At 69.6% G+C, this 55,539-nt stretch carries 52 protein-coding genes and 5 pseudogenes (1 of these 57 only partly in view); 29 read left to right on the forward strand and 28 right to left on the reverse strand.

Annotated elements, in window-relative coordinates; all coding sequences use genetic code 11:
* Positions 1-325 precede the first annotated feature (325 nt).
* Positions 326-742: pseudogene (locus ACFYW8_RS38235) on the reverse strand (Asp23/Gls24 family envelope stress response protein); the annotation flags it as partial.
* A 495-nt stretch (positions 743-1,237) separates the two neighbouring features.
* Between ACFYW8_RS38235 and ACFYW8_RS38240 the strand changes: the two are divergent.
* From ACFYW8_RS38240 to ACFYW8_RS38255, 4 genes are all read left to right on the forward strand, one after another.
* On the forward strand, positions 1,238-1,663 hold the full coding sequence (locus ACFYW8_RS38240; RefSeq protein ID WP_389089780.1) for an STAS domain-containing protein: 426 nt from the start codon (positions 1,238-1,240) through the stop codon (positions 1,661-1,663).
* A gap of 80 nt (positions 1,664-1,743) precedes the next feature.
* Positions 1,744-2,322, forward strand: a complete 579-nt coding sequence (locus ACFYW8_RS38245) for a hypothetical protein (RefSeq protein WP_389089782.1) — start codon at positions 1,744-1,746, stop codon at positions 2,320-2,322.
* Positions 2,319-3,080, forward strand: a complete 762-nt coding sequence (locus ACFYW8_RS38250) for an ANTAR domain-containing protein (protein WP_389089785.1) — start codon at positions 2,319-2,321, stop codon at positions 3,078-3,080. Before ACFYW8_RS38245 ends, ACFYW8_RS38250 begins: the two co-directional genes overlap by 4 nt.
* A gap of 80 nt (positions 3,081-3,160) precedes the next feature.
* Complete coding sequence (locus tag ACFYW8_RS38255; RefSeq protein WP_389089788.1) at positions 3,161-3,877, forward strand: GAF and ANTAR domain-containing protein; 717 nt, start codon at positions 3,161-3,163, stop codon at positions 3,875-3,877.
* A gap of 73 nt (positions 3,878-3,950) precedes the next feature.
* Here the strand turns inward: ACFYW8_RS38255 and ACFYW8_RS38260 are convergent, their stop codons facing one another.
* On the reverse strand, positions 3,951-4,784 hold the full coding sequence (locus tag ACFYW8_RS38260) for a DUF1206 domain-containing protein (protein WP_389089791.1): 834 nt from the start codon (positions 4,782-4,784) through the stop codon (positions 3,951-3,953).
* A gap of 457 nt (positions 4,785-5,241) precedes the next feature.
* Here ACFYW8_RS38260 and ACFYW8_RS38265 point away from each other — a divergent pair, with 457 nt between their 5' ends.
* Positions 5,242-5,754, forward strand: a complete 513-nt coding sequence (locus tag ACFYW8_RS38265; RefSeq protein WP_389089792.1) for a hypothetical protein — start codon at positions 5,242-5,244, stop codon at positions 5,752-5,754.
* Positions 5,755-6,024: 270 nt separating this feature from the next.
* Here the strand turns inward: ACFYW8_RS38265 and ACFYW8_RS38270 are convergent, their stop codons facing one another.
* The 4 genes from ACFYW8_RS38270 to ACFYW8_RS38285 form a co-directional block, all read right to left on the reverse strand.
* Complete coding sequence (locus ACFYW8_RS38270; RefSeq protein ID WP_389089794.1) at positions 6,025-6,312, reverse strand: ANTAR domain-containing protein; 288 nt, start codon at positions 6,310-6,312, stop codon at positions 6,025-6,027.
* Positions 6,313-6,452: 140 nt separating this feature from the next.
* Positions 6,453-6,809: a PRC-barrel domain-containing protein gene (locus ACFYW8_RS38275; RefSeq protein ID WP_389089796.1), complete on the reverse strand. Its 357-nt coding sequence runs from the start codon at positions 6,807-6,809 to the stop codon at positions 6,453-6,455.
* Positions 6,806-7,207, reverse strand: a complete 402-nt coding sequence (locus ACFYW8_RS38280; protein WP_389089799.1) for an ANTAR domain-containing protein — start codon at positions 7,205-7,207, stop codon at positions 6,806-6,808. The genes ACFYW8_RS38275 and ACFYW8_RS38280 overlap by 4 nt, the downstream gene beginning before the upstream one ends.
* A gap of 85 nt (positions 7,208-7,292) precedes the next feature.
* Positions 7,293-7,574 (reverse strand): hypothetical protein, encoded by a 282-nt coding sequence (locus ACFYW8_RS38285; protein WP_389089802.1) that lies wholly within the window; start codon positions 7,572-7,574, stop codon positions 7,293-7,295.
* 379 nt (positions 7,575-7,953) lie between these two features.
* Between ACFYW8_RS38285 and ACFYW8_RS38290 the strand changes: the two genes are divergently transcribed.
* The 5 genes from ACFYW8_RS38290 to ACFYW8_RS38310 all read left to right on the forward strand — a co-directional run bounded on the left by ACFYW8_RS38290 (position 7,954) and on the right by ACFYW8_RS38310 (position 9,870).
* Complete coding sequence (locus tag ACFYW8_RS38290; RefSeq protein WP_389089805.1) at positions 7,954-8,166, forward strand: hypothetical protein; 213 nt, start codon at positions 7,954-7,956, stop codon at positions 8,164-8,166.
* Between the two features lie 116 nt (positions 8,167-8,282).
* Positions 8,283-8,465, forward strand: a complete 183-nt coding sequence (locus tag ACFYW8_RS38295; RefSeq protein WP_389089808.1) for a hydrophobic protein — start codon at positions 8,283-8,285, stop codon at positions 8,463-8,465.
* A gap of 61 nt (positions 8,466-8,526) precedes the next feature.
* The gene (locus ACFYW8_RS38300) at positions 8,527-8,700 is read left to right on the forward strand and encodes a CsbD family protein (protein ID WP_369243669.1); all 174 of its coding nucleotides are present in this window, start codon (positions 8,527-8,529) and stop codon (positions 8,698-8,700) included.
* Between the two features lie 133 nt (positions 8,701-8,833).
* A complete protein-coding gene (locus tag ACFYW8_RS38305; RefSeq protein WP_389089812.1) occupies positions 8,834-9,457 on the forward strand; it encodes a hypothetical protein in 624 nt (207 codons plus the stop codon).
* Positions 9,457-9,870 (forward strand): hypothetical protein, encoded by a 414-nt coding sequence (locus tag ACFYW8_RS38310; protein WP_389089815.1) that lies wholly within the window; start codon positions 9,457-9,459, stop codon positions 9,868-9,870. The genes ACFYW8_RS38305 and ACFYW8_RS38310 overlap by 1 nt, the downstream gene beginning before the upstream one ends.
* A 170-nt stretch (positions 9,871-10,040) precedes the next feature.
* Here the strand turns inward: ACFYW8_RS38310 and ACFYW8_RS38315 are convergent.
* Positions 10,041-10,160, reverse strand: a pseudogene (locus tag ACFYW8_RS38315) (acyl-CoA desaturase); the annotation flags it as partial.
* 64 nt (positions 10,161-10,224) lie between these two features.
* On the opposite strand from ACFYW8_RS38315, the gene ACFYW8_RS38320 reads away from it, so the two are divergent.
* A complete protein-coding gene (locus ACFYW8_RS38320; RefSeq protein WP_389089818.1) occupies positions 10,225-11,088 on the forward strand; it encodes a ribonuclease BN in 864 nt (287 codons plus the stop codon).
* Between the two features lie 343 nt (positions 11,089-11,431).
* On the opposite strand, the gene ACFYW8_RS38325 is transcribed toward ACFYW8_RS38320, so the two are convergent.
* Positions 11,432-12,301 carry a UbiA family prenyltransferase gene (locus ACFYW8_RS38325; RefSeq protein WP_389089821.1) on the reverse strand — a complete coding sequence of 290 codons (870 nt, stop codon included), beginning with the start codon at positions 12,299-12,301 and terminating at the stop codon, positions 11,432-11,434.
* Between the two features lie 371 nt (positions 12,302-12,672).
* Between ACFYW8_RS38325 and ACFYW8_RS38330 the strand changes: the two are divergent.
* Positions 12,673-13,584, forward strand: a pseudogene (locus ACFYW8_RS38330) (NAD(P)/FAD-dependent oxidoreductase); the annotation flags it as partial.
* 819 nt (positions 13,585-14,403) lie between these two features.
* On the opposite strand, the gene ACFYW8_RS38335 reads toward ACFYW8_RS38330, so the two are convergent.
* The 4 genes and pseudogenes from ACFYW8_RS38335 to ACFYW8_RS38350 all read right to left on the reverse strand — a co-directional run.
* A complete protein-coding gene (locus tag ACFYW8_RS38335) occupies positions 14,404-15,756 on the reverse strand; it encodes a tetratricopeptide repeat protein (RefSeq protein WP_389089823.1) in 1,353 nt (450 codons plus the stop codon).
* 2 nt (positions 15,757-15,758) lie between these two features.
* The gene (locus ACFYW8_RS38340) at positions 15,759-16,490 is read right to left on the reverse strand and encodes a class F sortase (RefSeq protein WP_389089825.1); all 732 of its coding nucleotides are present in this window, start codon (positions 16,488-16,490) and stop codon (positions 15,759-15,761) included.
* Positions 16,487-18,166: a DUF4331 domain-containing protein gene (locus ACFYW8_RS38345; RefSeq protein ID WP_389089828.1), complete on the reverse strand. Its 1,680-nt coding sequence runs from the start codon at positions 18,164-18,166 to the stop codon at positions 16,487-16,489. Before ACFYW8_RS38345 ends, ACFYW8_RS38340 begins: the two co-directional genes overlap by 4 nt.
* Before the next feature lie 238 nt (positions 18,167-18,404).
* Positions 18,405-19,106 (reverse strand): annotated as a pseudogene (locus ACFYW8_RS38350) (HoxN/HupN/NixA family nickel/cobalt transporter); the annotation flags it as partial.
* Between the two features lie 208 nt (positions 19,107-19,314).
* On the opposite strand from ACFYW8_RS38350, the gene ACFYW8_RS38355 reads away from it, so the two are divergent.
* Both ACFYW8_RS38355 and ACFYW8_RS38360 read left to right on the forward strand, forming a co-directional pair.
* Complete coding sequence (locus tag ACFYW8_RS38355) at positions 19,315-21,027, forward strand: nickel/cobalt transporter (RefSeq protein ID WP_389089830.1); 1,713 nt, start codon at positions 19,315-19,317, stop codon at positions 21,025-21,027.
* A 15-nt stretch (positions 21,028-21,042) separates the two neighbouring features.
* Positions 21,043-21,366 carry a hypothetical protein gene (locus ACFYW8_RS38360; RefSeq protein WP_389089835.1) on the forward strand — a complete coding sequence of 108 codons (324 nt, stop codon included), beginning with the start codon at positions 21,043-21,045 and terminating at the stop codon, positions 21,364-21,366.
* A gap of 503 nt (positions 21,367-21,869) precedes the next feature.
* On the opposite strand, the gene ACFYW8_RS38365 is transcribed toward ACFYW8_RS38360, so the two are convergent.
* Positions 21,870-22,463 carry a TetR/AcrR family transcriptional regulator gene (locus tag ACFYW8_RS38365; protein ID WP_389089838.1) on the reverse strand — a complete coding sequence of 198 codons (594 nt, stop codon included), beginning with the start codon at positions 22,461-22,463 and terminating at the stop codon, positions 21,870-21,872.
* A gap of 113 nt (positions 22,464-22,576) precedes the next feature.
* On the opposite strand from ACFYW8_RS38365, the gene ACFYW8_RS38370 reads away from it, so the two are divergent.
* Complete coding sequence (locus ACFYW8_RS38370; protein ID WP_389089841.1) at positions 22,577-23,587, forward strand: NADP-dependent oxidoreductase; 1,011 nt, start codon at positions 22,577-22,579, stop codon at positions 23,585-23,587.
* A gap of 207 nt (positions 23,588-23,794) precedes the next feature.
* Positions 23,795-24,829: a helix-turn-helix domain-containing protein gene (locus tag ACFYW8_RS38375; protein WP_389089844.1), complete on the forward strand. Its 1,035-nt coding sequence runs from the start codon at positions 23,795-23,797 to the stop codon at positions 24,827-24,829.
* A 464-nt stretch (positions 24,830-25,293) separates the two neighbouring features.
* Here ACFYW8_RS38375 and ACFYW8_RS38380 read toward each other — a convergent pair whose 3' ends face one another.
* Complete coding sequence (locus ACFYW8_RS38380; RefSeq protein ID WP_389089847.1) at positions 25,294-26,799, reverse strand: GMC family oxidoreductase; 1,506 nt, start codon at positions 26,797-26,799, stop codon at positions 25,294-25,296.
* Between the two features lie 1,224 nt (positions 26,800-28,023).
* Between ACFYW8_RS38380 and ACFYW8_RS38385 the strand changes: the two are divergent.
* A pseudogene (locus ACFYW8_RS38385) lies at positions 28,024-28,161 on the forward strand (IS5/IS1182 family transposase); the annotation flags it as partial.
* Positions 28,162-28,198: 37 nt separating this feature from the next.
* On the opposite strand, the gene ACFYW8_RS38390 reads toward ACFYW8_RS38385, so the two are convergent.
* Positions 28,199-28,786: a TetR/AcrR family transcriptional regulator gene (locus ACFYW8_RS38390; RefSeq protein ID WP_389089850.1), complete on the reverse strand. Its 588-nt coding sequence runs from the start codon at positions 28,784-28,786 to the stop codon at positions 28,199-28,201.
* 103 nt (positions 28,787-28,889) lie between these two features.
* Between ACFYW8_RS38390 and ACFYW8_RS38395 the strand changes: the two genes are divergently transcribed.
* The 6 genes from ACFYW8_RS38395 (at position 28,890) to ACFYW8_RS38420 (ending at position 34,851) form a co-directional block, all read left to right on the forward strand.
* Complete coding sequence (locus ACFYW8_RS38395) at positions 28,890-29,321, forward strand: 4-oxalocrotonate tautomerase family protein (RefSeq protein WP_389089853.1); 432 nt, start codon at positions 28,890-28,892, stop codon at positions 29,319-29,321.
* A complete protein-coding gene (locus tag ACFYW8_RS38400; protein ID WP_389089856.1) occupies positions 29,314-30,342 on the forward strand; it encodes a zinc-binding dehydrogenase in 1,029 nt (342 codons plus the stop codon). The genes ACFYW8_RS38395 and ACFYW8_RS38400 overlap by 8 nt, the downstream gene beginning before the upstream one ends.
* Before the next feature lie 1,013 nt (positions 30,343-31,355).
* Positions 31,356-31,547, forward strand: a complete 192-nt coding sequence (locus tag ACFYW8_RS38405; RefSeq protein ID WP_389089858.1) for a hypothetical protein — start codon at positions 31,356-31,358, stop codon at positions 31,545-31,547.
* A gap of 1,038 nt (positions 31,548-32,585) precedes the next feature.
* On the forward strand, positions 32,586-33,650 hold the full coding sequence (locus ACFYW8_RS38410; RefSeq protein ID WP_389089862.1) for a Rieske 2Fe-2S domain-containing protein: 1,065 nt from the start codon (positions 32,586-32,588) through the stop codon (positions 33,648-33,650).
* Complete coding sequence (locus tag ACFYW8_RS38415; RefSeq protein ID WP_389089987.1) at positions 33,647-33,919, forward strand: hypothetical protein; 273 nt, start codon at positions 33,647-33,649, stop codon at positions 33,917-33,919. The genes ACFYW8_RS38410 and ACFYW8_RS38415 overlap by 4 nt, the downstream gene beginning before the upstream one ends.
* Positions 33,916-34,851 carry a PDR/VanB family oxidoreductase gene (locus ACFYW8_RS38420; protein WP_389089866.1) on the forward strand — a complete coding sequence of 312 codons (936 nt, stop codon included), beginning with the start codon at positions 33,916-33,918 and terminating at the stop codon, positions 34,849-34,851. The genes ACFYW8_RS38415 and ACFYW8_RS38420 overlap by 4 nt, the downstream gene beginning before the upstream one ends.
* Here the strand turns inward: ACFYW8_RS38420 and ACFYW8_RS38425 are convergent.
* Entirely contained in the window at positions 34,802-35,617 is an 816-nt protein-coding gene (locus tag ACFYW8_RS38425; protein WP_389089869.1) for an IclR family transcriptional regulator C-terminal domain-containing protein, read from the reverse strand. The two genes, ACFYW8_RS38420 and ACFYW8_RS38425, sit on opposite strands and share 50 nt — an antisense overlap.
* 186 nt (positions 35,618-35,803) lie before the next feature.
* Here ACFYW8_RS38425 and ACFYW8_RS38430 point away from each other — a divergent pair, with 186 nt between their 5' ends.
* Genes ACFYW8_RS38430 through ACFYW8_RS38445 form a run of 4 tightly spaced genes read left to right on the forward strand, consistent with a single transcriptional unit; the run spans position 35,804 to position 39,229 of the window.
* The gene (locus ACFYW8_RS38430) at positions 35,804-36,775 is read left to right on the forward strand and encodes an ABC transporter substrate-binding protein (protein ID WP_389089872.1); all 972 of its coding nucleotides are present in this window, start codon (positions 35,804-35,806) and stop codon (positions 36,773-36,775) included.
* Entirely contained in the window at positions 36,772-37,581 is an 810-nt protein-coding gene (locus ACFYW8_RS38435; protein ID WP_389089875.1) for an ABC transporter permease, read from the forward strand. The genes ACFYW8_RS38430 and ACFYW8_RS38435 overlap by 4 nt, the downstream gene beginning before the upstream one ends.
* Before the next feature lie 44 nt (positions 37,582-37,625).
* Positions 37,626-38,396, forward strand: a complete 771-nt coding sequence (locus tag ACFYW8_RS38440; protein ID WP_389089983.1) for an ABC transporter permease — start codon at positions 37,626-37,628, stop codon at positions 38,394-38,396.
* Positions 38,397-38,416: 20 nt separating this feature from the next.
* Positions 38,417-39,229 (forward strand): ABC transporter ATP-binding protein, encoded by an 813-nt coding sequence (locus tag ACFYW8_RS38445; protein WP_389089878.1) that lies wholly within the window; start codon positions 38,417-38,419, stop codon positions 39,227-39,229.
* On the opposite strand, the gene ACFYW8_RS38450 is transcribed toward ACFYW8_RS38445, so the two are convergent.
* From ACFYW8_RS38450 to ACFYW8_RS38465, 4 genes are all read right to left on the reverse strand, one after another.
* Complete coding sequence (locus tag ACFYW8_RS38450; RefSeq protein WP_389089881.1) at positions 39,198-41,387, reverse strand: discoidin domain-containing protein; 2,190 nt, start codon at positions 41,385-41,387, stop codon at positions 39,198-39,200. The two genes, ACFYW8_RS38445 and ACFYW8_RS38450, sit on opposite strands and share 32 nt — an antisense overlap.
* Positions 41,388-41,457: 70 nt before the next feature.
* Positions 41,458-43,059: a glycoside hydrolase family 13 protein gene (locus tag ACFYW8_RS38455; protein ID WP_389089884.1), complete on the reverse strand. Its 1,602-nt coding sequence runs from the start codon at positions 43,057-43,059 to the stop codon at positions 41,458-41,460.
* A gap of 39 nt (positions 43,060-43,098) precedes the next feature.
* Positions 43,099-43,974: a carbohydrate ABC transporter permease gene (locus tag ACFYW8_RS38460; RefSeq protein ID WP_389089887.1), complete on the reverse strand. Its 876-nt coding sequence runs from the start codon at positions 43,972-43,974 to the stop codon at positions 43,099-43,101.
* Positions 43,971-44,942 (reverse strand): carbohydrate ABC transporter permease, encoded by a 972-nt coding sequence (locus ACFYW8_RS38465; RefSeq protein ID WP_389089890.1) that lies wholly within the window; start codon positions 44,940-44,942, stop codon positions 43,971-43,973. Before ACFYW8_RS38465 ends, ACFYW8_RS38460 begins: the two co-directional genes overlap by 4 nt.
* Before the next feature lie 179 nt (positions 44,943-45,121).
* Here ACFYW8_RS38465 and ACFYW8_RS38470 point away from each other — a divergent pair, with 179 nt between their 5' ends.
* Positions 45,122-46,333 (forward strand): RNA-guided endonuclease InsQ/TnpB family protein, encoded by a 1,212-nt coding sequence (locus tag ACFYW8_RS38470; RefSeq protein WP_389089894.1) that lies wholly within the window; start codon positions 45,122-45,124, stop codon positions 46,331-46,333.
* A 25-nt stretch (positions 46,334-46,358) separates the two neighbouring features.
* Here ACFYW8_RS38470 and ACFYW8_RS38475 read toward each other — a convergent pair whose 3' ends face one another.
* From ACFYW8_RS38475 to ACFYW8_RS38510, 8 genes are all read right to left on the reverse strand, one after another.
* A complete protein-coding gene (locus tag ACFYW8_RS38475) occupies positions 46,359-47,708 on the reverse strand; it encodes a sugar ABC transporter substrate-binding protein (RefSeq protein ID WP_365881413.1) in 1,350 nt (449 codons plus the stop codon).
* Positions 47,709-47,887: 179 nt separating this feature from the next.
* Complete coding sequence (locus ACFYW8_RS38480) at positions 47,888-48,886, reverse strand: LacI family DNA-binding transcriptional regulator (RefSeq protein WP_389089899.1); 999 nt, start codon at positions 48,884-48,886, stop codon at positions 47,888-47,890.
* Between the two features lie 96 nt (positions 48,887-48,982).
* On the reverse strand, positions 48,983-49,672 hold the full coding sequence (locus ACFYW8_RS38485) for a GntR family transcriptional regulator (protein ID WP_365881409.1): 690 nt from the start codon (positions 49,670-49,672) through the stop codon (positions 48,983-48,985).
* A 107-nt stretch (positions 49,673-49,779) separates the two neighbouring features.
* Positions 49,780-50,781 (reverse strand): proline racemase family protein, encoded by a 1,002-nt coding sequence (locus tag ACFYW8_RS38490; RefSeq protein WP_389089904.1) that lies wholly within the window; start codon positions 50,779-50,781, stop codon positions 49,780-49,782.
* Positions 50,782-50,871: 90 nt separating this feature from the next.
* Positions 50,872-51,771, reverse strand: a complete 900-nt coding sequence (locus tag ACFYW8_RS38495) for a dihydrodipicolinate synthase family protein (protein WP_389089907.1) — start codon at positions 51,769-51,771, stop codon at positions 50,872-50,874.
* Between the two features lie 77 nt (positions 51,772-51,848).
* The gene (locus tag ACFYW8_RS38500) at positions 51,849-53,471 is read right to left on the reverse strand and encodes an FAD-dependent oxidoreductase (protein WP_389089910.1); all 1,623 of its coding nucleotides are present in this window, start codon (positions 53,469-53,471) and stop codon (positions 51,849-51,851) included.
* Entirely contained in the window at positions 53,464-53,763 is a 300-nt protein-coding gene (locus ACFYW8_RS38505; RefSeq protein WP_389089913.1) for a (2Fe-2S)-binding protein, read from the reverse strand. Before ACFYW8_RS38505 ends, ACFYW8_RS38500 begins: the two co-directional genes overlap by 8 nt.
* A complete protein-coding gene (locus ACFYW8_RS38510; RefSeq protein WP_389089916.1) occupies positions 53,760-54,911 on the reverse strand; it encodes an NAD(P)/FAD-dependent oxidoreductase in 1,152 nt (383 codons plus the stop codon). Before ACFYW8_RS38510 ends, ACFYW8_RS38505 begins: the two co-directional genes overlap by 4 nt.
* A gap of 402 nt (positions 54,912-55,313) precedes the next feature.
* Between ACFYW8_RS38510 and ACFYW8_RS38515 the strand changes: the two genes are divergently transcribed.
* Positions 55,314-55,539: the beginning of a hypothetical protein gene (locus ACFYW8_RS38515; RefSeq protein WP_389089919.1), read on the forward strand. 293 nt of this gene lie beyond the right edge of the window; the window shows 226 of its 519 coding nt (coding positions 1-226); it begins with the start codon at positions 55,314-55,316; the stop codon falls past the right edge of the window.

Raw genomic sequence — 55,539 nt, forward strand, 5'->3', positions numbered from 1 at the left:
GGTGGTTGTGCTCGCCGGGCTGGGCATCTGGGCGGCACCCTCACACCGGCTTGCGCTGATGGCCGCAGGCATCGGCATCGGCGCCATGATGTGCGGGCTGCTCATCGCACTCGCCGTGGTCCGCCAGATCTGTCTGGACGCGGTGCCTCCGGCAGCCCAGTCGCAGGACGCCGCCGCAGCCCTCTACGACACCCTGGTGAGGTTCCTCCGGCAGACCATCCTCACCGTGCTCCTCAGCGCCTTGCTGACCGTGATCGCAGGGTATCTGTACGGACACGGCCGCGGTGCCGTCGCCGTGCACGTGGTCCTCGCTGGTCTGCGGCGTGTCCTCGTCCGGCAGGTGCAGGTCGTTGACGGCGATGTCCACCTCGCCGACTTCCGGGCCCGTCTTCCGTTCCACCGCCGCGATCACGTTCTCGCGGGCCTGTGCGGCGACCTCGCGGATGCTGACCCCGTATTCGACGACGATGTGGAGGTGTATTCGACGACGACGTGGAGGTCGATGGCGGTCGGTTTCTCGCCGACCTCGACTTTGACGCCGCGTCCCGCGCTCGCGTGGCCGCCTGGGACCCGGTCGTGTAACCGCGCCCATAGTGCGGGTGACTGGGGACCTCCCCTCACGTGGGGCGATCCCGGCGATCTTCTCCACCACCCCGTCCGCGTGGCCGTCCGGCCCCGGGTCTCCGGCGGCTCCTGAAGCCCGGTCCGTGCGGGCTGAAGCATCGTGCCCACACCAATGCAGGGATCTTCGGGATCGGGCTTCCGCAGGGTTCAACCGTTCGGCTCCGTCATGCGAAGCCGCCTCCTCGGGCAGCCAACGGACTGCCACACCTGAGCGACTGGCGGGGCGCCGCCTTCGCGCCACTCCCCCAACTGCCGCGCAGGGCACCGGATATGCAAGCGCCATTGGCCTTTGACACCGTCCGCATTCTGAGACCGGGCGGCTTCGGACCACCTGGAGCACCCGCGCGAGGTCTATGCTGCCGAACAGGCGTCCTGGACCCCGGCGGCTTGTCGTTTCACGACACAGATGGCTGCGGGGAACGGACCTTGGGACCGGCACCCGACGCATCCCTGGAGAGAACCGGGTGGGTCCTCTGTCCTGTCGCACGGACTGTCGGACCGGCCGTCGCTCCACCTCCGCCGAACGTACGCCCCTGCCGACAACGCGCCAAGAGGGCCGGGAACCCCGGCGTCACCGAGTGTGCTGCCGGATGGTCTTCCGAACCGAGGCGTCATGCACTTCCCACAGCTCACCGTCTACCGTCAAGATCGAAGGCACCGGGCACTGATCAACCTGGCCGGTGAGCTCGACCTGGAATCGGCACCACTGGTGCGCGCGGCACTGGCACGGTGCTTGAGCGACGGTATCCGCATCATCGATGTCGACCTCACCCACGTGACCTTCTGCGACTGCAGCGGCCTCAACTCCTTCCTCTACGCCGCACAGAAGACCACGGAAGCCGGCGGGATCCTGCGACTCCACAACCCGCCATCGGCACTGGGCCGCATCCTCGACCTCACCGGCTCCGGGTTCTGGCTTCTCGGCCTTCCGCTCGGGCATGTGCCACCGTCTCTCGGGGACGCCCCTGCCCCGGCCGCTCCGCCTGCGCCGCACCGGAATGTTCCGCTGGTGGCTGTCCTGTCGGGCGATGTGCGGTGACAGCCCAGCCGGAGCAGGGGCAGCCGCACCGACCCCGTGCAGGCGAGTCGTCCACCCTGGACGCGGTGCGGTTGCGGCGCGTGAACCGCTGGCAGGCGCAGGGCCTGGGCGGGGGGCTGGCAGATCTGTACGTCGACTCGCGCGAGACGTCTGCCGCTGAGGCGTACCGCAGTCGTAGCCGTCAGGACTTCCTGGACCGTCTCACCGGCGACATCCGGCGGCCGGGGTTCGCCATGGTGATCGCGGAGACGGACCACCTGGTCGGATGCGCCTTCGGATTCCCGGTGCGCAGTGACGGGTTCTGGTGGACCGGGTTCGACGGAGCGCTGCCGCAGAGCATTGAGCAACTCACCGCGTCCGGCGGCGTCTTCGCGATCACCAGCGTCCTGGTCCAGCCACACCCGCGGGACCAGGACGTGGCCTGCCGGTTGCAGGAGCGGCTGCTGGGCGACCACCAGGCGTCACTCGGCGCCACCCTCGTGGATCAGGACGACCACCCGGCCCTCACCTCGCTCCGTTCCTGGGGATGGCGGGACGTCGGAAAAGTGTGGCGGCCGGGCCCGACCATGTTCCATGCCCTGGTCTTCCCCCTCGGGGAACGGACCGCGGTGAGACTGGAGAGACTGGCACACGACGCCTGGACCCGGTGGCCCAAGTGAGGTCCGACAGCCGCTCGGCCCGCATCCAGGTACTGGTCGCCGAGCAGGCCGCCCGACGCGGTGCCCGGGTCGGCGTGCTGGACGTGTGCACCGCCGCCGTGGCAGCACTCCCGGTCGGCGGGGCCGGCATATCAGCGATGTCCACGACCACCGCAAGCCATCCCCTCTGCAGCACCGACACCATCAGCGAACAACTGGAAGAACTCCAGCTCACCCTCGGCGAGGGACCCTGCGTGGACGCCTTCACCCACGGCTCGGCCGTCCTGACACCCGATCTGCTGACCGGTCAACTGCAGGACCGCTGGCCCGTGTTCGCGGATGCGGCCCTGGAAGCCGGAGCACGCGCGGTCTTCGCGCTCCCCCTGCAGATGGGGGCGATCAGCCCGGGAGTCCTGGACCTGTACGCCGACGTGCCGACCGTGCTGAGCACGGAGGAACTGGCCGACGCGCTGGCGTTCGCCGATCTCGCCACGCTGCTCCTGCTCGACGCACGGATCGAGGAGACGGGCGCACCGGTCGACGGCGCACTGCCGGATCGCGGCTTCGAGGACCTGGGCGGATACCGGGCGGAGATCGACCAGGCCACCGGCATCCTCACCGTCCAGCTCGGCGTCGGCATCGACGAAGCCTTCGTACGGCTACGTGCCTACGCCTATATACGGGGACGTCGGCTCGCCGATGTCGCCGCCGACGTGGTGGCCCATCGACTCCGGTTCTCTCCGTATGCGGAACCCACGCGGACCGACGAGGAAACCTGACGCACCGGTGCCATCCGACGAACGTGCTGCACTTCCCGCCTCCCTCCCGGCGGGACTGGTCCCAATCGAGGGTGTGCATGATGAATCAACAGCTCCTGTCCAAGACCTTCGTCGAACTGGCGGACAACCTGGTCGCCGACTTCGACCTCATCGATTTCCTGCGTCTGCTCACCGACCGCTGCGTCGGCATGCTCGATGCGAGCGCCGCCGGGGTGCTGCTCGCCGACCGCGACGGCAAGCTCCGCGTGATGGCCGCCTCCGACGAACAGGTCCGCCTGCTGGAACTCTTCCAGCTCCAGAACGACGAAGGCCCCTGCCTGGAGGCCTACCGCGCCGGCACACAGGTGATCGTCCCCGACCTGACCCGGGAGGTCGACCGCTGGCCGCGCTTCGTCACCGCGGCCCACCGCAGTGGGTTCGGAGCCGTCCAGGCCCTGCCGATGCGCCTGCGGGACGAGACCGTCGGCGCCCTGAACCTCTTCCACGCCGCCCCCGGCCCCTTCGACCCGGTCGGCACACTTGTCGCCCAGGCCCTGGCCGACGTCGCCACCATCAGCCTGCTGCAACAACGCTCCACTCATCGCAGCACCGTCCTCAACGAGCAGCTGCAAACGGCGCTGAACAGCCGCGTGCTGATCGAACAGGCCAAGGGCAAGCTCGCCGAACGCCAGAACATCGACATGGAACGGGCCTTCACCACGCTGCGCGGCTACGCCCGCGCTCACAACCGGCGGCTGTCCGACGTGGCCCGCGCCTTCATCGACGACTCCGAACCCCTCCCCGGCCTGGTGACCTGACCGTCCTGGCGCTGGCTGTCGCCTCCTCCAACGCTGCCGAAAGGGCTCTCCGGCAGTGGCTTCGGTCACCGTGTTACAGGCGGCGCCAGCGGGCCGAGGCGAAGGAGAAGGCGCCGAAGAGGATCAGCCCGATCGCGACGGCGACCAGGAGCCATGGCCCCACCGGTGTCTGCGCGAAGCTGCGGAGCGTCGCGTCCATGCCTTTGGCCTCGTGCGGGTCGAAGCGGACGGCAGCCACCAAGATGAAGATCCCGGCTGCGGCGAACACCACGCCACGCGCCACGCCTCCGCCCACGCCCAGCGCGGTGACGATCTGCCGCGTACGGTGGCTCATGCTGCCGGTGTCCAGCTGCTTCAGGAAGCGCCGCATGGCCGCCCGGACGGCGAGTACCGCGCCGATGCCGATCAGCAGGCAGCCCGCGGCTCCCACCAGTACCTGGCCGTAGGACAGTTTGAGCGCGGATGCGGTCCAGTCCTGCGACTTCGCGTTGCCACTGGAACCCTGGCCGCCTCCGGCGGCATACGTGGCCGTGCCCCAGCAGACGAAGCCGTAGAAGACCGCCCGGCCGCCGTCCAGCACGCGCGAACTCGCCTTCCGTTGGGGCCCCCTGGTGAGCACGGCGCGGGCAGCTCGCCACAGCGCCATGGCGCCGAAGCCGACCACCAACGCCCACAGCATCACTTTCCCGAAGGGCTGCGCCGCGATCTCGCGCAGCGCACCCTGGCGGTCCGCCTGGCCGCTGCCGCTCCCGACGGCGATGCGGACGGACAGCAGTCCGATCAGTACATACACGATGCCACGGGCGGCAAAGCCCGCTCGCCCCGCAGCGGTCAGCGTCTCGTTCTGCGTGGTACGGGCCGCGGACTTCGCGGCCCGGCCGCGCCCTTGCGTGTTGGACGAGGTCACGATGTCCTCCCCATGGCGTGGGCGCGCGGTACGCGTCCACCGCTCTTGAGTGCCCCGGGCCGGGGAATTGATGCGCGCGGTGACGCGCAGCGGCCGGAGCGGAGCCGGCTGAGTTGTCGGTCATCGTCTTGGGCGTCGCCGACGCAGCACTGACCACTCCCGGCTCGGGCCTGCTGTCGGCGCCTGTGATGCTCCGCGTGGTTGTCGCTGTATCAGGGCCGTTGTCGCCGAGTCCGCTGCCTGGGGCAGGTTCTGCCGGGCTGGCGCGGAGGGATTCCGATGCAGACCTCCAGTGTCTGGACCCGTGAGCCGTTCGGGCCCTTTCCCGGCATTTCGCCCCGTCGATTCCGTTCTCTCGCGGTTTGCTGTCGTGGTGCGGGGAATCCGACGCCGGTGCTCACAGCCCGCCTGTCCGCGGTCGCACCGACGAGGACAGTCGAGAAAGGGGCCGCCCGGGATGCATCGCGACAAGCTCGGGATCTACCTGAATGACCACTTGGCCGGTGCCACCTTCGGCATCGGGCTCGCGCAGCGCATCGCCCACCAGCACCGCCACTCGGCGCGCGGCACCGATCTGAAGCGCATCTCCGACGAGATCGCCCACGACCGGCAGACCCTGCTCGAGCTCATGGACGCACTCGGCGTCCCCGCACGTCGTTACAAGGTCTACGGTGGCTGGGCGGCCGAGCGGCTGGGGCGCCTGAAACCAAACGGAGTCGTGTACCGGCGCTCCGGGCTGAGCACGTTCATCGAGCTCGAGACCCTACGGCTGGGAGTCGAGGGGAAGACTCTCATCTGGCGGACGCTGCTTGTCGTGGCCGCGGGGGAGCCCCGTCTGGACGAATCCCGGCTGCAGGATCTGCTGGACCGGGCGCGGGGCCAGATCGACGTGCTGGAGAAGCTGCGCCTCACGGCAGCGGCGGCGATCTTCTCTCCCGGGGTGCGCGGCGTGACGTCGGACAGTCCGTGAGACCTTCGTTGCCCGTGGTGGTCGACAGGCACGCCGATGCAGCCTTCCGACGCCGCGGGCCGTTCATACCTGCCTCTGGGCACGCCCCGCCCCAGCGGGGAGTGCCCACCGACGCCCAGGGGCTTTGTGTCCTGCCCGTTCCGCTTCTTCCGGCGATGAGGTCGCCGATCCTCTGCCGGAACAGCGGTACGGGCCGCCACGCGATCGCGGGGCGGCACCGGAGGGGTGAGACCACAGCCCCCCGGTGCCGCCCCGTGATCGCGTGAGCCGTCACCGGCGTTCTGTCGCATGCAGGCGCCGCAGCGCTCCGGGCAGTTCCCGCTGTATCTGCTCCGGGAGCGGCTCGTCCTGCGTCGTGGCGACCAGGGCCGCGGCCACGCTCCGGAGTTTGACGTTGCAGTGCTGCGATATGTCCACCATCAGGTCCCAGGCCCGCTCACTGGAACACGGTGCCAGGACCATCACCATGCCGCGCGCTTGGTCGATCACCGCACGACTCTCCAGCGCCCGGCTCAACTGCTCGTTTTCGGCACGCAGTTCGAGAATCTCGACAGCCAACGCTGCGTCCCCCGCCAAAGGCACAACCGTCAACATCGGCTGTTCTTCGCGGGGCGTAGTCACCTGGTGCATGGTGCATACCTCACAACGCGGCCCTTGCAACGCGGTCCTCTCAACGCAGTCTTCGTTTCCATGGGCGTTCAGCGGCGCGCCAGTTGCCTCTCGCCAGCTGCGCCGGACTGGTAGGGAAGGCCGTAGTGCCTGAAGATCGCTTCCTCCTGCCCGGCGGGCAGCACGTCGTCGGTGCCGATCGAAGGAGCTCGCTTCACCAGCGTTCTGACATAGCCGACTTTGAGATAGCCCGGCCCGACGATCGCGTCCTCGATGGGGACGAAGAGCAGACTGTGCCGCGTGGGCAGCCCTGTCCGTACCGTGGCCATGGCCGGCTCGTCGGTGGTGGTGTTCACGTAGACCGCTTCGAGCACACCGATCTTGTGGCCTTCGCTGTCGATGACGTCACAGTCGCGCCACTCACGGACATCGGCTGCATGGATCACGGCCTTCCCCTTCCGGACGGCTCATCTGTCGGTCGCGAGGCGCACCCCCGGTCCTCCGCGTAGAGCCGCCGCAGCGCACGCCGCAGTGCCCGCTGCATCCGCCACGAGAGCGGCTCGCCCTCCCAGGCGGCGACCACGGCCGCTGCCACGTCCGGAAGTTCGGTGTTGCACTGCTGTGCGATGTCCCCCAGCAGGTTCCTGGCCGGTCCCTGGCGGCAGGGGGCCAGGACCATCACCATGCCGCAGGCCTGATCGATGACCGCACGGCCGGCCAGCGCCCGCCGCAGCTGATCGATCTCGGCGCGCAGCGCCACGACATCCTGACCCGTCGGGTTCTCCGCCAAGGTCTCGGCCGTCAGATCCCACCAGTCCTTCGGGAGCATGCTTGTGCGATGCATGGCACGTGCCTCTCTCGACGATTTCGGCGCGTCCGGTGCGGCCGACGCCGTCCCGGAACTTCGGGATGTCGGACGACTTCATTGTTCACCCGCGGTGTTCGTGGTCCCGACGGTCCTCGCGCCTCCAGCGCGCCCGGTGCCGACGGCTGTAGCGGCGGTCCCATCGGTCCTGACGATCCCGGCGGCTCTCGTGGTCCCGGTACTCCCCGAGATCGGAACCGTCGCCACGGATCCAGCCCCCGCCACGGCGATCGCGACCGTAGCGGGTGGCACCGAAGACCAGCACGGCCGCGGCCACCCACCAGAGGGGGTTGAGGAAGCCGAGGCCGAACAGGACCATGATCAGGATGAGAAGCAGAACGAACACGGCGGGCCTCCCGGAGTGGAACAAGGCATCACTGCCGGGGGCTGGGGCGTGTGCGAACAGCTTAACCCTGCCCAGAGGTTGCCGATAGCGCCCCATGTAACGGTCTTCTGCCCGGTACAGATGGCCACTTGCCGTCTGTTCAGGGAGTGCTGCGAGAGCTAGCGTGCGCAGTACGGCCCCGGCCCCCGGCAGCGTCGATCACCTCTCGCGCTCCTTCGGGGGCGCACCTCGCGCATCAGCGCCGGAAGCTGCCCCGCCGCCAACTGGCAGCTCCCGCAATCGCCGTCGCCACGCGATCCCGGCGCGGCCTCGATGCGCTCCAAGCGGGCAACAATCCACTGCCCGCCGCGTCGCACGCATCCCATCGCAGGCGATACACATGTACGTACTGATCGTTCCAGCTTCGGCCCCCTTCGTCCTGCTCGCCACCGTGCTGGGCCTGTCGTGGTGGGAGGACCGCATCCTGCCGTCGCCGCCGACCGAGCCGACCGAAGCCCTCATCGCGAATCCCTTTGCCCCAGCAGCCTCTGCCCAGCTCGTAGAACTCCCCCGTGTCGACACTGCGTTGACACGGGAAGTCGCCAGGCGTTGACTGACAGCACGGCGTAGGGCCATGCCACTCCGGATCACTCGGTCGACGCATCCCACCTTGCCGCTTCGCCCAGCCCCCGCGGACTCAGGAACTTCCCGCGATCTGGAGGCCCGGCAATGATCCTGTGGATTCTTCTCCTTCTGCTGATCCTGGTGGTGTTCGGGTTCGGCTTCACCATGCAGGCCCTCTGGTGGGTCGCCGCCGTCCTCCTGGTCCTCTGGATCGCCGGCTTCGCCATGCGCGGGCGCGGCGGCGGTGTGCACGGCGGCGGCCGCCGATACCGCCGCAGTCGCGGGTAGTCCACACCAGCGCGCTCTCCCACCCGCGGAAGCCCATCCATCGAATGAGCAGAGGACAGCCATGAGCGTCGGACAGACGATCAAGCACAAGACCCAGGCGTTCAAAGGCCGGGTCACCGAACGCATAGGCCGGACCACCCGCAACAGGCGGCTGCAGCGCGAAGGCAGGACCGACCAGATCTCCGGAAACCTGAAACAGTCCGGCGACAAGGCCAAGGACGCTTTCAGGCACTGACCAGCGCAGCCCCGGGTGACGCCCAGATCGCGTGGACACCACCCGGAGGCCAACGCGGAATCAGCCCAAAGGAATTGACGGGAACAGCAATGCAGCAAAGCTGCTTACGAGCCGAGAGCCAGAGAAGGCCGCCATGCTCACCACCGTGATCATCGCCGTGATCGTCATCGCGGCGGTCGCCATCCTCATCGTCGGACGTGGACGCATCCATGCCGACGGTGGGCGCGGGCTGAAGCACCGCTTCGGACCCGAGTACGACCGTGCCGTCGCCGTCCACGACGGCGACACCAAAGCGGCCGAGCAGGAACTCGGCGAGCGCGTCAAGCAGCACGGCTCCCTCGAAGAGCAGCCGCTGTCGCCTGAGGACCTCGCGCGGTACAGGGCCCAGTGGGCCGACATCCAGGAACAGTTCGTCGAATCACCGCAGAAGGCCGTCACCGCGGCCGACGCGCTCCTTGCCGGCCTGGCGAGGGATCGTGGCTTCCCCGACGGCGAGCAGTTCGACGACCAGACCGCCGCCCTCTCCGTCCACCACGCCACCCATGTCCACGGCTACCGCAGCGTGCACACAGCGGCACACGGCCAGGGCGACACCGAGGAAATGCGGGAGGCCATGATCGAGGCCCGAGTCCTCTTCGAGACGCTGGTCACCGAACAGGTCGGCGACGTCGACCAGCACCGTCCGCCGTCCCCCGACGGCAACGGCCACGCCCCGTGGGCACTGAACCGACGCCACCCGAAGGGAAGCAGCACGTGATGTCGCACAACGCCGAACACGCACGGCAACCCCGGCCCGAGGCCGTGGATCCCACGACGCAGCCCGCCCCGCAGCCACTCCGCACCGAACCCGGTCGCACACTGCGTGAGCCCGGCGCCAAGACCGACAGCCCCGATCACAGGCCCGGCCCGGAGCTGTTCCCGCAGGGCGACCGGGACAAACTCACCCTGCGTCTCCAGCAGGCCCTTCACACCTTCGTCGACAGCCCGCGCCAGGCAGTGGAGGAGGCCGACACCGCCTTCGACGAGGCCGCCACCCAGTTCACCAACAGCCTCACAGAACGCCGCCAAGTCCTGCGCGCAGGCTGGCAGGACACTGATGCGCAGACCGAGGGACTACGGCTCGCGCTCAGGCAGTACCGGGAGATCACCGAACGACTGCTGCACATGTAGGCGCCTGCCGGTCAGTGACTCCACTCCGTCCTCCCCGCAGGAAGCACAGCCGCCGCAGAAATCCGGTACGCACATCACACCGGTCGGACCGCGGCGGCTGTGTTCCGCGTTCAGCCGGTCGGTACGGTGAAGCGCAGGATGCGTCGCCGGGTGGAGGCGTACTACCACCACAACGGGCCCGTGACGTACAGGATGGCGTGCTTCTCACAGAGTTCGCGTGCCTGCGGCGCGATCCCGGCGCAGCGGTTGCTGGGCAAGTCCGGGAAGGCATGATGCTCGATCTCCTGAGCCGTTGGGGAGGCTGTGCGTCGCGCCCTCTCGGGGCGCCGGTGCCGACCGTGGTAGTCGAGAGGCATGCCGATGAAGACTTCGGGTGCTGCGGGCCGTTCCTCTCTGTTCGAACGCCTGAGCCGCGTGATCAGCCATTCACCAGTCGGACGCGGATGGCGGCGGAGCAGCGATCTGGAGTTGGTGCAGCGTTCGCTGGGCTTCGCGGCGCTCGGGTTCATCACTCTGGTGCCGCTGCTGATCATTGTCTCCTCGGCCGATCCAGAGCATGGGCGGGGGTTCGCGCAGTGGCTGGGGGAAGGACTCGGCGTGTCGACGGCCTCCAGAGAACGTGTGGAGCAGCTGTTCACCCGCCCCGGTCAGGCTCTGCGGACCACGACCGTGTTCGGAATCGTCGTCCTCGCCGCTTTCGGCCTGGCCTTCGGGGTGGCGGTGCAGTCCGGCTATGAGAAGGTCTGGGATCTGCCCCCGGCCCGCTGGTGGGCCAGGTGGCGCCATGTGGTGTGGCTCGGCGTACTCATCGGCTACCTCTTCGTTTCCGCCACCACCACGCTGCGACCCGAGTCCCTGGCCGGCGCGTTCGCCGCATCGCTGAGCGCCGTCCTGTTCTTCTGGTGGTCGCAGCGCATACTGCTCGGCGGGCGGGTTCGCTGGTACGCCCTGTTGCCCGGAGCGGTGGCCACCATGGTCGGGCTGCTCGGTCTCAGGGTCTTCTCCCTGCTCGTCTACTCGCCGCTGATCGCGTCCAACACCATCACCTACGGCCCCGTCGGAACCGTCCTGGTCATCCAGTCCTGGCTGGTCGGTGTGGGCCTCGTCGTATTCGGCGGTGCCCTGGTCGGCCGGCTGCTGCACGAGGAGCTCCCACGCGTGGCACGTGCACTGAAACGGCGGGGGCACGGTGCTGACGCTCGACCTGAGGACCGATGAAGCACCGTCCCGCCGACCCGTGCTCGCCGCCGCGGAAGCCGGAGCGAGCGCGGTCTTCGCGTCTCCCCTCTGCAGATCGGTGCGGTCAGCGCCGGAATCCCGGACACGCATGCCACGTGGCCGGGCAGGCTGGACCCGGAGGAGCCGGCCGACGCACTGGGCTTCGCCGACATCGCCGCCCTGGTCCTGCTCGCTACGGGCACCGGCGGGTCAGACGAACCGCGGCGTGGTCACGACCGGAAGCGGCACTCGCGAGCTGACGGCAACCGCAGCAGGAATCGGGGAACTCCCGCCTCCGCTCGCGGGTTTCTTCCGGTGTGCGCCGGTCGGCGAGGCGGAACGGTCAGGCGATCCCGGTGCCGCGCAGCAGCAGCAACGCCACGTCCACCACCGCCACGGCAACGGCTGCCGCGAACGCCGCCCGCTGCCGGCGGCGTCCCAGCACCGTCCCCGCCACCGCGACCAGGCCGGCCACCGCCGGCGCCGCCACTCCCCAACTGCCGGGTGGTCCGGCGGGCCCCAGGGCCAGCACCGCGGACGCGGTCACCAGCGGCACCGGCAGCAGCAGTCGCGCGCCGTCCGGGCCCAGCCGGTGCGGCCATCCCCGTACGCCCGTCGCCAGATCCCCGCGGATGTCCGGCAGCACATCGCCCAGATGCGCTCCGACCCCCAGTAGCGCCCCGGCGGTGACGACCCACCAGGCCGGCCACGGCTGTCCCGGCAGCCCCAGCGCCACGAACGCCGGGAGCGCGGCGAATCCCACCGCGTACGGCGCCCAGGACCATGCTGTCGCCTTGAGCCGCAGGTCGTACGCCCACGCCGCCGCCACTCCGGCCAGGTGGACGGCGCCCGCCCACAGACCACAGGCGAACGACAACGGCACGCACAGCGCCAGCGCGGCATACGCGGCCACCCACACCTCCGACACACCGACCGTGCCGTCGACGACGGGTTTGCCCCGGCGGCCGACGGCGATGTCCCGGCGCGCGTCGACCGCGTCGTTGCACCAGCCGACGGACAACTGCCCGGTCAGAACGGCGGCGGCGGTCAGCACACAACGCGCGGCGCTCTGGCCGGCGGTGACGGCGAGAGCGGCCATCAGGGTGGTGACCGCCACGACAGGTCCGGGGTGGCACGACCCGGCGAGTCCACCCACCCGGCCGGCCCAACTCGCCTCGGGGCCGCCGGTCGTCGACTGCTCAGGAGTGCCCACCCGGCCGATCGTAGGCGCCCTGCCCACCCGGCTGAAGCACGCGCACTCCGGGGCGAACGGCTGGACGGGCGATCCATGGTGTCGAAGTCCCGGTCCGGGGAACACGTGCAGAGCAACTCACCCGAGTTGGTAACCGGACGGGAACCACATGACGCGGATCGCCGCAGTTCACGGTGCTCTCGCACCGCACCGTCGCACCCAGTCCGAGATCACCGACATGGTGGCTCGCACCTGCCTGCCCGAGGGTACCGACCGCCGGGTCCTGGACCGGCTGCACCGCAGCGCGAGGGTCAGCTCGCGCCACATGACGCTGCCGCTCGAACGGTACGGGGGAACTGGACGGATTCGGCGCCTCCAACGACGTCTTCATCGCGCCCGTGGACAAGGCCTGCGGAGAAGGCGTCATGCCGGGCGGTGTCGCCGCGCTGCGGGCACTGGGCGTCGAGGTCACCGGCCGCGAACTGCGCGGCATCCGCTACGTGGACGGCGCCACCCGCGCCGAAGCGTCCTTCCGCGACCACAGCGGGCTGGGGATCCGCCGTACGACGCTGCACTCCGCACTGCACCAGCGCGCTCTCGACGTCGGCGTGCGCATGCTGCCGGGCAAGGTCGGCGAGGTACACCAGAACGCGGACACGGTCACCGCCGCCGGAACCACGGCCCGTTGGCTGATTGCCGCGGACGGCCTGCACTCCCCGGTGCGCCGCGGCCTGGGGCTGGAGTTGCCGGGCATCTCCCACGGCCGCTACGGACTGCGCCGGCACTACCGCGTCGAACCCTGGACGGACTTCGTGGAGGTCCACTGGTCCCGGCACGGCGAGGCCTACGTGACACCGGTCGGCGACGACCTGGTGGGCGTCGCGGTCCTCAGCCGCAGCCGCCGCGGGTACGACGAGCACCTGGCCGCCTTCCCGGCCCTCACCGCGTCGCTGCGCGGCCCGGCCGCGACGGAGGTACGGGGCGCCGGACCGCTGCTGCAACGGGTGCGGCGCAGAACCGTCGGCCGGGTCCTGCTCGTCGGCGATGCCGCGGGCTGCCTGGACGCCCTCACCGGCGAGGGCATCGCCCTCGCCCTGACGACCTCCGGGGCCGCCGTCCGCTGCCTGGCCGCCGGGCGACCGGACGAGTACGAGCGCGCCTGGACCCGGCTGACCCGACGCCACCGCCTGCTGACCGGGGCCCTGCTGGCCGCGAGTCGCCGTCCTGGCACCGCCCGCCTCATCGCTCCCGCAGCCTCCCGGATGCCCCTGCTGTTCTCGGCCGCGGTCCACGCACTGCAGTAGCGGCCCGCCCCTCCCCCTGCCGAAAGCACGCGAAACGAACCGTGTGCACCCTCCTCAGCGTCCGAGGTGGGTCACCGCGCCAGAGGATCGAGTGGTTCCTCGGGGCCGTCTCCACTTGGGGCCGTTTCCTTGGTCCCCTCATCAGTACTTCCCGGTCCCCGCGTCCTGACAGCGTCCCGAATCAACCGTTCCGGTCATCGGATCGGTCGCCTGCGGTGGCTCACACCGACAGCGCACCGATAGATCAGGGCAGGTAATCGACACGCCAACCACCACAGACCGCTCAGGCACCGAACTCACCAGCGGCGGATTCCGTCCGTCGTACTGAAGTTGACGCTCCAACACCCCACTCGCAGGTCAGGTCATTGATCGGAGCCGTGCCCGCCATGTAGCCAGCCGCAGCAACCGGCCAAGGCATCGCCATGCGGGCAACCGTCCGGACCTCGTCGAGTGCCTACCAGGACCGCCTGCTCGCGGACTTCGCGATCGCCGATCCCGCCGAGCGAACCCCCCAAAAAAAAGATGCCGACTCCGTGATGCTGGGATGCACGCATTACCCCCTGGTGGCATCGGAGATTTGCAGAGCCTGTTCGCCGGAACCACTCTGTACGACGGCGTGCAGGCAGTCGCCCGCCCAACACTGCGGCGATTGGACCGAACCCGGAACTCGGCACCATGGGCTCTCGCCTCCGCCGCAACTCACTCCCCGACGGCTGCTCCAGCGATCTGACCAAGCCACGGGCCTCTGCACCTTCCTGGCCGTCCCGGCCTGTGCTTGTTCGCGACAGGGTTCCCCTCCATGCCTATCTGCGTGGTCTCCTACGCAGACCTGCTCAGGGCGGTCAGAGCCGTTCGGGCCTTGGGGGCGAGGAGGGGGCTGAAGTGCGGGTTGATGGCCAGCGCCTCGGTGAGGTCGTCGCGTGCGGCGTTCTGGTCGCCGAGTGCTTGCTCGATAACTGCCCGGTGGTAGTGGAAGAGGGCGTTGCGGGTGCCCTGGGCGAGGGCTTGGTCGGATTCGATTAGGGCTTCACGGTCCTGGCCGTTGGCGTGAAGTGCCCAGGCCAGGGCGTCGTGGGTGTCCATGAACGGCCGGGTTTTCAGGCCCTGCCGGGCGATGGCCAGGGCGCGTCCGGGGTCGCCGTGGTCGGCTTCGAACAGGGCCGCGTCGGAGTCGGGGGCGACTCCGTTGCTGGTGAAGAGTTTCTGCTCGGCGCGGAAGACCTGGTACTGCTGGGCGGCTTCCCGGTCGCGGCCGAGGGACTGGTAGAGCTCGCCGAGTTGGAGGACGTATTCGGGCTGGGGCAGCCGTTGTACGGCCCGGGTGAGGTCGGCGAGTGCCGCATCGGTGTTTCCGAGGGCGGCTTCGGCCTGTGCCTTGGCCTGGAGCAGGGGGGTGTAGCCGGGGGCGGTGGTCAGGCCCGCTTCGGCTTCGGTGAGTTCGGTGGCCGGGTCGCCGTTGTTGAAGGCGAGTTCGCCGAGGTAGTAGTGCGCGAAGGCCGCGTCGGCGGGGCCGGCGGCGTCATTGAGGGCCCGGCGCATGTCGGTGCGGGCGGTGGTGATGTCGCCGCTGAGTTCCGCGACGTAGGAGGCCCGGGACAGGGACGGCGATCCGGGGCGGAGGTCGACCATCCGCTGGACGGCGTCGGCCGCCTCGGAGTAGCGGCCGAGCTGGGTGTAGGCGTCGGCAAGGGTTCCGTACAGGGAGGAGTTGTACGGGTTGACGGCGACGGCTTTGCGGGACCAGTCCAGCGCCTGGGTGAAGTGGTGGCGGCCGGCCTCCAGGGCGGCCATGCCGCCCATCGCGGTGAAGTTGTCGCCGGTGCCAAAGGCCAGCGAGCGCTTGAGGACCGCTTCGGCCTTGGGGTAGTACGCCGGGTCGGCGGTGCTCTTGGCCTGCTGGACGTAGTCGAGTCCGAGGGTGGCCAGTGCGACCTCGTCCCGTGGCGTCGCTTGCACCTTGGCCTGGAGCCGGGTGATGTCCGCGGCGAGCGGGTCGCCTCCGGCTCGCGGGCTCCCCGCTTCGACGGGCGCGGCGGCGCTGGTACCGGCGGGCGCCGCGGGCCAGGGAGGCAGGCCCAGCCCTCCGGCAAGGAACATCGCCACACCGAGGACGCCGGCCACAGCGGCGGACAGCAGAAGACGTCGGCGCTTCGGGCGTCGGCGGAAGGCCATGGTCAATTCCCGCTCCGGGATGGGGTACTTGGGGACGTTGCGGACGGGTGCGGTCGGCCGGGGTGGGCCAGTGTGGCGTAGACGACCACGTTGTCGCGGTAGCCGCCCGCTGCCGGGTCGTAGGTGCCGCCGCAGGTGATCAATCGCAGTTCGGGGGGACCGGTGGTCGCGTAGACCTCGTTGTCGGGGAAGTCGTCCTTGGCGTACTGCCGAAGTGCTCGGACGGTGAAGTCGGCGTGGGTGTGGTCGGCCCGGTCGATGGATATGGAGTCGCCTGGGCGCAGTGCGGATATGCCGTAGAAGGCGGCCGGACCGGTCAGGGAGTCGACGTGTCCGACCACGATGGCGGCGCCCGGATCACCGGGGCGTGGACCGTCGCTCCACCAGCCGACCTGGCCGGGGTCTTCCGGGGCGGCGAGGTGGCCGTCCGACCGGACCTGCAGGTCGGTCAGGAGGCGGTCCACGCTGATGCCGGGTATGCGTATCCGCACGGGCCGGGCGGCCGGCTCGGCCGGGCCGGCGATGTGCCGGGAGCCGGGAGCTTCGGGTAGAGGCAGTGCCCCTATGTCTACGTGGGCCGGGGTGTAGGTGTGGTCGGTGATCAGTGCGGTGGCGCCGGCCGCGGCCAGGCTCAGGCCGGCGACGACGGCGGCCGCGGTGAGTCCGCGGACGCGGCGCGGCCGCCCGCCCTCCGGTGCGGAGGGCGGGCGACCCGGTACGGCGGGGGCGGTCACGTCCGGTCGGCCCGCCGGCGGCGCAGGGCGAGGACTCCGGCCCCGGCCAGCAGGACGCCGCCGCCGGCAGCGGTCGCCGCGACGACAGGGAGGTTGCCGCCGAAGGCGGTGCCGCCGAAGCCCGCTCCGACGCCGCCGTCGGGGCTGAGGGAACCTGCCTGGTTGACCGCGGCGGTGCTGGGCAGTGCCACGTACGGGAACGATGCGCCGGGCGGGCTGTACGGGGCGTTGACGCCGTCGCCGGCCGCGAGGGCGGGCACGATCTTGCCGGTCTGCGCGGCGCCTTCCAGGGCCTGGAGCTCGATGTCGAGGACGTCGTCGGTGAGCCGGCGCCCGTTGGGGAAGCCGGCCAGGTCCTGGCCGAGGACGCCGAGGCGGTTGGGCTTGGCGGCGGGCGCCACGGACATGTTCAGCCGCAGCTCCTCGCTCGGGGTGAACGCGTTCTTGTCGACGTCGCCGTTGAGGAGCTGGGAGTTGAGGTCCGCCTTGATCGGTCCGCAGGCCTTGCAGATCCCGGTGAGGAAGATCTCCACGAGGTCGTTGCGGGGGGTCGCGGGGGCCGGCACGCCGTAGATGCTCTGGACGACCTTGGGCAGGATCGGGTCCTTGACCGCGTTGACGACCGGGGTGACCGTGTGGTCCTGGTAGGGGCTGAGCGTGTTGAAGGCGTCCTTGTACTTCAGCGGGACGACCACCTCGTTGACCAACGGGTTGCCGAGGCGGGAGACCTGGTGCCATCCGGATCCGGAACCCGACCCGTCCCGGCCCGGCGCCTTCCCGTCGTTCGCAGCGTCCGTGTTGCGGTTCGAGGAGGTGCCCTGCGCGCCCTTGCTCCCGGACGAACTGACCTGAGCGCCCTGGCGGTCCGTAGTGGACCATACGCCGATCACCGGGTTGCGGGTCGGGTCGCCGCCCAGTGCGAGGTCCTTCTTGGGCACCTGGATGGTGATGGTGTTGACGTTGTAGCCCGCGAGCGTGTTGTGGCCGGTCTCCGACAGGTTCCCCCCGTAGAGGAGGTCGAAGACCCGCAGGTCCGCGAAGAACGGGTCGGACGCCTGCCCGGCGTAGGTCTGTCCGCCGTCCGGGAGCCGCAAGGTGGCCTGCTTGCGCAGCGAGGCGTAGTTCGGCGTCGAGGCCTTGCCGACGTTGGAGGGCGCGGCGGGGGCGTCCTTGAGCAGGGTCCTGGTGCCGTGGGCGTCGGTGACCGTCAGGTCGTAGGTCTGGCGGAAGTTCAGGGTCGGGTCGTCCAGCTTGTTGACCACGCCGGTGTTGTACAGGAACTGGTGGGCGGAGTCACGGATGTGGTCGGTGAACGACCAGGTGTAGGTGGTGTCGGCCTTGCCGTCGCCATTGCTGTCGATCTTGATGTTGTAGTGGGCGTCGTTGGCGAACGGGTAGAAGTTCGGGCCGCCGTTCGGTTCCTCGAACGGGATCCAGTTCGCCACCATCGTCACCGTGTCCGGCTTGTCCGGGCTGGTGAAGGCGTAGACGTCGGTGTTGTCCGCCTTCGGGTCGCCGGCGATCAGTGGCGCCTCGCGGTGACTGGAGGCCGAACTGACGCCTGGCGTCAGACCGGCGAGGGCCGCGGCGGACACCAGGGCGAGGACACCGGTGGTGGCGAGCGCGCGTTCGGCCGGGCGGGCGGGGAACCTCCGGCGCGAGCGGGAGCAATCCATGGGCCATCCGTTTCGGGTGGGAGCCTGCCGCTCCGGGGACGGGAGGGCCGGCTGACGGCGGTGGACACTCGAAGCCCCAGACGGACCGTCCTGACCCCGCCCGACATGGGCGCAGGCCTCACTGCAATGTGTCCGCGATGCGACTTAAGTTACGAATAAGTCACCACGGGCGTGTCGGGCCTGCAACGCTGGGAAGCCGAACGGGCGTCCCAGTCGCGGCGGACCACGGGGGTGCCGCTCATTCGGTCACCGCTTCGGCCGGCGGACTCGGGGTGGTCCACCGCCGCTCGATACGGCCGTACTTCCACACCAGCAGGGCGCAGGCCCAGGCCGCGGCGAACAGCCCCACGACGACGAAGCCGACGGTGTTGAGGTCCAGTGCGGCGACCCAGCCCCAGAACCCGCCTGTCAGGGCGAGTTGGTCGGCGAGCAGGGCGAGGAGTTCGACCGTGCCGATGATCAGGGCGACGGCCACCGACAGGCCCGTGACGGTGAGGTTGTAATAGATCTTGCGGACAGGATGCGAGAAGGCCCAGCCGTAGGCGACGTTCATGAAGGAGCCGTCGATGGTGTCCAGCAGGCTCATGTCGGCGGCGAACAGAACCGGCAGGCACAGCACGGCGTACCAGGGCAGACCGGTGGCGGCACCCGAGGCAGCCATGACGAGCAGGGCGACCTCGGTGGCGGTGTCGAAACCGAGGCCGAAGAGCAGGCCGACCGGATACATCTGCCAGGGCTTGTCGATCGAGTTCATCACCCGGCCCAGCAGACTGTTCACCAGGCCCCGCTTGTCGAGCTGCTCCTCCAGAGCCTGCTCGTCCAGGGCCCCGGCGCGCATCCGCCTCCAGACCTTCCAGATCCCGGCCAGCACGACGAGGTCGACCGCGGCGATGGCGTACAGGAAGGTTCCGGAGACCGCCGTGCCGATCAGGCTCGTCATCTTCCGGCCGTCCGGGGCGCGGCACTGAGATCTGGGCCTGGGAGTCTCCCGGTGGGCCGTTTCGGTGGCCGTGGTGAGCCGCGCGGGTGAGAGGGCCAGCAGGCCGGCCCCCGCGGAGCGCAGACGGGTATCAGTGCGGTCACCAGGGCGGGCGACGCCTTCGGATGCCGTTCGGCGTCCCTCCTACGGCACCGGCGCGGAGGCGTCCATGAGACACGGTCACCTCGGTCGGCGTGTGACAGCGGTGGCCGGCATCGCGCTGTGGCTGTTCGGCACGGCTGCGCCCACAGCGCAGGCCCATCCGCTCGGCAACTTCTCCGTCAACCACTACACCGGTTTCACGGTCCGCCCCGACCGGGTGGACGTGCTCGCCGTGACCGACACCGCCGAAATCCCGACGCTGCAAGCGGCTACCACCGTCGACGCCGACCAGGACGGCAGCCAGAGCGTGTCCGAACGCGCCGCTTGGGCCGCGGCCCGCTGCGCCGGCACGACCCGCCAACTGACCGTCACCACACCACGGCGCCTGGCCTGGAGGATGGATTCGGTCGCCTTCGTGTACCTGCCTGGCCAGGCGGGACTGCGCACCAGCCGTCTGGAATGCCGCCTCCACGCGCCGCTCGACCTGGCAGGCGGCCCGGTGACCCTGGATGTGGCCACCGGCGTGGACGCGACCCGGGTCGGCTGGAACGAGATCACCGCCAAGGGCGACCGCACCCACCTGCGGCAGTCCACCGTGCCGGCCGCCTCGGTCACCGACGAACTGCGCGACTACCCCCGTGACCTGCTGTCCACCCCGCGCGGGGACACCCGGGCCCGCTTCACGGCGGTCGCGGGCGAGGGCGCGTCCGGCACCGCCGACCCGATGGCGGGCCCGGGTTCCGGCGGTCTCACCGGCCGGGTCGAGGCACTGTCCCGCCAACTGACTTCACTGGCCGGCGCCAAGCACCTCACCGTTCCGGTCGGCCTGCTGGCCGTGCTGCTCTCGATCGTGCTGGGCGCCGGCCACGCGCTGCTGCCGGGCCACGGCAAGACCGTCATGGCCGCCTACCTGGCCGGTCGGCGCGGCAGGACCCGCGACGCGGTGACGGTCGGCGCCACCGTGACCGTCACGCACACGGCCGGCGTGCTCGTGATCGGGCTGTGCCTCACCACGTTCTCCTCGCTGGCCGGCGACGCGGTACTCAACTGGCTCGGCGTCGTCAGCGGCGCGCTGGTGGCCGCGGTCGGAGGGGCCCTGCTGGCCGACACCGTACGACGCTCACGCCGACGGCCCCTGTCCGCCGCAGCAGAAAGCCCCAGGGGCAGCACTCTGCAGATGGCCCCGGCCCTGATCGGCTCCGCAAGCCCCGTCCCTGGGAACAACGAGCCGGACGCCTCTGCGCACCGGACCATGTCCGAGCACGGACAGGCCCACGGCCATGCCGACCACCAGCCACACGACCATGACCACGACCATGACCACGGCCACGGCCACGACCACCCGGACCATCGCGTCCATACCCACGGTCACGCTCACGGCGAGTCGCACCGCCACGGGCCGTTCGGGCACCACCACGCCCACCCGTCGGGCGACGACGAAGCGCCACCCTTCTCCACCCGCGGCCTGATCGGTCTCGGCGTCGCCGGAGGCCTCGTCCCCAGCCCCTCCGCACTGGTCGTCCTCCTCGGCGCGATCGCCCTGAGCCGGACCGTCTTCGGGGCCGCCCTCGTGCTGGCCTACGGCCTCGGCATGGCGGCCGCACTCACCGCCGTCGGACTGCTCATGGTTCACCTCGGCGACCGGGCCGGACACCTCGCCAACCGCCCACTGCTCGCCCGGGTAAGCCGCATCGCCCCCTACACCGCGCTGCTCACCGCCGCTCTCGTTCTCGTCGTCGGCCTGGGCATGATGGCCCGCAGCCTGCAAACCGTCCTGTAGCACCCGGGAGATCCCATGGCACGCCGACCGATCGCCCCCGTTGCAGCCCTGCTCGGCGCCCTCGCTCTCGGTGGATGCGGCGCCTCGCCCGACGGCAGACTGGACGTACAGACCAACGACCCCACCCTCGTGTGCCGAGTCCACCAGAAACAGGCGCCCGGCAGCAGATACACCGCGGGCGCCAAGGCCGACACCGGGGCCGTCCTGCAGATGCTGCGCTACTACACGGCCAACGGAGCCAAAGCCTTCTGCGACGGCAAGCCGTCAACCGGCACCGACCGGCGCTGGACAGACCTCTACACCGCTCTCGGCGGCAGAACCAACGCGGCGAAACGCTAGGAGGCGCACTCCGTTCACTCACCCAGGCGACGGTGTCTCCTGTCGCTTCCGGGTCGTTGACCAGACCGAGCCAGACTGGCCGGCCGACCTCGCCCCGTCCCGCCGGGGAAGGCTGTACGACGATGACGTTGGCCTGTTCGCACGGGTCGAGGCAGCTCACTGCCCGGATCCGGGCGACGGAGGCCAGTTCTGCTTGGAGCGTGTCGAGTTGGGCCGAGTGGTCAACTCCGGGGACCTTTGCCGTGCCGCAGCAGCTGCCCCGGCACACGGTGACCGCACAGGTGTTCTTCGCAGTTCGCATGTCTCACGAGACGTGGACTGCTGACCGTGAGGTGGTGCTGTGGTTCACCCTTCTGGGGTGTCGCCGAGGTGAGCCCAGAAGTCGCCATTTGTTGATCTTGAGGCGTCAGTGCATCCGTCGGGCGGCGGGGTCGCGTTCGGGGACGTGCCGGGCGACCGCGTCGACGCTGGGGCGAGTTCGCTGGTCCGCGTGCGCGATGATTTCAGCTACGAGCCCGAGGGCGGCGTTCCTCCTCGGCTTCGCTGCTCCCTGCGCTCGTCAGAATCGCGCTCGCGACAACCTCGAAGAGGTGGTCGGCGCGCGGCGCGAGCGAGTGCTGATCGCCGAGCCAAGCAAGCATGGCCACCAGCGCAAACAAATCGGCGCCATCGATATCGCTCCGCGCCATGCCCGCGGCCTGGGCGCGGGTGAGGAGCCGCGCGCCGGCCGCGCGCAGGGTGACGCACGAAGCGTGGAGTGCGGATTCGGTGTCCTCGATGGCGGCTGCCATCAGCACGGTCACGCCCCGATACTCGGTTGTCCACGCGACGCAGTCGCGCAGCCACGAAACGAGAGCTTCTTCGGGTGAGCTCAACGTTTCGAGCTCGGCTGCCTGTGCCGCCAGCTCGTCGAAGCTCGCGCGGAGCAGGGCGTCGAGCAGCGCCTCGCGCGTCGGGAAGTGGCGCAGCAGCGTCGCGAGCCCGACATCGGCCCTGCGCGCGATGTCGCGCAGGGACACGTCGACGCCTTGCTCGGTGATGGCGGTGCCCGCTACTGCGAGCAGGTGGTCGCGGTTCTTCCTGGCGTCGGCCCGCACCTGTCCCCCTTGACTATCCGGATCAGTGGTCCATATATTCGGATCAGTGGTCCGTTTATATGGACCACTGATCCGGATAAGACTATCCCGCAGCGTGGGCAGGAGAAAAAACGATGCCGTCACACACGATGAGGGCGGTCCGGCTCCATGGGCACGGCGGCCCTGAAGTTCTGCGTTACGACGAGGTGCGGATTCCCGAACCGGGGCCGGGCGAAGTACTCGTTCGCGTTCACGCGGTCGGCATCAATCCCCCCGACTGGTACCTGCGCGGCGGGCTGACCACAATGCCCGGGGAGACGGAATCGACGGTCAGCCTGCCGGTGATTCCGGGGACCGACATGTCGGGCGTCGTCGAGGCCGTCGCCACGGACGCGGACGGCCTCGCCGTAGGTGACGAAGTCTTCGGGCTTCTGCGTTTTCCCAGCTTCAACGGCAGTACATACGCCGAGTACGTGGCCGCGCCCGCGTCGGACCTCGCACGCAAGCCGGCCGGCATCGACCACGTACACGCCGCCGGGGCGCCCATGGCCGGGCTCACCGCGTGGCAGTTCCTGATCGAGGTCGGGCACGATCACCCCTCGCCCTTCCAGGAGGCACGGCATCGCCCGACGGCACTCGACGGCGACACGACGGTGCTCATCAACGGCGCCGCGGGCGGCGTGGGGCACTTCGCACTACAGCTGGCGAATTGGAAGGGCGCACGTGTCATCGCGGTGGCATCGGGCGCGCATGAATCGTTCCTGCGCGAGCTCGGCGTCGACCAGTTCATCGACTACACCAAGAGTCGTCCCGAGGAACTCGTGCACGACGTCGACCTCGTGCTCGACACCGTCGGCGGCCCCGACAGCAAACGCTTCCTGCGCACGCTCAAGCGCGGCGGCGTCCAGTTCCCCGTGCTTCCCGGGGACTTCGACGAAGAAGAGACCGCGAAGCTGGGCGTCACGGTCTCGAGCGCCCAGGTCCGCTCGAACGGCGCGCAACTCGCTGAACTGGGGCGCCTGCTCGACGTGGGCACAATCCACGTCGCGATCGACAGCACGTTTGCGCTCGCCGATGCCCGAGCCGCGCACGAACGCGCCGCCCGAGGGCACATCCAGGGCAAGATCGTGCTCACGGTCCCTTAGGAACGAGCCTTTCACCGACGCGTCCGGAGCCCGTCCGCGGGGCACCGGCGGCCGTAGAGAGGCCGACGCGGAGAATTTGGGGCGAGTCATGGCGACCACGCGGCCACGAGGCTCGGTTCGCCGCAGGAGATCGCCGAGACGGTCGGCGACGTCCGTACGGAACACGAACACGGCGTTGAAGCAATGAATGTGAGGGATCGGAGAGTGATGAACAGTACCGGAGCGGAGGTCGACGGCGCGCGCGGGGTGTTATCAGTGGACTCGACCGCCCCGGGCGCCGCACCGCGGGGACTCGACGCCTTCCGGCGCGGGTGGGAGACGCAGATCGGCGACGATGTCTTCCAACTGCCGGCCTTCAGCCCGGACACGATCGGTGACTTCCGGGTCAAGGGCCACGTGGCCAAGGTGCAGGGCGCGGCGATCGCCGATCTTCACGCCGCGTCGGCAACCCGGACAGCGGACGTCCCGGGCGGCGATCAGGATCTGGTGGCGATGTACGTAGTGCGGCGCGGCGCATGGACTCTGGGCGGCCCGCCGGGTTGTGGCGAGCAGACCGTATCGGCCGGGCAGTTCCTCGTCCGGCACCTCGGGCCCCTGACGGCCTTCGAGACGACGGCGCACCTCACGGCGAAGTTCCTCGTCCTGCCCCCCGGCGAGCTCAAACCCTTGCTCGGAAACCGGGTCATCACCGGGCCGGCGGACTCGGCCGAGATACGCCTGCTGACGGCCCTCACAGACATGATCCACACAACTGTGGCCGACCTCGGCCCGGCCGGTGTGGAAGCCGCCCACGCCGCCCTGATCGAGCTGGCCAAGGCGGTGACGAAGGGCCGGTTCGACGACGTAGAACCCCGGCTGGCTCCCGCGCTCACCCAGGCAGCCAAGGACCTCGCGGACCGCCGGCTCGCTGATCCCGAACTTTCTCCTGCGATGCTCGCGCGTGAACTCAACGTCTCCGTCCGTACGCTGCACCGGGCATTCACCGCGGTGGGAGAGCAGGTGGCCACCTACATCCGCCACCGGCGACTGCAAGAGGCCCGGCTCGCCCTCACCGAGCCGTCAGGTCACCTGAGTATCTCGGAACTCGCCGCACACTGGCAGTTCGCGGACAGCAGCCACTTCACCCGGACCTTCAAGAAGCACTACGGTCAGACTCCCACCGAGTACGCCCGTTCGACCGGAGCAGCCTCGCTCTCGCCGAACCGGCACCCGCCGGGCCACGGGCCGGCCGAAAGCGCGTGACCAAAAGGTACGACCGCAGTTCAGCGGATGCCGCCTACGCGTGTCCCGAGCAAGGCAGGGCGGCGCTGTGGGCGGCCTGGGCATGTGACCGCGGCAGGATGTTGTCGATGAGGGGGCGGGTCTGGGTCACCTCGCCGGCGCTGCCCGCGGGGCCCTCGGTCGTTTCAGGACCTCGGCGGTTCCCGGCGAGCCGAGAGGTGATCCACCGCCCCATGGCTCACCATTGGGCGGTGTTTGCCGGCCGCCTTCCGCTGACCCGCCGACGACGGACCGGCGTCAACTCCCCCCACTTTCGCGCGTATGTGGGAGCCGTCCACACAGGGCCTGGACCCCTCGAGCTCGCCGGCCGCCTTGAGTTCGGCAAGCAGGATGCCGGCAGCTGGTCGAAGACTCCGGTCGGCTGCCGGCGGTCCAGGCATCGGGGATGAGCGCGTTGTGGAAGCGCCGTGGGCGCTGAAGAAGGCTCAGTCGATCAGTTCGGCGGCCCGTTCGGCGATGGCGTAGACGGTCGCGTTGGTGTTGGCCGAGGGGATGGACGGCATCACCGAGGCATCGGCGACCCGCAGTCCGGCTATTCCGTGCACGCGAAGGTTCGCAGGGTCGACGACGGCATCGGCGTCGGTTCCCATGCGGCAGGTGCCGGTGAAGTGGAAGTAGGGGCCGGTGGCCTTGCGGATGAACTCGTCCACGGATTCGCCGCTCGTTCCGGAGCCCGGCACCGCTTCCTGCTTGCGCCAGTCGGCGAACGCGTCGGCCTCCCCGATGCGGCGCGCCAGGGCCAGGCCCTTGCGCATGACCTCCAGGTCACGGTCGTCACTCAGGTAGCCGGGATCGACGACGGGTGCGCTGCCGGGATCGGCGTCCGCCAGGCGCACGGTGCCGCTGCTGTGCGGAGCCATCGCGGAGAAGGCGATGGAGTAGCCGTTGGCCGGCGGCAGGCCCCATACCGACGGGAGCGGTGCGGCGACGATGTAGACCTGAAGGTCCGGCCGGGCCGCGGCGGGGTCGCTGTACAGCAGGCCCATCATTTCGGCCGGCGGGTTGGCAGGAACGAACGGTACGGGCTGGACGGCCTCGTACACCACGCCCGCCATCGGATGGTCCTGCAGATGGGAGCCCACTCCCGGCAGGTCGGCGACGACGTCGATACCGTGTTCCTCAAGGTGTTGTGCCGGGCCGATCCCTGACAGCATCAGGAGGTGTGCGGAACCGATGGCCCCCGCGGTCAGCACCACCTCGGCGCTCTCGACGGACAGATGCTCCCCACCGATGGTGTACTCGACGCCGGTGCAGCGGCCCGCGGTGGTGCGCAGCCGCTGCACGGTCGCGTCCGTGACGACGTCCAGGTTCGGCCGGTCGAGGAACGGACGGATATAGGCGTCGGCCGCGCTCTGGCGGGCGCCGCCGGGCAGATTCATGTCACTCCACCCGAACCCGGTCTCCAGCCCGCTGCCGATGTCATCGGCGCGTGCGAACCCAGCCTCCACCGCGGCGTCGACGCCCGCCGTGGCCAGGGGATGGGGTTCCGGGACCGGGGCGACCACGACCGGCCCGTCCGTGCCCCGCACGGAGGCATCACGGCTGCGAGTGCTCTCGCTGCGGCGGAAATAAGGCAGCAGATCGTCGAAACCCCAGCCCGGAGCACCGAGGCCGGGCCATTCGTCGTAACCGGAGCGGTGCCCCCGCAGGTGGTAGAGGCCGTTGATGCTCGACGACCCGCCGAGCGCCTTGCCGCGCAGCACGTCAGCGGCCCTGCCTGTACCGGCCTGCACGGTCGAGGCGCCCAGCCAGAGGGATGACGGGTCAAACCCCAGGAAGCCCCAAGGAGATGCCATCGTCTCGGTTGCGTCCCGGGCTCCGGCCTCCAGCAGCAACACCCGCACTCCGGGGCGTTCCGAAAGCCGGGAGGCAATCACGCATCCCGCTGTGCCCGCTCCCACCACGACATAGTCATAAGAACTCTTTCCCATCATGTCTCCGCTTTCCACGGCAGCCTTGTACGACCACCGGATTTCAGAAATCAGCTCTTCGACGATCAAGGAGCTGATTGTGCTTGTGCACTAAAGGGGTCTAAAAGTGAGGATGGTTGTCTTCGCGTCAGTCCTGCGGGTCGCCCGGCCGTGTCCGGGCTCGGCGCGCAGAAGGCCTGGAACCGGCTGATCAGCAGCGAGCGGGCTCCGATGGAGCACGGCTGTCCGGATGGATGCCCCCCACGCGCCCCTGCTGGTGTGGGTGTTGCTGGTGCTCACGGACACCGAGGTGACCCGATGGCAAACGATCACCTTGATCCGGCGGGCCTGCGATCCGCACACTGCCGATCACCCCGTTGGGGATGCCCAGGTCGGCGCCGGTACCTGCGATGACGGCCACGCGGCCGGAATTCTCTTGGTTCACGAGTTCTCGTCTTTGGTGTGTATCCGTCCAGAACAGCCCGGGTGTTTCCCCTGCCCTCGAAGCTTAGGAAAACCGACACGGCACGCACTTGAACCACCGCGACGTCCGTTCGGAACCTGAGCGCCATAAGACAACGTTGGAGCACATGCTTCGGTTCGTTCACGGGCGGGCAGGGCGGGACAGTCGGCGTCACACAGCAGGGCGGCAGGCTGCTCGTACGCGCCGACCGAGTTCTTGCCCTGCCACAGGTGACGGCCCCTTCCCACCGACGGCCGCGTCAACCTGGACCGGCAGCGAGGACTGCAGGTGGACCACCAAGACGCTCACCGGTGACAGAGCGCGGCAGGGAGCCCCGCACGATCGGCGCCCGTAGCGTCGCCGCAAGCCCAGTCGCCGACAGTACGAGGCCAGACCTGACGCCCCATCGGAACGATGCCAAGCAAGCACCGCATCTCCGCCTCGGCCTCCTCGTCCAAAGGCCCGAGGCGATCGGCCTGTTCGTGATCAGGCATCGAGATCACTGACCATCAGGGGTCGCGTCCCTCGTTGTCGAACCGGCCGAACCGACCACGGCGCCGCGTACGCAGGCGATCAGCTCATCTCGGCGCGCTGAGGCGGCACCCGCTTTCCGAACGTGATCGTCAAGTTCTGGGTGATGGGCATGAACTCCGGTTTGCGGCAGGAGAGATGGACGTGGTCCATCCGCTCGTCCCGCTCGCGGAGGTGGCTGGTGCCGTCGGTTGTCGGTCTGCTGGAGGCTCGGGCGAAGAAGGTCCGGGAAGAGATTTCGCGGTTGCGGGCTGATGCGCCATCGCCGTCTCGCCCGCGACTACGAGACCCATCCGCATCGCTCCGAGGCCATGATCCGCATTGCGATGATCGACCTCATAAGCAGACGACCGACCCGCGAATCCACCCAGAACCGGCGCGATGCCTGACTTGGAACCGACACTACCCACAGGAAAAAACGCTCTTTTAGCCCGTTGTCGTGGCGCCGACGAGGGCCCGGAGCTGGGCGGCGGTGCGGTCCAGGGGTTCGATGCTGCGCTTGGCGCGGCACAGGGCCACGGCGCCCTCGACGGCGGCGACGACCAGCGTGGCAACCTGTACGGCCTGTTCGGCGCTGGCACCGTGTGCCCGCAGCGAGTCGGCGAGCAGACCTTCCCACCGGTCGAAGACCTCGGCTGCGGCCGCCAGGGCGGGCGGCGTCTCATCGGCGGGCGGTTCCTCGATGGCCACGGCGAGGACGGGGCAGCCGGCGTGGAAGTCGGTGTCGACGACGATCGCGCGCCAGAGGGCCAGGAAGGCGTCGAGGCCGGCGACCGGTCCTCCCGCCTCCAGCCTCTTGCCGAGGCTCCGCGCGACCCACTCGCCCGTGTAACGGACGGCCTCCGTGGCCAGTTGCTGCTTGCCCTGGGGGAAGTAGTGGTAGGTCGAGCCGAGTGGCGCCTTCGCGTGCTTGGCCATCTCCCGGATGCTCGTGGCACTCAGGCCCCGCCGACTGATCATGTCGGCGGCACCTGCCACGATCCGCTCCCGGGACGGGGTGTCGCTTGTGGTCACGCGTGCAGCTCCCCTCTGGCTATAACGGTCGTCATAGTCTAGCGTGACCTCTCGTTATGACGACCGTTATAGCCAGAGGCTGTCGAAGAACCGAGGAACCGCCATGCCGATGATCCGGCTGACCGCCCCGACCGGTGCCCTCACCGCTCAGGGCCGTACGACGATCCAGCGAGACCTCGCCGCCGTGCTGCTGCGGTGGGAGGGCGCGCCCGACACCGCCTTCTTCCGCACCCAGGCGTGGAGCTACCTGGTCGAGCTGCCGGAAGGGGCACAGGCCACCGCGGAGGACGCGGCACCCCGCTACCTCGTGGACGTGACGGTTCCGCAGGGCGCCCTGTCCGAGCGGCGCAAGGCCGGACTCGTCGAAGACGTCACCAGGACCGTGCTCGGCGCTGCCGGGCTGACCTCGGCCGAGGCACTGCGCGTGTGGGTGCTCGTGCACGAACAGCCTGAGGGCACCTGGGGCGCCGGCGGCTCCGTCGTCCGCTACGCCGACCTGGTGGCCCTGGCGAAGGAGCAGTGGGCCGATGCGTGAGCTGACGTACGTCGCCCGGCGCACCGTGGAGTGGCGCGAGGCACCTGACCCGAAGCTTCGGTCGGGGCAGGAGGCGATCGTCGCCCCGGTGGCCGCCACCTCCTGCGACGTGGACTCCGCGATCCTGGCCGGGCACGGATTCATCGACCCGCCGTTCGCCCTCGGCCATGAATGCGTGGCGCGGGTCGTCGACATCGGCGACGCGGTGACCACCGTGGCCCCCGGGGATCTGGTCGTCGTGCCCTGGTCGATCAACTGCGGCACGTGTGACTCCTGTCGCGCCGGGCTGACCGCGCACTGCAGCGCGGTGCCGCACATGGCGATGTACGGCGCCCCGATCGGCGGCAATTGGGGAGGCCTCTTCTCCGACCTGGTCCGGGTGCCGTACGCGCAGGCCATGCTGGTCCCGCTGCCCGCCGGTCTCGACCCGGTGGCCATGGCGTCGGCCAGTGACAACTGGTCCCTGTCCTGGCGCCTGGTCGCCCCCCACCTCAAGTCCCGCCCCGGCGCCCGGGTCCTGGTCGTCGCCCGCGGCAGCATCGGCCTGTACGTCTGCGACATCGCCCGTGCCCTCGGCGCCTCCGACGTCCTCTACGTCGACCCCGACCCCGCACACCGGGCCCTCGCCGGGGGCTACGGCGCCCGCACCGCCGAGACCATCGAGCCGATCCCGCACGGTTTCGACCTGGCCGTGGAGGCCACCGGCCGCGTCGACCAACTCAAGCTCGCGCTCCGGTCGCTCGCCCCCGAAGGCATCTGCGAATCGGCCGGCAACCACTTCCGGCCCGGCGAACTCCCGCTGCTCGACATGTACCTCACCGGCGTCACCCTGCGCATCGCCCGCGACAACGTACGCGCCCACATCCCCGACGCCCTCGCCCTCGCGGGCTCGGGAAAGGTAGCCCCCGAACGCGTCGTCTCCGATGTCCTGGACTGGGAGGACCTGCCCGCCGCACTGCCGGAAAAGCACCTCAAACCCGTCTTCGTCCGCGACAACATCGCTTCTCCGGACCCCAGTTGAGCCCGTCACCCCGCCACCGGTGCCAAATGCTCTTTGACGTGATCGTGATATGACCGCTTGACGGTCCATCACAGCGGCAGGGGAGACAGCGCACGAACCGCGTTCCCTACCCGAGCCCGCAGGCACCGGACCCGGCCGCGCTCGTCCACGTCTGCGGACCGAACGGCTTCATGAGTCACGTCATCGACCGGACGGTAGAGGCCGGTTGGGAGTCCGGACAGCCACATTACGAACGCTTCTCCCCCGCCGCCCGCGAAGTCGGCACGGCGGTCGACGGCGCATCCCTCGTGCGGCTGGCCGGCACGGGTGACAGCTATCGCGTGACGGCCGACCGGACCATCGCCAAAGTTCTCGCTGCCAACGGCGTCGATGTCGAGCTCTCGTGCGAGCAGGCAGCAGTCATCGGCTTGCACCGGGTACGGCCGCGGCGGTCGCCGCGGCCGTACCCCTCCTCCCGCGCTCACCCTCCGGGCCGGGTCAGAAGCCGGGCGGTGAGCTCGTGCACGGCCTCGTGGACCGCGCCTCTCTTGGGTTCACGCGACCCGGCGCGATGACGCCTGATCATGCTATTGACCCGCAACAACCCACCGAACGGGCGAAATGGAAGGCAATTCGACCCGGATTCGACCCGGATTCGACCCCGACCCCCTCCCATCACGGCGACGACCAGCTTTGATCTGCAGCTATGCAAATTCTGCCGCTGTACCAGCCGCACCTGGATGTCGACTTCACCAAGCTCGACCCCGGCCAGGACGGCTCGCCCCAGGCCGCGTGACAGCACCGGGGCCGGTGCCGCGTGATTCAGGAGGTGCCGACTCCGGGGCGGCCGAGGCGGATCATCGCGCGGTACAGGGCAGTTGATGCGGGTGCCGGGGACAGGGGCGGGGCGTCGGTGCCGGGGGCGGCGAAGGCGCGGAGCAGGTGGCCGACCAGGCGGCGCCAGCTGTCGGGGGCCGCGTCGCCGGTGGCGCGATGACGCCGGCGTTGGCCATGAGCAGGATGACGATGTCCTGGTGGGTGCCGACAACCTGCCCATCGCCACATTCCTGAGACCGGCACTCTCCTCGCTCGCGCTCAATCCTCTTGAGATAGCGGACCGCGTATGCACCGCGATCCGCTCCATGCTGGAACGATCCGCCCACACCGAACCCGTAGTGGCCGGCGTGCTGGCGACCCCTCTCCTCATCCGCCGCGAGACGTCCTGAGCCTGTACCGCACGAAGCACTACCGCCACCGACCCCGTGTACTCCGCACCCGAGGCGACCTGACACCCGACATGCTCGACGACGTGCCCTGACCTCGGGCGCACCACTCTCGGATTGAACACCAACACCAAAAAGCCACGACCGAGTGACTTCCTCGGCGCGGAATTCCACCAGAAACAGATGCCGTCCTCAGCACCCACCGCGAGCAACGGCCCAGCAGGAGCTGAATCCTCGCCCAAACGCGTCCAACAACAACGAGCGGCGGAGCATCCGGCGGAGATCAACCATGTCCGGAGGATAGGCGGACGGATCCTGCCGGAGGATCGGCGTTCACCAGCGGCCGAACCACCATCCTCAGCCAGCATCAGCACCCCGGGTCCTCAGCCATACGGTTCCAGCCCCTGATCTTCAATTGCCGACGACTCCATAAGAACCATCCTGGCCACACCGCCCGAAACCAACCGGGCCACTCCTGGGCCGAGTCACCATCCGGCAACAGCCCTGTTTGCGCTAGCCGGAGCAGGCGTCCCATGCGTGCCACCGGGAGACGAACGGCCTGTCGATGACAGGCTCTCTGCGTCCTTCAGTCAGCGATCCGCTCGCGATTCCTGCCCCCAATCCCTCGCGCTACCTGCCCGACCTGCGACAACACGCTGAAGAGCCGAAAGGAAGGCAGATTCGACCCGGATTCGACCCCGAAGTCCTCACACACTCGGCCGAACAGACTTGATCTGCAACGATGCAACTTCTGCTCCTGTACCACCAGGATCCGGCACCAAATTCGCCATAGAACTCTGAAAACAGTCATACGTGCATAACTTGCGAGCGGAAACGTGGCTCAAATAGCCACGGGAGATCGAGGTCGGCGCGGCGACCCAGTGGACAAGCATCGCAACCGCCACCGGGGAGGACACTCACGCATCACCCCGCTGACATGGCATTTCATCGGACATCTTCCGTGAGACGGAAGCGCTATTGCGCCCTTGTCATGCCCGTCCCGACGATGTCCCCACCATCCGGAGACGGGAGCCGACCATCATGCCGCACATGACCTCCTTCGCCAGGAACCAGTGGTACGTCGCCGCCTATACGTACGAAGTGGGGCGGGAGTTGCTCGGGCGGACGGTTCTCGGGGAATCGATCGTTCTCTATCGGACCGAAGAGGAGGGGAGGGCCGTCGGCCTGTCCGACCGTTGTGTGCACCGGCGTTTCCCCCTCTCGGAGAGCCGGCTCGACGGTGACCGGATCGTCTGCGGCTACCACGGTTTCACGTACGACACGACGGGCACCTGCGTGTCCGTGCCGGGGCAGAAGCGGATACCGCGCACCGCCCGGGTGGCCTCCTACCCGGTCGTCGAACAGGACCTGTTCGTCTGGGTCTGGATCGGTGACCCGGCGCTCGCCGACCCCGGGGCCGTCCCGCGCGCCCCGCACATGGACTCGCCGGACTGGACGACGGTCAGCGGCATGGAGCCCGTCGACGCGGACTACGGACTCCTCGTCGACAATCTTCTCGACCTCTCGCACGAGACATATCTGCACGGCGGCTACATCGGCACGCCCGAGGTCGCCGAGACGCCGATCGCCACCGAAGTCGACGAAGGCGCCGGGATCGTGCGTGTCTCCCGGCACATGGACGACGCCGAGTGCCCGCCGTTCTACGCCCGTTCGACCGGCATCGAGGGCCGCATCACACGCTGGCAGGACATCGAGTACCACGCGCCGTGCCTCTATCTGCTGCACAGCAGGATCGCGCCGGTCGGCGTCGTGCCGGAGGCGGACGGCGGCGACCCGAACGCCTTCCACACCGAGATCACGTACGCCATCACGCCGTCCGGCGAGGGCAAGGTGTACGACTTCTGGGCGGTCTCCCGTGACTTCGCCCGTTCGGACGACCAAGTCACCACCTTCCTGCGGGACTTCAACCACACGGTCGTGATGCAGGACGTCGACGCGCTCAACCTTCTCCAGAAGACCCTCGCCGCCGAACGCGCCGGCTACCAGGAGCTGAGCATCAACATCGACACCGGCGGTCTCGCGGCCCGGCGCATCCTGGCCCGCCTGGTCGAGGAGGGCGACAAGCCGATGGAGAGGGTGCGGTGACCGGCCAGACCGGCGAGATCTACCGCGTCGACTGGCTCCCTGGCACCGATGTGCTGCACGGCACCTGTCACTGCGGCGCCGAGCACACGGCCCAGGACCCGGTCGCGATGTGGGAGTGGATGCTCGCCCATCCCGAGGGACACGAGCCTCGGGCCGCCAGCCAGGGGCAGCACGGAAAAGGGAACGGGAACGGGCGCGGGCACCAGTACGGGAACGGGAACGTCTTCGGATCCCAGGGGAATCAGGGGAATCAGGGGCACGGAACATGAACCTGTACGGAGCCGAACTCGTCGTCGGGCGGCGGGACTTCGTCGCCGACGGCGTGCTCGCTCTCAGCCTGCGCCATCCGCTCGGCGCCGAACTCCCGCCCTGGGAGCCCGGTGCCCACATCGATGTCGTACTCGGGCCGGGACTGGAGCGGCAGTACTCTCTGTGCGGTGATCCGGCGGACCGTGGGACATGGCGGATCGCGGTGCTTCGCGAGCCGGACGGGCGGGGCGGATCCGCCTGTGTGCACGATCAGTTGGGCGTGGGTGACAAGGTCCGGGTCCTGGGCCCGCGCAATCACTTCGCGCTCGTGCCCGCCCCGCGCTACCGCTTCGTCGCGGGCGGTATCGGCATCACCCCGATCCTGCCGATGCTCGCCGCGGCCGAGGCGGCGGGCGCCGAGTGGACGTTGCTGTACGGCGGCCGGACCCGCGGTTCCATGGCGTTCACCGAGGAGTTGGGGCGGTACGGGGACCGGGTCACCCTCGCTCCGCAGGACGAGACCGGACTGCTGGACCTCGCCCCCGTGCTGGACGCGCTCCCGGATGGCACCCTCGTCTACTGCTGCGGTCCCGGGCCGCTGCTCGACGCGGTGGAGGAGCGTTGCCCGGCCGGAGTGCTCCATGTCGAGCGGTTCCGGCCGAAGGTCCAGGAGGCGGGCGGGGAGACGGAGTTCGAGGTGGTCCTGGAACGGTCCGGGCGCACGGTGACCGTCGCCCCAGGTGTCTCCGTCCTCGACACCGTGCGCGCCGCCGGTGTCGAGGTGCTCTTCTCCTGCACCGAGGGCACCTGCGGGACCTGCGAGACGGAGGTGCTCGAAGGGACCCCGGAACACCGGGACTCGGTGCTCACGGACGAGGAGCGGGAGGCGGGCGAGACGATGCTCATCTGCGTGTCCCGCTGTCGCGGGAAACGGCTCGTACTGGATCTGTGACCGCGAGGTCCCCCTCGATCCGCGCGACCGTCTCCAGCAGGTGGGGAAGCAGGTCGCGGCGGACGGATTCGAGGCTGTTGCGGCTGGCGTGCACGGGGATGTTCACGGCCGCCACCACGGTGCCGGCCCGGTCCCGCACCGGGGCGGCCACCGAGCGCAGGCCCTCTTCCAACTCCTGGTCGACGATGGCGTATCCCTGGCTTCGCGCCCGAGCGAGTTCCGCCCTGAGGAGTTCCGGCGAGACGATCGTGCGCGCGGTCAGGGGGTGCGGATCGGCTCGCTTCAGCCGGGCGTCGATCTCCTCGTCCGTGAGATGCGCGAGGATCACCCGGCCCACGGAGGTGACCTGGGCCGGGAAGCGGGTGCCGACGGTGATCGTCGCTGTCATGATGCGCCGGGTGGGGACCCGCGCCACGTACACGATGTCGTCGCCGTCGAGGACACAGAGCGAGCTCGACTCCCCCACCCGTTCGGCGAGTTGCTTCAGATGTGGCAGAGCGATCTCCGGGAGGGTGAAGCCGGAGAGGTAGGCGTAGCCGAGCTCCAGCACGCGCGGGGTGAGCCGGAAGACCCGGCCGTCCGTGTGGACGTATCCGAGATCGACCAGGGTCAGCAGGAAGCGGCGTGCCGCCGCGCGGGTCAGGTCGCAGCCGCGCGCGACCTCACTGAGTGTCAGTTCCGGCCGGTCGGCGCCGAAGACGCGGATGACAGCGAGTCCGCGTTCGAAGGACCGGACGAAATACGGCGCTCGGTCTGCTGCAGGCATCGTCGCCTCCAGGGGGACTCACGGAGCGCTCTCCGCGCGAGTCGAGAGCGCACTTCGATAACTGTCAACAATATTGTCAGCCAAGGCCATTGACCTGGCACGGACGGGGTTCTACCTTCGCGCTGAGCACCATTGTGCGGTCTGCGCACAACCTGTCGGAACCCTTTCGTCTGCACAGGAGGAGCCATGCGTCGTCTGCTCGCCGGTATCGCGGTCGGAGCCTTCCTGGTCGCCGCGTCGGCCTGCGGTTCGTCCGGCGGCGGTGGCGCCTCGGACAAGAACCCTTCGTCCGGCGGTACCACCACCGTCAAGCTGGGGGTCATCCCCATCGTCGATGTCGCCCCGGTCTATCTGGGCCAGAAGAAGGGCTTCTACGGCAAGCACGGTCTGAAACTGTCGATGACGCTCGCGCAGGGCGGCGCCGCCATCGTGCCGGGTGTCGTCTCGGGCCAGTTCCAGTTCGGGTTCTCGAACGTGACCTCGCTGATGATCGCCCAGTCCAACGGCGTTCCGGTGAAGGCCATCGCGAACGGTGTCGCGTCGACGGGCGTGGCGGGCAAGGACTTCGGCGCCATCACGGTGAAGAAGGGCAGCGCCATCACGTCGGCGAAGGACCTGGAGGGCAAGAAGGTCGCCGTCAACACGCTGAAGAACATCAATGAGACGGCCGTGCGCGAGTCGGTGCGCAAGGCGGGCGGTGATCCGTCCAAGGTGAAGTTCGTCGAGCTCGCCTTCGACCAGATGCCGGCGGCCCTCGACAGCGGCCAGATCGACGCCGCCATGGTGGTCGAGCCCGCGCTCGCCACGGTCAAGAGCCAGGGCGCGACCGAGATCGCCTCGTCCCTGGTCGATGTGGCGAAGGACCTCACCGTCGCCATGTACTTCACCTCGAACCAGTACGCGCAGCAACACCCCGACGTGGTCAAGGAATTCCAGGAGGCCACCGCCGAGTCCCTCGCCTACGCCGACGCCCACCCGGACGAGGTCCGGCAGATCGTCACCACGTACACGAAGATCCCGGCGGCCGTACTGGCGAAGGTGACCCTGCCCAAGTGGCCGGCCGAGCCGAACCGGACCTCGATCGAGGCGCTGGAGAAGCTGGGCCGGCAGGACGGTCTCTTCAAGGCGGCGCCCGATCTGGACAAGCTGCTGCCGTGAAGCCGAGGCAAGCGCGTGGCGGCGGGTCCGCCGGACGGGCCGTGAACGCCGCACTGGGCGCCGCCGGACTCGCGGCCTTCCTCGCCCTCGGCGAGGTGGTGCCGCGGGTCGGCATCGTCAAGGAGCGGTACTTCCCGCCGACCAGCCGGATCGCGCGGGCGTTCGGTGACGAGATCACCGACGGCACCTTCTGGACGGATCTCGGCGACACCCTCACCGGCTGGGCACTGGGCCTGGTGATCGCGGTCGGCGCGGGCATCGTGGTGGGCGTGGTCGTCTCTGTGGTGCCGTATCTGCGCGAGGCGACCGCCTCGACGATCGAGTTCCTGCGTCCCATCCCCTCCGTGGCGCTGATCCCGCTCGCCGTCCTCCTCTACGGCACCGAGCTGCGGTCGGTGCTCCTCCTCGTCGTGTACGCGTCCTTCTGGCAGGTCCTCGTCCAGGTCATGTACGGGGTGCGGGACGTCGACCCGGTGGCGGAGGAGACGGCGCGCTCGTACGGTCTCGGCACCTGGGCCCGGGTCCGTCATGTGCTGTGGCCCACGGCCCTCCCGTATGTCATGACGGGGGTCCGGCTCGCCGCGGCGGTCGCGCTCATCCTCACCGTGACCGCCGAACTCGTCATCGGGGCACCGGGGTTGGGCGCGCGCATCGCGGTCGCCCAGACCTCGCAGGCCGTGCCCGAGATGTACGCGCTGATCGTGGTCACCGGTCTGCTCGGGCTGCTGATCAACGTGGGCGCGCGGTCGGTGGAGCGGCACGCGCTGGCCTGGCACCAGTCGGTACGCGGGGAGGTGGCGGTGTGACGGACGTCCCGGCCGGCCGGGCGAAGCCGAACGCCTGGAGCGGCCTGTCGCTGAAAGCGCTGTTCGTCGTCGCGCTCCCCGCGCTGCTGGTCGTCGTCTGGTGGGTCGCCTCGGACGGCAGCACCGATGTCTACTGGCCACCGCTGCGCACCATCCTCAGGACGTTCCCGGACGTCTGGACACGGGCGCGGCTCCGCGCCGACCTGGTGCCCAGCCTGCTGCGGCTGCTCGCCGGCTACGCGTCGGCGGCCGTCGTCGGGGTCGCCCTCGGCACGGTCATCGGCTCGTACCGGAAGGTGCGGGCGGTGTGCGAACCGGTCCTGGAGTTCCTGCGGGCGGTGCCGCCGCCCGTCCTCGTTCCGGTCATCATGCTGTTCGCCGGCATCGGGGACACGATGAAGATCGTCGTGATCGCGAGCGGCTGCGTCTGGCCGGTCCTGCTCAACACGGTCGAGGGCGTACGCGCCGTCGACTCGGTGATGTCCGAGACGGCCCGCTCCTACGGCATCACCGGACCGGCCCGGATGCGCGCCGTCGTCCTGCCGTCGGCGAGCCCGCAGATCTTCGCGGGCCTGCGCCAGGCGCTGTCCATCGGGATCATCCTGATGGTCATCAGCGAGATGTTCGCGGCCAGCAACGGACTCGGCTTCACCATCGTGCAGTTCCAGCGCGGCTTCGCGATCCCCGACATGTGGACCGGGATCCTCGTCCTCGGCCTGCTCGGCTTTCTCCTCTCGGTCGTCTTCCAACTGGTCGAGCGCCGGGTGCTCGGCTGGTACCACGGTCTGCGCGACTCCTCCCGGCGGTCCCCGTGACGCTCGCGAAAGGGCGGTCCATGCACGCGTCTTTGGTCGTATCCGGCCTGCGGAAGGTCTACGAGGGGTCAGGGCGCCGGGTGGAGGCGATCCGCGATCTCACCTTCACGGTGGACGCGGGTGAACTCGTCTGTCTCGTCGGCCCGTCGGGCTGCGGCAAGACCACGCTGCTGAAATGCATGGGCGGCCTGCTCACGCCGACCTCCGGCGAGGTGCTGCTCGGGGGCCGACGGGTGAGCGGGCCGCCGCCCGGCATGGCGTTCGTGTTCCAGGAGTACGGGCGCAGCCTGTTCCCCTGGATGCGGGTGGGCGCGAACGTCGAACTCCCCCTGAAGCAGAAGAATCTGAGCAAGGCGCGGCGGCGCGAGCTGGTCGTCGACGCACTCGAGTCCGTCGGTCTGGCCGATGCCGCCGGGGCCTATCCGTGGCAGCTGTCGGGCGGGATGCAGCAGCGGGTCGCCATCGCACGGGCCCTGGCCCACGAGCCCGAAGTCCTGCTCATGGACGAGCCGTTCGCGGCGGTCGACGCGCAGACCCGCGCCGATCTGGAGGATCTGGTGCGCCGGCTGTGGCGGCAGCGCGGGATCACCATCCTGTTCGTGACGCATGACATCGACGAGGCGGTCTACCTGGGTGAGCGGGTGCTGGTCCTCTCGGCCTCCCCCACCGTCGTACAGGAGCAGCTGAAGGTCGATCTCCCCGAGGAGCGGGACCAGTTGCACACCCGGGTCGCCCCGCGCTTCGCCGAGTTGCGGACCCATGTGTACGAGCAGATCCAGGCGGCGAAGCGCGGGGAGTCGGTCACGAGGACAGATACGCCTCCACTTCACTGAACTGGCCCGCCGGCCAGCCGGTGTTGGCGGTGACGTTGAGCCGGAGGTAGCGCAGGCCCGTACCGGCCGGCAGCGGGATGGTCACCGTGTTGCCGGTCGCCGGGTCGAAGCGGTAGCCCTGTGAGCCGGTCACCGTCGTGTAGGAGGAGCCGTCGGTGCTGCCCAGTACGGACAGGGTCTGGGTGCGCGCGCCCCAGGCCGACGACGGCGGGAGCTTCAGGACGAGCCGGCGGACCGCCTGCGAGGAGCCGAGGTCCACCGTGATGGCCTGCGGGAAGGCGTTGTTGGTGGACTCCCAGTAGCTGTTGGCGTCGCCGTCGACGGCCTTGCCCGGGGTGTAGACGTCCTGGGAGCCGGTGGCGGTGGCCGGGCGGCCCTTGGCGAGGTTGGCGTTCGGGTCCGGGGGCGGGTTGCCCTGGCCGGGCTGGGGCCAGGCCGAGCAGTCCGACCAGGTGCTGCTCCAGCCGGAGTTGCCGCCGCCGTCGTTGACGGTGAAGGTTCCCGAGCCGGTGGGGTAGGGGCAGTTGTACACGCCCGCCGAACCCACGCCGGTGGCCTGGACGTTGCTGAACCTCGCCGCGCCCGGCGTCTCGGCCTGGACGACGACCGTGCCGGTGTTCTTGACGGTCGCCCCGGTCACGCTGATGTTGCTGGTGGGGTATCCGTGACCGCCGCCGGAGACGAACTCGAAGGCGCTGTAGGGGCTGTCGGTGATCGTCGTGTTGGTGATGTTGACGGTGGCGTTGATGGCGCTGTCGTAGGAGTCGACGCGCAGGGCACCCATCGGGTGGTTCCAGTTGGGGTTGACCGCTCCGGTGCGGACCAGGGTGTTGCCGTCGACGGTGATCGTGCCGGCCAGCGGGGAGAAGGGGTCGAGGAACTTCTGGTTGGAGATGGCGAGGCCGCTGCCGAGGGCGTTGGTGTCGGAGATGAGGTTGTTCTTGACGCCGATGTTCGTGCCGCCGTAGACCGCGATGCCGTTGGCGAGGTTCGGCTGCGAGATGGTGTTGTTCTCGAAGCTGGAGTTGGTGTCCGGGGAGTTCAGCGACCACATGGCGAGCGAGTCGTCGCCCTGGTTGCGCAGGAAGTTGTTGCTCACGCGGACGCCGTGCGCGTTGCCGTTCAGGTTGAGACCGTCGGCGGTGGTGTCGAGGATGCGGTTGTTCTCGACCACGAGGTTGTCGTTGTTGCCGGTCAGCCACAGGCCGACCTTGAGGTGCTGGATCCACATCCCGGAGACCGAACTCCCCGGCCCGAGCGAGCCGTTGACGAAGTTGTCCGGGTTGGAGTCGACGCGCTCGGTGACCTCGCCGATGACCGCGAAGTCCTTGAGGCGGACGCCTCCCGAGGAGCTGCTCTGGTCGATGAAGCGCGAGGTGTGGACGACGGAGTACCAGCTGCCGGCGCCCTGCAGCGTCACGTTCTGGACGCCGTTCAACGAAGAGGTCACACGGTAGTCGCCCGGCGGAATCCACACGATGCCGCCCTGGGCGGCGGAGATCGCGTCCCGGAAGGCCTGGGTCGAGTCGCCCTGGCCGCTGGGGTCGGCGCCCTTGTCGGTGACGGACACCGACCCGGCGGGGCGGGCCGCGGCTGCGGCGACCTGTTCGAAGTCGGCGACGTCGACGGTGACTTGGGTCGAGGTGGCCTGGAGGGCGATCCGGTCGCCCGCCTGGACGTTCTGGCCGAGCAGCAGGCGGGCGTTGTCGAAGAAGTGGTGCTGCTTGGCACCGGCGATCCAGGAGGTGTCCACGTAGGAGTACTTGGAGGTGACGGCGAGCGTCCTGGAGATCTTGGTGCCGTTGACGTACACGTCGAGGGTGCCCGACTGGCCGTCCGGGACGCTGTAGGAGACGTTCACCGCGTTGGCCGCGCGGGGCGCCGTGAACTCGACACGCCGGCCCGCCGAGAGGCGTACGGCCTGTCGTCCGGAGGCCTCCGAGGCGAGAGTGCCCTGCGTGTAGTCGGGGCCGATCCTGGTGCCCGTGGTGGTGGTGGTGGTGGTGGCGGATTCGGCCTCGACCGAGGTGAAGGGCAGGGTCGCCCCCGCGGCCGCCACCGCGGCGTGGGCGGTGGAGGCGCCGAGCATGCCGGCGGCGAGGGCGACGGCCGCGGCGCACGCCAGTGGCATGCGCCTGACAGTTCTGGTGCTGTGCATGTGCTGATCCCTTCATCGTGGGGGTGCGGGATAGCGGGGTGCGCGGACAGCGGGGTACGGTCCGGCGGTCTCAGGCGCGCAACCAGACCGCCGTGTCCGGTGGAAGGAACCCGTCGGCGTCCAACGAGCCGCTGCCTAGGAGGAGTTCGGAGTGCTCTGGGAGCTCGACCGGTTCGTCGGCCAGATTGACGACGCAGAGCAGACCTTCCGTACGGGAGAAGGCGAGGACGCCCTCCGGCGCGGGCAGCCAGCCGAGCGGGCCGTCACCGAAGCCTGGTTCGGTGCGGCGGACGTGGAGCGCGGCCCGGTAGAGGCTCAGCATCGAGGTGGGGTCCTCCGCCTGGCGGTCGGCCGCGTAGGCGGGCCAGTCGGCGGGCTGCGGAAGCCAGGGGTCGCCGCCGAATCCGGCGTACGGGGCCTCGGCGGCCCAGGGCAGCGGGACCCGGCAGCCGTCGCGGCCCGGGTCCGTTCCGCCGGAGCGGAAGTGCATCGGGTCCTGGATGCTGTCGAGGGGCAACTCCACCTCGGGGAGGCCGAGTTCCTCGCCCTGATAGACGTACACGGAGCCGGGCAGGGCGAGCGAGAGCAGGGCTGCGGCGCGGGCCCTGCGGGTGCCGAGAGTCAGGTCGGTGGGGGTGCCGAAGGCCTTGGCCGTGAAGTCGAAGCCGGTGTCCGTGCGGCCGTAGCGGGTGACCGTGCGCGTCACGTCGTGGTTGCAGAGCACCCAGGTGGCCGGGGCTCCGACGGGGGCGTGCTCGGCGAGGGTCTCGTCGATGGAGACGCGCAGCCGTACGGCGTCCCAGGGGCAGGACAGGAAGGAGAAGTTGAAGGCGGTGTGCAGTTCGTCGGGGCGCAGATAGCGGGCGAAGCGCTCGGAGTCGGGGAGCCAGACCTCGCCGACGAAGATGCCGTCGTAGGCGTCGGCGACCGCCCGCCAGGAGCGGTAGACGTCATGGAGCTCATCACGGTCGACGTACGGGTTCGGGTCGCGGCCCTCGACGAAGTCGGGCAGGTCCGGGTCCTTGGCGAGCAGCGCGGCCGAGTCGATGCGCACGCCAGCCACCCCGCGCTCGAACCAGAAGCGCAGGATCTCCTCGTGCTCGCGGCGGACGGCCGGGTGCGCCCAGTTGAGGTCGGGCTGCTCGGGGGTGAAGAGGTGGAGGTACCAGTCGCCGTCGGGCAGCCGGGTCCACACCGGTTCGGCGGAGCCCGCGAACTGGGACGGCCAGTCGTTGGGCGGGAGTTCGCCGTGTTCGCCGCGTCCGGGGCGGAAGTGGAAGAGCTCGCGCTCCGGGCCACCGGCCAGGGCCGCCCGGAACCAGGGGTGCTGGTCGGAGACATGGTTCGGCACGATGTCGACCAGGGTGCGGATGCCCAGTTCGCGGGCCTCGTCGATGAGTTTCTCCGCCTCGGCCAGTGTCCCGAAGGCCGGGTCGATGGCGCGGTAGTCGGCGACGTCGTAGCCGCCGTCGGCCAGGGGTGAGAGGTACCAGGGGGTGAACCACAGGGCGTCCACGCCGAGTTCGGCGAGGTACGGGAGTCTGGCGCGGACGCCCGCGAGGTCGCCGGTGCCGTCGCCGTCGCCGTCCGCGAAGCTGCGGACGTACACCTGGTAGATGACGGCGGAGCGCCACCACGCGGACTGATTTCGGGCAGGGCGGGGCTGTCCCACGGTGCGTAGCCTTTCGTTCGAGGAGGTCACCTACAGGCGTCAGCCCTTGGTGCTGCCCGCGCTGATTCCGGCGATGATGTGCCGCTGGAACACCAGGAACATCACGACCATGGGGATGCTGGCGATCACCATCGCGGCGATGAGCACGGTCAGTTGGATGTTCTGCGAGAGCTGGACGAGGGCCACGCTGATGGGCTGTTTGTCGGTGTCGGAGAAGACCATCAGCGGCCAGAGGAAGTCCTGCCAGACGGCGACCAGGGCGAAGATCGACACGACTCCGAGGACGGGCCGGGACATCGGCAGCACGATCGACCACAGGGTGCGCAGCCGTCCGGCGCCGTCGATCTCGGCGGCCTCCAGGACATCGCGCGGGATCTGGTCGAAGAAGCGCTTGAGGAGATAGAGGTTGAAGGCGTTGGCGACGGCGGGCAGCCAGATGCCGAGCGGCGAGTTCAGCAGGCTGGTGTGCAGGACGGGCAGGTCTGCGACGGTCAGGTACTTGGGGACCACCAGGGCCTGCGCGGGGACCATCAGGGTGGCGAGGATGCCGCCGAGGATCACCTTGCCGAAGGCCGGCTTCAGCTTGGACAGCGCGTAGGCGGCGGCCGTGCAGAAGACGAGCTGGAGAATCCAGGCGCCCGCCGCCTGGACGACCGTGTTCCACAGGTGCGTGGGCAGGTCCATCAGGTCCCACGCGTCGGTGTAACCGCTGATGTGCCAGTGGTCCGGCACGAGGGTGGGAGGCGTGCGCGTCACCTCGTCCGGCGACTTCATGGCGCCGGTCACCATCCAGTAGACGGGGAAGAGGAAGGCCAGCGCGAAGAGCACGACGACACCGCCGAAGACGGTCCAGTAGACCGCTCTGCCGCGCGGGCGGGCCAGGGCGAGCGGGGAGACCAGGGTGCGGGTGCTCATGCGTCCTCTTCTTCCGAGCGGGTCAGCCGCAGGTACAGCGCGGAGAAGACACCGAGCAGGACGAGCAGCATGACGCTCAACGCGCAGGCTCCTCCGAAGTCGTTGTAGAGGAAGGCGTACTTGTAGATCAGGTAGAGCACCGTGACGGTCTTGTCCTCGGGGCCGCCGCCGGTGATCACGAACGGCTCCGTGAACACCTGCATGGTGGCGATGATCTGAAGCAGCATCAGCATGAGGATGATGAACCGGGTCTGAGGGATCGTCACATGTCGGATCCGCTGCAGGATGTTCGCGCCGTCCAGCTCGGCCGCCTCGTACAGCTCGCCGGGGATGCTCTGGAGCGCGGCGAGGTAGATGAGGACGGTGCCGCCGAGGTTCGCCCAGGTGGCGACGATGACCAGTGAGACGAGGGCGGTGTCGGCGCCGTTGGACCAGTTCGAGGTCGGCAGGTGGAGGAAGCGCAGTGCCTCGTTGGCGAGGCCCGCTCCGGGGTCGTAGAACCACTTCCACAGCAGGGCGCTGACGACGGGCGGGATCATCACCGGCAGATAGACCACGACTCTGAAGAACGCCTTCGCGTGCCGCAGTTCATTGAGCACCAGCGCCATCACGAAAGGGACGGCGAAGCCGATGGCCAGGGCGAGCAGCGTGAAGGTGAGGGTGTTGCGCCAGGCCGCGGTGAACTCCGGGTCGTGGAAGACCCGGGTGAAGTTGGCCGTGCCGACCCATTCGCCGCCGCTGCCCGGTGTGTACTTCTGGAAGGCGATCACGACGGCGCGGATCGCCGGGTACCAGGAGAACAGGGCGAAGCAGAGCAGGCCGCCGATCAGGAAGGCGTAGGCACGGGATTGGTCGGCCAGGCGCCGGCGCCATGATCCCCCGGTCCGGCGCCCGGCCGACCGCGGCACCTCCGGCACGCCGACGGCGGCCGGAGGGAGCGCTGCGGGGGGCTTCGATGCGGTCTTCATCGAAGGCCTTCGGGGAAACCCCGGCCTTCGGGCCGAGGTGGGGGTACCTCCCGCTTGCGGGGGAGAATCGGACTGCCTACGGAGCAGGGCAGGGGAAGACGATTCGCCGCCAGGGCGGATCGTCGCTCATCACTGACAGTCCACGAGTGGTCACAATATGTTGTGATAGTTTGTGAGTCGTGACCACTCATGTGAAGCGGGCGTTCAAGTACCGCTTCTATCCGACGGAGGCGCAGGCAGCCGAGCTGTCGCGCACCTTCGGATGCGTGCGCAAGGTCTACAACCTGGCTCTCGAGGCCCGTACCGTCGCGTGGTATCAGCGGCAGGAGAGGGTCAACTACAACGCGACCTCGGCGATGCTCACCGCGTGGAAGAAGACCGAAGAGCTCGCCTACCTGTCCGAGGTGTCCTCGGTGCCCCTGCAGCAGTGCCTGAGGCACCTGCAGGGAGCGTTCACGAGCTTCTTCGAGGGCCGGGCGAAGTACCCCCGCTTCAAGTCGCGGAAGAAGTCCCGCCGCTCCGCCGAATACACCAGCTCGGCCTTCCGCTACCGCCACGGCCGGCTCACGCTCGCCAGGATGCGCGAGCCGCTGAATGTCGTGTGGTCCAGGCCGCTTCCCGACAGTGCACAGCCGTCCACGGTGACCGTGTCCCAGGACGCCGCCGGCCGCTGGTTCGTGTCGCTGCTCTGCGACGACACGATCACCCCGGCACCGGCCACCACGGCCACGGTCGGCATCGACGCCGGGATCACCTCCCTGGTGACCCTGTCCACAGGTGAGAAGATCACCAACCCCCGGCACGAACGCCGCGACCGCGCCCGTCTCGCGAAGGCCCAGCGGGGGCTGTCCCGCAAAGCTCCTGGCGATGGCGCGAACCGGGCCAAGGCACGCCGCAAGGTCGCCGAAATTCACGCCAGGATCACCGACCGGCGCCGCGACCACCTGCACAAGCTGACCACTCGTCTCGTCCGTGAGAACCAAACGGTCGTGATCGAGGACCTGACCGTCCGCAACCTGGTCAAGAACGCCAGGCTCGCCCGAGCCGTGTCGGACGCGGCCTGGCGTGAACTGCGGGGGATGCTGGAGTACAAGTGCGCCTGGTACGGGCGCGAACTCGTCGTGATCGACCGCTGGTTCCCCAGCTCGAAACTGTGCGGGTCCTGCGGCACGATCAGGACGAAGCTGCCACTGAACGTCCGTACGTGGACGTGCGAGTGCGGCACGGTACACGACCGCGACGCGAACGCGGCGAAGAACGTTCTCGCGGCCGGGCTGGCCGTGTCTGCCTGTGGAGACGGTGTAAGACCTCAACGGGAGTCCTCCCGGACGGGGCGGTCGTCGGTGAAGCAGGAACCCCAGCGGGCGACCGCTGGAATCCCGCGCCTTTAGGCGGGGGAGGAAGTCAAGAACTGTGTCAGCCTCGGGCCAGGATGGAGTCGATCTTGCCGGAGGCGTCCTTGAGGAGCTGGTCGATGTCGGCGTCCTTCTTGGTGAGGACGGCGGACACGGCGGCGTCGAGGACGGAGTAGATCTGCTGGGCCTGCGGGGGCTCGATCTTCATCTGCAGGCTCTGGTTGCCGTCGAGGAAGGCCTGGTAGTTCTCCACCGGCACGTTCGCGTTGGCTTTCTTGACCTGCTGGTCCTTGGCGTCGGCGGCTCCGGTGAACAGCCGCGGCTCGGGCAGGCCGACGGGGGCGTTGTTCTGCTTCGCGCGGGCGTAGTCACCGAGGAAGCCGGATCCGGGCGTCAGGAACATGTGGTCGAGCCACTTGAGGCCGGCCTTGATCTGCGCCGGGGTGTCCTTCTTGTTGAACATGTAGCCGTCGCCGCCGATGAGCGTGCCCTTGCCGCCGGGCATGGGCGCGAGGGCGAGGTCGTCGTAGTTGCCGCCCTTCTCCTTGACGAGGATCGGGATGTTGTCGGGCGCGGAGAGGTACATGCCGAGCTTGCCGGAGCCCATCATCTGCTGGACGTCGTTGATGACCAACAGCTGCTTGCTGCCCATGGAGTTGTCACCCCAGCGCATGTCCTTCAGGTTCTGCAGGACCGCCTTGCCCTCGGGGGTGTCGATGGTCGCCTTCTTGCCGTCCTCGGCGACGACGTTCCCGCCCTGCGAGTAGAGCTCGGCGGTGAAGTGCCAACCGCCCTGGTTCTGGGCGCTGTAGTCGGCGTAACCGACCGTGCCCTTGCCCAGCGCGGCTATCTTCTTGGCGTCCGCGCGCACCTCGTCCCAGGTGGCCGGGGGCTTGTCGGGGTCGAGTCCGGCCTGCTGGAAGAGCTTCTTGTTGTAGATGAGGCCCATCGAGTAGCCGGTGCGGGGGACTCCGTAGATCTTGCCGTCCACGGTGTAGATGTCGCGGAGTTGCTGCTGGATGGTGCTGTAGCTCTTGAGGTCCTTGACGTAACTCGTGATGTCCGCGGCCTGGTTGACATCGACGACGTGCTTGGCGTCGGTGAAGTACGTGTAGAACACGTCCTCCATCTGACCGCCGGCCAGCTTGGCGTCGAAGGTCTTGGGGTCCTGACACGGGAACGCGTCGTGCGCCACGACGTCGATGCCCGGGTTGGCCTTCTCGAACGCCTTGATGTCGGCGTCGAAGAACGAGCGGTCGACCTTGGCGCTCTTCGGCGGCTCGCAGTTGACCGTGATGCGGGTGTTTCCGTTGGCCGCGTCGTCGCCGCTCGAACCGCAGCCTGCGGCGGTGAGCGCGACGGAGGACGCCATGAGCATGACGAAGGTACGGCGGAACCCGGTACTTCTCATTGGTGGACCCCTTCGGGCTGGAGCGAGGAAGGCCCACGGCGGGCGTGCCGCCGTGTTCTGGCGCCGCACACTCAAGCACCGCCGACATCTGTCCGCAAGATGTCGCGCAGAATCTGTAATTATTTGACAGCGATTGGAGGTCTCTGTGGCAGGTGGTTGCGGGCCCCCGCAATGGACCCTCAGCCGCGCGGCGCCTGGGCTGTCGACCCGCGCACGACCAACTCCGGTTCGAACAGAAGCTCTTCGGCGGTCACGCTGCTGCCGCCGATCTGCGCGCTCAGCAGCTCCACCGCGGCGCGCCCCATGGCCTCGATCGGCTGGCGGACCGTGGTCAGCGGAGGTTCGGTGCAGTTCATGAACGCCGAGTCGTCGTACCCGACGACCGAGATCTCGCCCGGGACGCTGAGCCCCCTCCGCCGGGCGGCCCGCACGGCGCCGAGGGCGAGCGGGTCGCTGGCGCAGATGATGCCGGTGACTCCCCGGTCGAGCAGCCGGGTGGCCGCGGCCTGTCCGCCTTCCAGCGAGAACATCGCCCGTGCCACGTACTCGTCGGGCAGCTCCGGCGAGAGGGCGCGGGCCGCCGCGAGCTTGCGGCCGGAGGGCATGTGGTCACCGGGGCCGAGGACGAGCCCGATCCGTTCGTGGCCGAGCGAGTCGAGATGACGCCAGGCCTGCTCGACGGCGACGGCGTCGTCGCAGGAGACACAGGGGAAGCCGAGGTGTTCGATGGCCGCGTTGACCAGCACCACCGGAATGTTGCGGTCCGCGAGCTGGCGGTAGTGGTCGTGCGGCGCGTCGGCCTGCGCGTACAGACCGCCGGCGAAGACCACGCCGGACACCTGCTGCTGAAGCAGCAGTTCCACATAGTCGGCCTCGGAGACGCCGCCCTTGGTCTGGGTGCACAGCACGGGAGTGAGACCGAGCTGCGCGAGCGCCGCGCCGATCACTTCGGCGAAGGCCGGGAAGATCGGGTTCTGCAGCTCGGGCAGGACGAGACCGACGAGCCGCGCGCGTTCGCCGCGCAACTGGGTCGGCCGCTCGTAGCCGAGGACGTCGAGGGCGGAGAGGACCGCCTGCCTGGTGGAGTCGGAGACTCCGGGCTTGCCGTTGAGCACCCGGCTGACCGTGGCCTCGCTGACCCCGACCTTCTTCGCCACCTGAGCAAGTCGTCGCGTCATGTACGCAAGAATAGCGCAAGAAATGCAAGCTGCTTGCGTAAAGGTTCGGCCTCTTCACGCTCGCACAGGCGGACCTCTCAGGGCGCCGCCCATCCCTCAGGGCGCCGCCCACAGTCCGCGGACATGCCCCAGGTGGCGTGTCATCACCGCGTGCACGGCGCGCTCGTCGCGCTCAAGGAGGGCGTCGAGGAGTTCCAGGTGCTCCCGGGCCGAGGCTTCCAGACGGCCCGCCTCGACCAGGGCGTCGAGCCCGTACAGGCGAGAGCGCTTGCGCAGGTCGCCGACGACCTCGACCAGATGGGAGTTGCCCGCGAGCGCCAGCAGACCGAGGTGGAAGCGGATGTCCGCCTCCACGTAGGCGATGAGGTCACCGGCCGCGGCCGCGGTCACGATCTCCCGGGCCGCCGGACGCAGCGCCTCCAGCGAGACGGGGTCCGCCGTGGTGGCCAGCCGCACGACGGTCGGGATCTCGATGAGCGAGCGGATGTGGGTGTACTCGTCGAGCTGCTTCTCGGAGACCGCGGTGACCCGGAACCCCTTGTTGGGGACCGTGTCGACCAGACCCTCCTTGGCCAGGTCGAGCATGGCCTCGCGGACCGGCGTCGCCGAGACACCGAAACGGGCGGCCAGCGTGGGCGCGGAGTAGACCTCGCCGGGCCGCAGTTCGCCCGCGATCAGCGCGGCGCGCAGTGCGTCGGCCACTCGCTCGCGAAAGCTGCTCCGCCTGCCGCCCAGCGTGGGCAGGTCGGGAGCGGCTGAGGGTGCGCTGCTGCGCCGGTCGGCCATCGGGGTCTCCTCGTACGGGCCGGTGCGTCGTCATCCTTCCGCAGCGGCCCTGTGCCATGTCACGTGTCAGTCGGACCACCAGTATCTACGGCCCGGAGCCGGGCCGCTCACAGGACGAACCCGGCGGGGAACGGGTCCGAGGGGTCGAGCAGGTACTGGGCGGTTCCGGTGATCCAGGCGCGTCCGGTGAAGCTGGGCAGCACGGCGGGCGTTCCGGCCACCTCGGTGGTGCCGAGCAGCCGCCCGGTGAACCGGGTCCCGATGAAGGACTCGTTCACGAACTCGGTGTCCAGCGGGAGTTCACCACGGGCGTGCAGTTGGGCCATGCGCGCGCTGGTACCCGTACCGCAGGGTGAACGGTCGAACCAGCCGGGGTGGATCGCCATCGCGTGCCGCGAGAAGCGGGCCGTCGCCCCGGGCGCGTACAGATGGACGTGGTGGCAGCCGCGGATGGAGGGATCCTCGGGGTGCACGGGCTCGTCCTCGGCGTTGACCGCGTCCATCAGCGCCAGTCCGGCCGCGAGGATCTCGTCCTTGCGGGAGCGGTCGAACGGCAGGCCGAACTCCTCCAGCGGCAGGATCGCGTAGAAGTTCCCGCCGTAGGCCAGGTCGTACGTCACCGTGCGCCCGTCGGCGAGGGTGGCCGAGCGGTCGAGGCCGACGGCGAAGGACGGCACGTTCTTGAGCGTGACCGCCTTGGCCGCGCCGTCCTCGACGGCGACCTCGGCGACGACGAGACCCGCCGGGGTGTCGAGCCGGATCGTGGTGACGGGCTCGACGACCTCGACCATGCCGGTCTCCACCAGCACGGTCGCCACCCCGATCGTGCCGTGTCCGCACATCGGCAGATAGCCCGACACCTCGATGTAGATCACGCCGTAGTCGCAGTCGGGTCGTGTGGACGGCTGGAGGATGGCGCCGCTCATCGCCCCGTGGCCACGCGGTTCGTTCATCAGGAGCTGTTTGATGTCGTCGCGGTGCTGACGGAAGTACAGCCGCCGTTCGTTCATGGTCGCGCCCGGGACCGTCCCGATCCCGCCGGTGATCACCCGGGTGGGCATGCCCTCGGTGTGCGAGTCGACGGCGTGCAGGACGAGTTTGCTGCGCATGGGACTCCTGAGTGGTGTCGGCGGACGGCTGGGTGGGGGTCGGCGGACGTCTGGGTGGGGGTCGGCGGACCTCTGGAGGTCGGTTGCGGCTCAGGCGAGGCCGGCGGCGACGGCCCTGTCCGTGGCCTCGCGCACGGCGGCCTCCTGCTCGGGCAGCAGTGGAACGCGCGGCGGCCGGACCGGACCGCCATGGCGGCCGACGATGTCCATGGACAGCTTGATGGCCTGGACGAACTCGACCTGGGAGTCCCAGCGCAGCAGCGGGTGCAGCTGACGGTAGAGCTTGCCCGCCGTGTCGAGGTCCCCTGCGACGGCCGCGCGGTAGAGCTCGACACTCGCCCGGGGCAGCGCGTTCGGGTAGCCGGCCACCCAGCCCTTGGCGCCCGCGACGGCGAGTTCGAGCAGGACGTCATCGGCCCCGATCAACAGGTCCAGTTCCGGGGCGAGTTCGGCGATGCGGTAGGCGCGGCGCACATCACCGGAGAACTCCTTGACTCCCTGGATGAAACCGGCGGCGTGCAGTTCGGCGAGGAGTTCGGGCACCAGGTCGACCTTGGTGTCGATCGGGTTGTTGTACGCGACGACGGGGACGCCCGCCCGGGAGACCTCTGCGTAGTGGGCGAGGACGGAACGCCCGTCCGCGCGGTAGGAGTTGGGCGGCAGCAGCATCACGGCGCCGCAGCCCGCGTCCCTCGCCTGCTCGGCCCAGCGGCGGGCCTCGGCCGAGCCGTACGCGGCGACGCCGGGCATCACCCGGGACCCGCCGATCGCGGCGACCGCCGTCTCGACGACCTTGGCGCGCTCTTCGGGAGTGAGCACCTGGTACTCGCCGAGCGAACCGTTCGGTACGACGCCGTCGCAGCCGTTCTCGACGAGCCAGGCGCAGTGGGCTGCGTACCGGTCGTAGTCCACGGAGAGGTCGTCGTTCAGCGGGAGCGCGGTGGCGACGAGGACTCCGCGCCAGGGGCGGCTGTCGGGGGTGACGGTCATGGGGTACTCATCCTCTCAATAGGGTGTGACATTCCACTGTCGGTCGAGGTGGCGCGGGGCACCGCCGGAGCCGGGGCCTAGCCCGCGCCCGGTGAAGATCCGTCGTCGTCCGTGCCGGCGGCGGCGAGCACGCCTAGCGGTACCGGGCGCGCCAACAGCCTTCGTGGGGAGGTCTGTTCGCAGCCGGCGAGTCCCGCGACCGCGGGTTCGCAGATGCGGCCCTGGCACCATCCCATCCCGGCCCGGGTGAGCAGTTTGACCGTCCGCACGTCGCCCGCACCGAGGTCGGCGACGGCCTCGCGGACGCGGCCACCCGTGACCTCCTCGCAGCGGCACACGACGGTGTCGTCGGTGACCTGGTCCGTCCAGTGCGCGGGCGGCGCGTACACCGCGTCGAGCGCGGCGGCGAACGACCGCATTCCCGTACGGGACTTCACGGCTCGCGCCGCCGCACGCGAGTCCGGTCCGGCGCCGGAGAGCCTGGCGGCGATCGACCGGCCGGCGAGGTGTCCCTCGGCCAGGGAGAGCGCGGCGCCGCCGATGCCGGTGGTCTCGCCGGCGGCCCAGACGCCGGGCACGTCGGTGCGCTGCTCGTCGTCCACGTCGACCCTCGATCCGTCGATGCGGCAGCCGAGCCCTTCCGCCAGATCGGTGTGCGGGATCATCCCGTGGCCGACGGCGAGCGTGTCGCAGGGGATGCGGCGCCCGGTTCCGGGCCGCACCCGGCCCCCGCGGTCGAGCGCCGCCACGGTGACGGCTTCGAGCCGCTCCTCACCATGGGCTTCGACGACAGTGCGCAGAGGGATGAACGGCACGCGGTGGCGCAGGAGCCGGGCCGCGTACCGGGCGCCCTCGACGACCTTGCCGGGCTGGGCCGCCAGTGCCCCTGCCCGGCGGAGCAACCCTCTCGGATCGACGGACTCGACGAGTGCGGCGACCTCGACCCCGGCGGCGGCCAGTCCGGTCGCCACGGGCAGCAGCAGCGGTCCGGTACCCGCGACGACGGCTCTGCGGCCCGGAACGACGAGACCGCCCTTGAGCATGGCCTGGGCCCCGCCCGCGGTCACGACTCCGGGCAGGGTCCAGCCGGGGAAGGGCAGCACCTTCTCGTATCCACCGGTGGCGAGGAGCACGGCGTCGGCGCGCACGGCGACAGAGCGCTCCTGGAGGGGTCCGAGGAGGGCGTGAACGATGAATCCGGGCCGTCCGACGGCGACGGTGCGCGCGTGCGTGGCGGAGGCTTCGGGGCGGGCGGCTTCGGGGCGGGTGACTCCGTGACGGGCTCCGTGACGGGTGGCTTCGGGGCGGGTGGCTTCGGGCCCAGCCTCGACCCCGTCACCGTCACCGTGACCGGGACCGGGACCGGGACCGGGACCGGGACCGGCTCCGGCTCCGGCGATCGTCGCTCCGGTCCGTTCGACCAGCCACACATGATGGTCCGCCAAGTAGCTGATGGTGCCCGCTTCCAGGTGTCCTGCGAGGCCCCGCTCCAGCCGTTCCCATGTGCGCCACTCGTGGTGCAGCGCCCTGGGCCGCCGGGCGCCGAGACCGCTCGCGGGCCGACGGTAGAACTGCCCGCCCGCCGCCGCGGCCGAGTCGATCAGCGTCACGTGAATGCCGCGTGCCGCCGCCGCGAGGGACGCGGCGAGACCGGCCGGGCCCGCGCCGACGACCGCGAGGTGGTGGCGTCCGTCAGTCATCGTGGCCGGTGCCTTCCTGCGTGCGGATCGTGTCGCCCGGTCCCAGCGGGACCAGACAGGCCCGCTGGTTGGGGCGGTCGTTGACGGTGACGAGACAGTCGAAGCACACGCCGATGCCGCAGAAGACCCCACGGGGCCGGCCCGCGTCACGGGTGGTGCGCCAGGAGGTGACGCCCTCGGCCCACAGTGCGGCGGCGACGGTCCGGCCGGGCAGTACTTCGATGTCCCGGCCGTCGAGGGTGACGGTGAAGGCGGGGCCGGGCTCGGCCCGTACGAGGTCCAGAGGGTTCACGCGGCCTCCTCGGAGAAGCGGTCGGGCCGGAACGGCGCGAGGTCGAGGTCGGGTGTCCGGCCCGTCAGGACCTGCGCAATGAGCTGTCCGGTGCCGGTGGACAGGCCGATGCCCGCACCCTCGTGCCCGCAGGCGTGGAAGAGGCCGGGCGCCCGGGGGTCGGGGCCGATGGCGGGCAGATGGTCGGGGAGGTAGGGCCGGAACCCGACGTAGGTCCGCAGAGCACGCACCTGCGACAGGAAGGGAAAGAGCCGCGTGGCGCCCTGGGCCAGTTCCCGTACCACGGGCAGCGAGAGCGACCGGTCGAAGCCGACCCGTTCCCGGCTCGCGCCGATCAGGATCGGGCCGGCCGCGGTCCCCTCCACCACCGGCGATGTCTGGAGCGCGGCCGAATCACTGGCGACGTCGGCGACGTAGTCGGCGGCGTACACCTTGTGGCGCACCCGGCGCGGCAGGGGCTCGGTGACGAGGACGAATCCCCGTCGGGGCAGGACGGGCAGGGCGACGCCCGCGAGAGAGGCCACCTCGGCGCCCCAGGTGCCGGCCGCGTTGACTACGGCGGGTGCGTGCAGATCACCCCGGTCGGTGCGCACCCCGCGGACCGTGCCGTCCCTCGCCCGCAGTACTTCGGTCACGGTGCTTCCGGTCAGCAACCGCGCGCCCGAGGCCCGTAGAAGATGCGCGGCGGCCAGGGCCGGCATCACCTGGGTGTCCTGCGGGTAGCGGACGGCTCCCGCGAGCCCCGGAGCCAAGTACGGTTCCAGATCGTGCAGTTGATCGGCGGCGACCGGTTCGGCCAGGACACCGGCTGCCCGCTGGCCCGCCGCGAAGGCCTCCAACGCGGCCAGGCCCTCGGGCGTGGAGGCCACGACGACACCGCCCTTGGCCTCGTACTCGATCGCCTCCGCGCGCTCCTCGGCGAGGTCGGCCCACAGACGCCCGGAGAGCAGCGCGAGGTCGAGTTCGGGTCCGGGTTCCTTGTCGGAGACGAGCAGATTCCCCTCACCCGCGCCGGTCGTGCCTCCGGCCACCGGGCCGCGGTCCACCACGGCGACGTCGAGACCCGCGCGAGCCGCGTACAGGGCACAGGCGGCGCCCACCATCCCGGCTCCGACGACCACCACATCGCAGACAAAGGGCTGACTCACATCAGTACTATGTCACATACCTCTTTCCGACCCGAAGACTTCCGCGAGTGGCGGACTCGAACTCGCGGCGGGCCGACGGACGGGGACGGGCAACCGGGCAGGCAACTCCCTCGCGGCACCGTATGGCGCGAGAGGCGCCGTGCGAGGTGGCACGAGGGGCACCACACGACACCCCGCGGCCCGATAGCGCCATCTGGCGCCACCCAGTGCCACCCAGCACCATCTGGTGCCATCTGGTGCCGCTCCGCACCCCCGAAAGACGCTTGAGCCCATATGGCGCCACCCTGACTCGGATTGACACACCCACATTCTCGCAGGTCAGAGCCATAGGTCGCGAATCTGTGCCACGCAAAGCGCCATCCGGGCTTGCCGATGGCGCCATAGTGATGCCATCATGTCGTCATGGACCTCACTCCGTATGTCGACACCCTGCGCCGCGAACTCGCGGTGGCCGCCGAAGCCGGCGGCGAAGAAGCCCGTGAGCTGGCCGAGCGGCTGACCGCTCCCCTGGAGTCGGCGACGCGTCTGACCATGCTCAACGTGCTCTCCGCCGCGATGGACGAGATCACCCGCGAACTCGCCCCCGGCTCGGTCGACGTACGGCTGCGCGGGCTGGACCCCGACTTCG

The sequence above is a fragment of the Streptomyces sp. NPDC002742 genome (assembly GCF_042888885.1).
Lineage (GTDB): Bacteria > Actinomycetota > Actinomycetes > Streptomycetales > Streptomycetaceae > Streptomyces.

Excerpts from the sequence above, each read along its gene's own strand:
- ACFYW8_RS38475 (WP_365881413.1), bottom strand. The coding sequence starts at position 47,708 with ATGAGAAGTACCGGGTTCCGCCGTACCTTCGTCATGCTCATGGCGTCC.
- ACFYW8_RS38430 (WP_389089872.1), top strand. The coding sequence starts at position 35,804 with ATGCGTCGTCTGCTCGCCGGTATCGCGGTCGGAGCCTTCCTGGTCGCC.
- ACFYW8_RS38465 (WP_389089890.1), bottom strand. The coding sequence starts at position 44,942 with ATGAAGACCGCATCGAAGCCCCCCGCAGCGCTCCCTCCGGCCGCCGTC.
- ACFYW8_RS38485 (WP_365881409.1), bottom strand. The coding sequence starts at position 49,672 with ATGGCCGACCGGCGCAGCAGCGCACCCTCAGCCGCTCCCGACCTGCCC.
- ACFYW8_RS38295 (WP_389089808.1), top strand. The coding sequence starts at position 8,283 with ATGATCCTGTGGATTCTTCTCCTTCTGCTGATCCTGGTGGTGTTCGGG.
- ACFYW8_RS38425 (WP_389089869.1), bottom strand. The coding sequence starts at position 35,617 with ATGCCTGCAGCAGACCGAGCGCCGTATTTCGTCCGGTCCTTCGAACGC.
- ACFYW8_RS38500 (WP_389089910.1), bottom strand. The coding sequence starts at position 53,471 with ATGACTGACGGACGCCACCACCTCGCGGTCGTCGGCGCGGGCCCGGCC.
- ACFYW8_RS38255 (WP_389089788.1), top strand. The coding sequence starts at position 3,161 with ATGAATCAACAGCTCCTGTCCAAGACCTTCGTCGAACTGGCGGACAAC.
- ACFYW8_RS38450 (WP_389089881.1), bottom strand. The coding sequence starts at position 41,387 with ATGCACAGCACCAGAACTGTCAGGCGCATGCCACTGGCGTGCGCCGCG.
- ACFYW8_RS38355 (WP_389089830.1), top strand. The coding sequence starts at position 19,315 with ATGAGACACGGTCACCTCGGTCGGCGTGTGACAGCGGTGGCCGGCATC.
- ACFYW8_RS38410 (WP_389089862.1), top strand. The coding sequence starts at position 32,586 with ATGCCGCACATGACCTCCTTCGCCAGGAACCAGTGGTACGTCGCCGCC.
- ACFYW8_RS38375 (WP_389089844.1), top strand. The coding sequence starts at position 23,795 with ATGAACAGTACCGGAGCGGAGGTCGACGGCGCGCGCGGGGTGTTATCA.
- ACFYW8_RS38370 (WP_389089841.1), top strand. The coding sequence starts at position 22,577 with ATGCCGTCACACACGATGAGGGCGGTCCGGCTCCATGGGCACGGCGGC.
- ACFYW8_RS38310 (WP_389089815.1), top strand. The coding sequence starts at position 9,457 with ATGTCGCACAACGCCGAACACGCACGGCAACCCCGGCCCGAGGCCGTG.
- ACFYW8_RS38240 (WP_389089780.1), top strand. The coding sequence starts at position 1,238 with ATGCACTTCCCACAGCTCACCGTCTACCGTCAAGATCGAAGGCACCGG.
- ACFYW8_RS38420 (WP_389089866.1), top strand. The coding sequence starts at position 33,916 with ATGAACCTGTACGGAGCCGAACTCGTCGTCGGGCGGCGGGACTTCGTC.
- ACFYW8_RS38460 (WP_389089887.1), bottom strand. The coding sequence starts at position 43,974 with ATGAGCACCCGCACCCTGGTCTCCCCGCTCGCCCTGGCCCGCCCGCGC.
- ACFYW8_RS38290 (WP_389089805.1), top strand. The coding sequence starts at position 7,954 with ATGTACGTACTGATCGTTCCAGCTTCGGCCCCCTTCGTCCTGCTCGCC.
- ACFYW8_RS38305 (WP_389089812.1), top strand. The coding sequence starts at position 8,834 with ATGCTCACCACCGTGATCATCGCCGTGATCGTCATCGCGGCGGTCGCC.
- ACFYW8_RS38395 (WP_389089853.1), top strand. The coding sequence starts at position 28,890 with ATGCCGATGATCCGGCTGACCGCCCCGACCGGTGCCCTCACCGCTCAG.
- ACFYW8_RS38490 (WP_389089904.1), bottom strand. The coding sequence starts at position 50,781 with ATGCGCAGCAAACTCGTCCTGCACGCCGTCGACTCGCACACCGAGGGC.
- ACFYW8_RS38445 (WP_389089878.1), top strand. The coding sequence starts at position 38,417 with ATGCACGCGTCTTTGGTCGTATCCGGCCTGCGGAAGGTCTACGAGGGG.
- ACFYW8_RS38360 (WP_389089835.1), top strand. The coding sequence starts at position 21,043 with ATGGCACGCCGACCGATCGCCCCCGTTGCAGCCCTGCTCGGCGCCCTC.
- ACFYW8_RS38320 (WP_389089818.1), top strand. The coding sequence starts at position 10,225 with ATGCCGATGAAGACTTCGGGTGCTGCGGGCCGTTCCTCTCTGTTCGAA.
- ACFYW8_RS38300 (WP_369243669.1), top strand. The coding sequence starts at position 8,527 with ATGAGCGTCGGACAGACGATCAAGCACAAGACCCAGGCGTTCAAAGGC.
- ACFYW8_RS38400 (WP_389089856.1), top strand. The coding sequence starts at position 29,314 with ATGCGTGAGCTGACGTACGTCGCCCGGCGCACCGTGGAGTGGCGCGAG.
- ACFYW8_RS38480 (WP_389089899.1), bottom strand. The coding sequence starts at position 48,886 with ATGACGCGACGACTTGCTCAGGTGGCGAAGAAGGTCGGGGTCAGCGAG.
- ACFYW8_RS38495 (WP_389089907.1), bottom strand. The coding sequence starts at position 51,771 with ATGACCGTCACCCCCGACAGCCGCCCCTGGCGCGGAGTCCTCGTCGCC.
- ACFYW8_RS38335 (WP_389089823.1), bottom strand. The coding sequence starts at position 15,756 with ATGGCCTTCCGCCGACGCCCGAAGCGCCGACGTCTTCTGCTGTCCGCC.
- ACFYW8_RS38345 (WP_389089828.1), bottom strand. The coding sequence starts at position 18,166 with ATGGATTGCTCCCGCTCGCGCCGGAGGTTCCCCGCCCGCCCGGCCGAA.
- ACFYW8_RS38380 (WP_389089847.1), bottom strand. The coding sequence starts at position 26,799 with ATGGGAAAGAGTTCTTATGACTATGTCGTGGTGGGAGCGGGCACAGCG.
- ACFYW8_RS38280 (WP_389089799.1), bottom strand. The coding sequence starts at position 7,207 with ATGCATCGCACAAGCATGCTCCCGAAGGACTGGTGGGATCTGACGGCC.
- ACFYW8_RS38265 (WP_389089792.1), top strand. The coding sequence starts at position 5,242 with ATGCATCGCGACAAGCTCGGGATCTACCTGAATGACCACTTGGCCGGT.